The 57,671-nt window shown below is 38.9% G+C and carries 44 protein-coding genes (1 of these 44 running past the window's edge); 20 read left to right on the top strand and 24 right to left on the bottom strand.

The genetic code is table 11. From position 1 onward, the window contains the following. The 8 genes from AC1Z3T_RS16490 to AC1Z3T_RS16455 all read left to right on the top strand — a co-directional run. Positions 1-772 carry the 3' portion of an enoyl-CoA hydratase/isomerase family protein gene (locus AC1Z3T_RS16490; protein ID WP_151798055.1) on the top strand. It extends 14 nt beyond the left edge of the window, so the window shows 772 of its 786 coding nt (coding positions 15-786); the start codon falls outside the window, past its left edge; the stop codon is at positions 770-772. Position 773: 1 nt separating this feature from the next. Beyond that, positions 774-2,288: an aldehyde dehydrogenase family protein gene (locus tag AC1Z3T_RS16485; RefSeq protein ID WP_419320064.1), complete on the top strand. Its 1,515-nt coding sequence runs from the start codon at positions 774-776 to the stop codon at positions 2,286-2,288. Positions 2,289-2,339: 51 nt separating this feature from the next. Continuing rightward, positions 2,340-3,125, top strand: a complete 786-nt coding sequence (locus tag AC1Z3T_RS16480; protein ID WP_151806369.1) for a 3-ketoacyl-ACP reductase — start codon at positions 2,340-2,342, stop codon at positions 3,123-3,125. 8 nt (positions 3,126-3,133) lie between these two features. Next, a complete protein-coding gene (locus AC1Z3T_RS16475) occupies positions 3,134-4,774 on the top strand; it encodes a GMC family oxidoreductase (protein ID WP_151798058.1) in 1,641 nt (546 codons plus the stop codon). Further along, a complete protein-coding gene (locus AC1Z3T_RS16470; RefSeq protein ID WP_151798059.1) occupies positions 4,746-5,924 on the top strand; it encodes a dihydrodipicolinate synthase family protein in 1,179 nt (392 codons plus the stop codon). The genes AC1Z3T_RS16475 and AC1Z3T_RS16470 overlap by 29 nt, the downstream gene beginning before the upstream one ends. A gap of 56 nt (positions 5,925-5,980) precedes the next feature. After that, a complete protein-coding gene (locus tag AC1Z3T_RS16465; RefSeq protein WP_483396786.1) occupies positions 5,981-7,216 on the top strand; it encodes a sugar MFS transporter in 1,236 nt (411 codons plus the stop codon). A 28-nt stretch (positions 7,217-7,244) separates the two neighbouring features. Beyond that, on the top strand, positions 7,245-9,935 hold the full coding sequence (ppc, locus tag AC1Z3T_RS16460; protein WP_419320070.1) for a phosphoenolpyruvate carboxylase: 2,691 nt from the start codon (positions 7,245-7,247) through the stop codon (positions 9,933-9,935). 81 nt (positions 9,936-10,016) lie between these two features. Next, positions 10,017-11,159: a glycerate kinase gene (locus AC1Z3T_RS16455; protein ID WP_198261005.1), complete on the top strand. Its 1,143-nt coding sequence runs from the start codon at positions 10,017-10,019 to the stop codon at positions 11,157-11,159. 64 nt (positions 11,160-11,223) lie between these two features. On the opposite strand, the gene AC1Z3T_RS16450 is transcribed toward AC1Z3T_RS16455, so the two are convergent. Further along, positions 11,224-12,096, bottom strand: coding sequence for an AraC family transcriptional regulator (locus tag AC1Z3T_RS16450; protein WP_004825576.1), 873 nt, complete (start codon positions 12,094-12,096; stop codon positions 11,224-11,226). Positions 12,097-12,303: 207 nt separating this feature from the next. Between AC1Z3T_RS16450 and AC1Z3T_RS16445 the strand changes: the two genes are divergently transcribed. The 4 genes from AC1Z3T_RS16445 (at position 12,304) to AC1Z3T_RS16430 (ending at position 16,675) form a co-directional block, all read left to right on the top strand. Further along, positions 12,304-13,500 (top strand): sugar MFS transporter, encoded by a 1,197-nt coding sequence (locus AC1Z3T_RS16445; protein ID WP_252509374.1) that lies wholly within the window; start codon positions 12,304-12,306, stop codon positions 13,498-13,500. Positions 13,501-13,502: 2 nt separating this feature from the next. Beyond that, the gene (locus tag AC1Z3T_RS16440; protein WP_009584011.1) at positions 13,503-14,510 is read left to right on the top strand and encodes a Gfo/Idh/MocA family protein; all 1,008 of its coding nucleotides are present in this window, start codon (positions 13,503-13,505) and stop codon (positions 14,508-14,510) included. Then, positions 14,501-16,012 (top strand): GMC oxidoreductase, encoded by a 1,512-nt coding sequence (locus tag AC1Z3T_RS16435; RefSeq protein ID WP_483396785.1) that lies wholly within the window; start codon positions 14,501-14,503, stop codon positions 16,010-16,012. Before AC1Z3T_RS16440 ends, AC1Z3T_RS16435 begins: the two co-directional genes overlap by 10 nt. Positions 16,013-16,165: 153 nt before the next feature. Continuing rightward, positions 16,166-16,675, top strand: coding sequence for a GNAT family N-acetyltransferase (locus AC1Z3T_RS16430; protein ID WP_199993520.1), 510 nt, complete (start codon positions 16,166-16,168; stop codon positions 16,673-16,675). Positions 16,676-16,738: 63 nt separating this feature from the next. On the opposite strand, the gene AC1Z3T_RS16425 is transcribed toward AC1Z3T_RS16430, so the two are convergent. Together AC1Z3T_RS16425 and AC1Z3T_RS16420 are read right to left on the bottom strand one after the other, a co-directional pair. After that, on the bottom strand, positions 16,739-17,509 hold the full coding sequence (locus tag AC1Z3T_RS16425) for a TorF family putative porin (RefSeq protein WP_139419277.1): 771 nt from the start codon (positions 17,507-17,509) through the stop codon (positions 16,739-16,741). A 498-nt stretch (positions 17,510-18,007) separates the two neighbouring features. After that, positions 18,008-18,778: a TorF family putative porin gene (locus tag AC1Z3T_RS16420; protein ID WP_058968263.1), complete on the bottom strand. Its 771-nt coding sequence runs from the start codon at positions 18,776-18,778 to the stop codon at positions 18,008-18,010. Positions 18,779-19,087: 309 nt separating this feature from the next. Here AC1Z3T_RS16420 and AC1Z3T_RS16415 point away from each other — a divergent pair, with 309 nt between their 5' ends. Further along, positions 19,088-20,389, top strand: a complete 1,302-nt coding sequence (locus AC1Z3T_RS16415) for an OprD family outer membrane porin (RefSeq protein ID WP_004825593.1) — start codon at positions 19,088-19,090, stop codon at positions 20,387-20,389. 102 nt (positions 20,390-20,491) lie between these two features. Here the strand turns inward: AC1Z3T_RS16415 and ppa are convergent, their stop codons facing one another. Continuing rightward, on the bottom strand, positions 20,492-21,016 hold the full coding sequence (gene ppa / locus AC1Z3T_RS16410; protein ID WP_004825594.1) for an inorganic diphosphatase: 525 nt from the start codon (positions 21,014-21,016) through the stop codon (positions 20,492-20,494). 121 nt (positions 21,017-21,137) lie between these two features. Beyond that, complete coding sequence (locus tag AC1Z3T_RS16405) at positions 21,138-21,536, bottom strand: MAPEG family protein (RefSeq protein WP_004825596.1); 399 nt, start codon at positions 21,534-21,536, stop codon at positions 21,138-21,140. 67 nt (positions 21,537-21,603) lie between these two features. Here AC1Z3T_RS16405 and AC1Z3T_RS16400 point away from each other — a divergent pair, with 67 nt between their 5' ends. Further along, positions 21,604-22,032, top strand: coding sequence for a hypothetical protein (locus AC1Z3T_RS16400; protein WP_046759763.1), 429 nt, complete (start codon positions 21,604-21,606; stop codon positions 22,030-22,032). A 75-nt stretch (positions 22,033-22,107) separates the two neighbouring features. Here AC1Z3T_RS16400 and AC1Z3T_RS16395 read toward each other — a convergent pair whose 3' ends face one another. The 7 genes from AC1Z3T_RS16395 to AC1Z3T_RS16365 form a co-directional block, all read right to left on the bottom strand. Beyond that, positions 22,108-23,781, bottom strand: a complete 1,674-nt coding sequence (locus AC1Z3T_RS16395) for a long-chain-fatty-acid--CoA ligase (protein ID WP_419320081.1) — start codon at positions 23,779-23,781, stop codon at positions 22,108-22,110. 149 nt (positions 23,782-23,930) lie between these two features. Then, a complete protein-coding gene (gene parC / locus AC1Z3T_RS16390) occupies positions 23,931-26,150 on the bottom strand; it encodes a DNA topoisomerase IV subunit A (protein WP_009584021.1) in 2,220 nt (739 codons plus the stop codon). A gap of 247 nt (positions 26,151-26,397) precedes the next feature. Continuing rightward, positions 26,398-26,697: a hypothetical protein gene (locus AC1Z3T_RS16385; protein ID WP_058968257.1), complete on the bottom strand. Its 300-nt coding sequence runs from the start codon at positions 26,695-26,697 to the stop codon at positions 26,398-26,400. 183 nt (positions 26,698-26,880) lie between these two features. Then, a complete protein-coding gene (niaP, locus tag AC1Z3T_RS16380; RefSeq protein ID WP_288500055.1) occupies positions 26,881-28,200 on the bottom strand; it encodes a niacin transporter NiaP in 1,320 nt (439 codons plus the stop codon). A 354-nt stretch (positions 28,201-28,554) separates the two neighbouring features. Further along, entirely contained in the window at positions 28,555-29,199 is a 645-nt protein-coding gene (locus tag AC1Z3T_RS16375) for a trimeric intracellular cation channel family protein (RefSeq protein WP_004825611.1), read from the bottom strand. Between the two features lie 61 nt (positions 29,200-29,260). Further along, the gene (locus AC1Z3T_RS16370; protein ID WP_199958476.1) at positions 29,261-29,728 is read right to left on the bottom strand and encodes a YchJ family protein; all 468 of its coding nucleotides are present in this window, start codon (positions 29,726-29,728) and stop codon (positions 29,261-29,263) included. A 391-nt stretch (positions 29,729-30,119) separates the two neighbouring features. After that, positions 30,120-31,700 (bottom strand): TerC family protein, encoded by a 1,581-nt coding sequence (locus AC1Z3T_RS16365; RefSeq protein WP_004825615.1) that lies wholly within the window; start codon positions 31,698-31,700, stop codon positions 30,120-30,122. A 437-nt stretch (positions 31,701-32,137) separates the two neighbouring features. Here AC1Z3T_RS16365 and AC1Z3T_RS16360 point away from each other — a divergent pair, with 437 nt between their 5' ends. Continuing rightward, positions 32,138-32,773: an LOG family protein gene (locus AC1Z3T_RS16360; protein WP_004825617.1), complete on the top strand. Its 636-nt coding sequence runs from the start codon at positions 32,138-32,140 to the stop codon at positions 32,771-32,773. A 157-nt stretch (positions 32,774-32,930) separates the two neighbouring features. Here AC1Z3T_RS16360 and AC1Z3T_RS16355 read toward each other — a convergent pair whose 3' ends face one another. Together AC1Z3T_RS16355 and AC1Z3T_RS16350 are read right to left on the bottom strand one after the other, a co-directional pair. Continuing rightward, complete coding sequence (locus tag AC1Z3T_RS16355; protein WP_005034503.1) at positions 32,931-33,272, bottom strand: GlpM family protein; 342 nt, start codon at positions 33,270-33,272, stop codon at positions 32,931-32,933. A 109-nt stretch (positions 33,273-33,381) separates the two neighbouring features. After that, the gene (locus tag AC1Z3T_RS16350) at positions 33,382-34,149 is read right to left on the bottom strand and encodes a hypothetical protein (protein WP_483396783.1); all 768 of its coding nucleotides are present in this window, start codon (positions 34,147-34,149) and stop codon (positions 33,382-33,384) included. Between the two features lie 454 nt (positions 34,150-34,603). On the opposite strand from AC1Z3T_RS16350, the gene uvrA reads away from it, so the two are divergent. Both uvrA and AC1Z3T_RS16340 read left to right on the top strand, forming a co-directional pair. Continuing rightward, on the top strand, positions 34,604-37,435 hold the full coding sequence (uvrA, locus tag AC1Z3T_RS16345) for an excinuclease ABC subunit UvrA (protein WP_419320086.1): 2,832 nt from the start codon (positions 34,604-34,606) through the stop codon (positions 37,433-37,435). A 301-nt stretch (positions 37,436-37,736) separates the two neighbouring features. Then, complete coding sequence (locus tag AC1Z3T_RS16340) at positions 37,737-38,312, top strand: hypothetical protein (protein WP_419320088.1); 576 nt, start codon at positions 37,737-37,739, stop codon at positions 38,310-38,312. A 15-nt stretch (positions 38,313-38,327) separates the two neighbouring features. Here the strand turns inward: AC1Z3T_RS16340 and AC1Z3T_RS16335 are convergent, their stop codons facing one another. Together AC1Z3T_RS16335 and blaOXA are read right to left on the bottom strand one after the other, a co-directional pair. Next, on the bottom strand, positions 38,328-40,040 hold the full coding sequence (locus AC1Z3T_RS16335; protein WP_419320092.1) for a GGDEF domain-containing protein: 1,713 nt from the start codon (positions 40,038-40,040) through the stop codon (positions 38,328-38,330). A gap of 282 nt (positions 40,041-40,322) precedes the next feature. After that, entirely contained in the window at positions 40,323-41,141 is an 819-nt protein-coding gene (gene blaOXA / locus AC1Z3T_RS16330; protein WP_419320094.1) for an OXA-229 family carbapenem-hydrolyzing class D beta-lactamase, read from the bottom strand. Between the two features lie 903 nt (positions 41,142-42,044). Between blaOXA and omp33-36 the strand changes: the two genes are divergently transcribed. Beyond that, positions 42,045-42,929, top strand: a complete 885-nt coding sequence (gene omp33-36 / locus AC1Z3T_RS16325; protein WP_139419256.1) for a porin Omp33-36 — start codon at positions 42,045-42,047, stop codon at positions 42,927-42,929. A gap of 69 nt (positions 42,930-42,998) precedes the next feature. Here the strand turns inward: omp33-36 and AC1Z3T_RS16320 are convergent, their stop codons facing one another. The 4 genes from AC1Z3T_RS16320 to AC1Z3T_RS16305 form a co-directional block, all read right to left on the bottom strand. After that, the gene (locus AC1Z3T_RS16320) at positions 42,999-44,966 is read right to left on the bottom strand and encodes a BCCT family transporter (protein WP_004825635.1); all 1,968 of its coding nucleotides are present in this window, start codon (positions 44,964-44,966) and stop codon (positions 42,999-43,001) included. Between the two features lie 169 nt (positions 44,967-45,135). Beyond that, positions 45,136-45,813, bottom strand: a complete 678-nt coding sequence (locus AC1Z3T_RS16315) for an ion channel (protein ID WP_151798639.1) — start codon at positions 45,811-45,813, stop codon at positions 45,136-45,138. Between the two features lie 270 nt (positions 45,814-46,083). After that, complete coding sequence (locus AC1Z3T_RS16310; protein WP_004825638.1) at positions 46,084-47,799, bottom strand: cation acetate symporter; 1,716 nt, start codon at positions 47,797-47,799, stop codon at positions 46,084-46,086. Position 47,800: 1 nt separating this feature from the next. Then, entirely contained in the window at positions 47,801-48,133 is a 333-nt protein-coding gene (locus AC1Z3T_RS16305; protein ID WP_004825640.1) for a DUF485 domain-containing protein, read from the bottom strand. A gap of 186 nt (positions 48,134-48,319) precedes the next feature. Here AC1Z3T_RS16305 and AC1Z3T_RS16300 point away from each other — a divergent pair, with 186 nt between their 5' ends. After that, positions 48,320-51,811, top strand: a complete 3,492-nt coding sequence (locus AC1Z3T_RS16300; RefSeq protein WP_005034520.1) for a hybrid sensor histidine kinase/response regulator — start codon at positions 48,320-48,322, stop codon at positions 51,809-51,811. Between the two features lie 417 nt (positions 51,812-52,228). After that, positions 52,229-52,996, top strand: a complete 768-nt coding sequence (locus tag AC1Z3T_RS16295; protein WP_005034522.1) for a hypothetical protein — start codon at positions 52,229-52,231, stop codon at positions 52,994-52,996. Between the two features lie 98 nt (positions 52,997-53,094). Here AC1Z3T_RS16295 and AC1Z3T_RS16290 read toward each other — a convergent pair whose 3' ends face one another. The 4 genes from AC1Z3T_RS16290 to AC1Z3T_RS16275 form a co-directional block, all read right to left on the bottom strand. Next, complete coding sequence (locus AC1Z3T_RS16290; protein ID WP_100884335.1) at positions 53,095-54,339, bottom strand: esterase-like activity of phytase family protein; 1,245 nt, start codon at positions 54,337-54,339, stop codon at positions 53,095-53,097. Between the two features lie 104 nt (positions 54,340-54,443). Next, positions 54,444-54,839, bottom strand: coding sequence for a tautomerase family protein (locus AC1Z3T_RS16285; RefSeq protein ID WP_100884334.1), 396 nt, complete (start codon positions 54,837-54,839; stop codon positions 54,444-54,446). A gap of 170 nt (positions 54,840-55,009) precedes the next feature. Beyond that, entirely contained in the window at positions 55,010-56,173 is a 1,164-nt protein-coding gene (locus AC1Z3T_RS16280; RefSeq protein ID WP_100884333.1) for a PQQ-dependent sugar dehydrogenase, read from the bottom strand. A gap of 449 nt (positions 56,174-56,622) precedes the next feature. After that, positions 56,623-57,441 carry a hypothetical protein gene (locus tag AC1Z3T_RS16275; protein ID WP_100884332.1) on the bottom strand — a complete coding sequence of 273 codons (819 nt, stop codon included), beginning with the start codon at positions 57,439-57,441 and terminating at the stop codon, positions 56,623-56,625. Positions 57,442-57,671 lie beyond the last annotated feature (230 nt).

Raw genomic sequence — 57,671 nt, 5'->3', positions numbered from 1 at the left:
TGGTTCAGTCAGCCTCCGTTTTGAAAATGCGATTGCTATCGTCCAATTAGAGCGACCTGAAAAATTGAATGCTCTCACGCCTGAAATGCTAGATCAGCTTGACGATATTGCAAAGTCTCTTGATCAACGAACAGATATTATAGCCGCCATTATTACGGCGACTGGTGATCGTGCCTTTTGTGTAGGTGCTGATATTCATGTCTGGGCAGAGCTAAAACCGCTGGATATGTGGCGTCATTGGACCAGGAAAGGACACCAAGTTTTCGATTTATGGGCTCGATTACGTTTTCCTGTGATTGCAGCTATCAATGGTCATGCTTTTGGTGGTGGATTAGAGCTATTAGCGACTGCGGATATTCGAGTCAGTGACCCAAATGCCACATTTGCTTTGCCAGAAACAGGCATCGCGACATGCCCAGGTTGGTCTGGAACACAACGTCTAGTTCGTTTAATCGGTGCAAGTTCGGTTAAATATCTCGCAATGACAGGAAGAAAAATGAATGCTGAACAAGCACTTAAACAAGGCTTAATTCAAGAGATTAGTCATTCAGGAGAGGTTTTAGCCTGTGCTCTACAAATCGCCGAAGAAATAGGACGAAAAGCCCCGATTTCCATACAACTAACAAAACAACTTATTGATGCAGGTGAAGGTCATCATTTGGCAGCAGTTTTGGAAGGAATGGCGGGAGCACTTGCCGCAACAACTGAAGATGCAAAAGAAGGTTTAGCAAGCTTTAGTGAACGCCGTTCCGCAGACTATAAAGGAAGATGAAATGAAATTCTCAAACTTAGAGCGTCATGCACCTGTGATTAAACAACCTTATCAAGGTCGTATGTTGATTGATGGAGAACTGTGTATCTCACAACAAGGAAAAATAACTGAACGAAAAAGCCCTGCTCATGATGTGATTGTCGGCATTTATCCTGACGCTTGTCGCGAAGATGCTCTACGTGCCGTAGACGCCGCCCGTAAAGCATTTGATCAGGGTACATGGTCAAGTCGATCTGGCAGTGAACGCGCAGATCTATTGATACGAGTTGCTGAAGGCATTGCAAATCGTGTTGAAGAAATGGCATTGATTGAAAGTTTAGAAACAGGCAAACCTCTGACGCAAGCACGCAATGAAGTTTCTGGTTGTGTGGATTTATGGAAATATGCAGCTGCACTGGCAAGAACCCTACATGGTGAAAGCTATAATAATTTAGGTAACTCAACGCTTGGCATAGTTGTACGTCAACCGATTGGTGTGGTTGCCATGATCACGCCATGGAATTTCCCCATTTGGATTCTCAGCCAAAAATTACCTTTTGCTTTAGCAGCAGGATGTACAGCTGTGATCAAACCAAGTGAACTCACCAATGGTACGACCTTAATCCTCGGTGAAATTTTACTTGAAGCAGGTTTACCTCAAGGGGTAGTAAATATTGTCACGGGCTTAGGTCCAACTGTTGGTGAACCACTGATTAACCATCCTGATATAGACATGGTTTCCTTCACTGGTTCTACACGTGTGGGACGTCATATTGCAGCAGAAGCTGGGCGTTCATTAAAGAAAGTCTCTCTTGAACTTGGGGGCAAAAATCCACAAATTATTTTCCCAGATTGTGATTGGGAAGCTGCTGTCGATGCTGTGGTATTTGGTGTCTATTTCAATGCAGGTGAATGTTGCAATAGTGGCAGTCGAATTTTAGTCCATGCAGACATTGCTGAACGTTTCACACAAGCAGTGATTGACCGTTCTAAGCAGGTACCTGTTGGTGACCCACTACACCCCGATGTAAAAGTTGGTGCAATTACCAGTGAAACTCAACTCAACATTATCGAAACAGCGATAAAAAATGCAAAAGCAGAGGGTGCCACGATACGCTTTGGCGGAGAACGTATTCCAACAACCGCAGGTATGTATTTCCAGCCAACCATTATTACAAATGTTGAACCGAGTATGTCCATCGCCCATGAAGAAGTGTTTGGTCCTGTATTATCGATACTCAACTTCAGCACAATCGAAGAGGCAATCACAATTGCCAATCAAACCAGTTACGGACTCTCTGCAGCAGTTTGGAGCAAAGATATTGATATTTGCTTACAAGCAGCAAAAGGTATTCATGCAGGAACCATCTGGATCAATAACTTTCTCGAAGGTTTTCCAGAACTTCCTTTTGGTGGATTTAAAGCATCAGGTATTGGTCGCGAATTAGGTCTCAATGCCGTAGAAGATTATACAGAACAGAAAACCATTCAATTACATATCGGAGAAAGAACTCATTGGTGGCTTACTCAGTCTTAGTGAAAAGTTTGTTTAAGTTAAAATTGGAACGTTCCAAAAAAAGGAAAAATAATGAAAAGGATTTCAGATATTAAATCGCGACCATTAGCACTCATTACAGGTGGACGTAGAGGAATTGGTGCCTCGGTGGTGATGCAATTGGCAAGTGAAGGTTTCGATATTGTGTTCACCTGTCGTCATGAAGACGCTAAAAGTACAGCCTTGTGCGCTGAGGTTGAATCTGTTGGAGGAAAAGCGCTGGCAATTGCCAGCGAACTAGAAAACTTGGAAGCACAACAGCAACTGATCGATAAAGTCATCGCCTGGGGAGGAAAAATAGATTGTCTGGTCAATAACGCAGGCATTGGGTCACCGTGTCGTGGTGATTTACTGGCAATGCAACCAGAAGCATTTGATTTGGTGATCAATACAAATTTAAGAGGGACATTTTTCTTCACCCAACTCGTGGCCAAGCATATGCTCTCAGCCCCCTCTCAGCATCCTCGGAGCATTATCACAATTTCCAGTGTCAGTGCTGAAATGGCATCACCTGAGCGAGGTGAATATTGCTTATCCAAAGCTGCATTGGCAATGAGTACCAAACTTTTCGCATTGCGTTTAGCCGCAGCCAATATTGGTGTATTCGAAATTCGTCCTGGTGTTATACGAACTGATATGACCGCTGGTGTTGCCAACAAATACGAAGAACGCTTCAAAAATGGTCTTGTTCCAATGGCGCGCTGGGGAGAAACCGAAGATATCGCTGTTGCCGTCAGCAGTCTAGCCTCAGGCAAATTAAATTTTTCTACTGGCTCCGTCATCAATATTGATGGTGGTCTTTCAATTCCTACTTTCTGAGAAATACGATGAAATATGATTATATTATTGTAGGCGGTGGCTCAGCGGGATGTGTGTTAGCCAATCGTCTTAGTGAAGACCCATCTATAAACGTTCTGCTCTTGGAAGCAGGTGGTGAAGATAAACATCCGCTTTATAGTATGCCTGCTGGTTTTGCAAAAATGACCAAAGGTCGTGGATCATGGGGCTGGAGTACAGTTCCTCAGAAGCACCTGAACAATAGAGTTTTACGTTTTACTCAAGGCAAAGTCATTGGTGGTGGTTCATCGGTCAATGCGCAAATATATACACGTGGCGCAGCGGCTGACTACGATGAATGGGCAATGGAATGTGATGCAAAAGGTTGGTCTTATGCCGATGTTCTACCTTATTTTAAACGCGCAGAAAACAATGAACGTTTTGCCAATCGCTACCACGCTTATGGTGGACCTTTAGGGGTTTCCAATCCAGTAAGCCCTTTGCCTATTTGTGAAGCTTTCTTTCAAGCGGGTCAAGAGTTAGGTATTCCTTTTAATCCCGATTTTAACGGTGAAAAGCAAGAAGGTTTAGGTCATTACCAACTGACTCAGTTACATGCAAAACGATCGTCAACCTCAACAGCCTATCTTCGTCCTGTACAGCATCGGAGTAATTTAACCGTACTTTTAGATGCATTTACCCAACGCATCATACTGTCAGATAAAAGAGCCATAGCAGTAGAAGTGATTCATCCAGAAGCAGCTAAATCTGGTATGTATTATGCGGAAAGGGAAATTATTATCAGTAGTGGCGCGATAGGCTCACCGAAATTATTGATGCAATCGGGTATTGGACCCGCCGATCACCTACGTGATGTAGGCATTGAGCTAAAACATCATTTGTCAGGGGTTGGTGCGAATTTCCAAGATCATTTAGACCTATTTGTAATCGCCGAATGTACAGGCAATCATACCTATGATGCCTATTCCTCACCATTTTTAGCAGCTTGGGCAGGTCTGCAATATCTACTACTCAAAAAGGGACCAGTTGCATCCAGCCTTTTTGAAACAGGTGGTTTTTGGTATGCCGACGAAACGGCACGCTCTCCCGATATTCAACTTCATTTAGGTTTGGGTTCTGGAATCGAATCTGGGGTCGAGCATATGACCAATCCAGGAGTGACGCTTAACTCTGCTCTCTTGAGACCTCGCTCTCGAGGCACTGTTAGGCTTGCGAATGCCAACCCATCTAGTGCACCTCTTATTGACCCTAATTATTGGGCAGATCCTTATGACAGAGAAATGTCAATGAAAGGACTACGTTTGGCACGAGAAATACTCAGTCAACCGGCACTTAAACGCTTTGTTCTAGAAGAAAAACTTCCTGGAAATTCTAAAGTCACAGATCAACAGTTGTTTGAATATGCTTGTGCAAATGCAAAAACAGATCATCACCCTGTTGGGACATGCCGAATCGGAAATGGGGATGATGCTGTGGTTTCAAGTGATCTGAAAGTCCATGGTATTGATGGTTTAAGAATCGTTGATGCATCTGTCATGCCACGGGTTCCAAGCTGTAACACTAATGCACCAACCATCATGATTGCTGAAAAAGCGGCTGATCTCATTTTAGGAAAAACATTGCACATCACGGATAAAGCTCATGAAAATACGCTTGCCTTCACTGAATGAAGAAACGCTTGAACTGTATACATTGAAATATGCACAGTCCCCTTTTGCATCACCTGCCAAAGGGACCATGAATCGGATTGTCTACGCTGCTGCACATGTAGTCGTACAACCGATGAAGTCTGGAAATCCTTGGGATGAGACGCTCTCAATCGATTGGGATAAAACACTGGCATTTCGTGAATATTTATGGCGTTTAGGCTTTAGAGTTGCGGAAGCTATGGATACCGCCCAACGTGGTATGGGGTTGGGCTGGGAAGAATCTGCTGAGCTGATTACTCGCAGTGCAGCACACGCAAAAACAATTCCTGGAGCAATGCTCAGCTGTGGCGTGGGTACAGACCAATTAAACTTCAATGCTGAAACCACCATAGATGATGTTCTTCAAGCATATAGAGCTCAATTTGAAGTTGTAAATCGGGCGGGTGTCAGTGCAATTTTAATGGCAAGTCGAGCTTTGTGTGCAACTGCAAAAAGTGCTACAGACTATCGCAAGGTATATTCAACATTACTACAAGAAGCCAAAGACAAAGTAATTTTACATTGGCTTGGTGAAGCTTTTGACCCAAGTCTACATGGCTATTGGGGCAGTCCGGATATTCCCACAGCGATGGACACTGTTTTATCCATCATCGAAGCAAATATCAACAAAGTAGATGGCATCAAGATTTCCCTCTTGGAGGCAAAATGGGAAATTGAGCTACGTCGTCGTTTACCTCAAGGTGTAAAGCTTTATACAGGAGATGATTTTAATTTTGGTGAATTAATCGCAGGAGATGGTGAGCGTTTTTCGCATGCCTTACTTGGAATTTTTGATCCAATCGCACCTGTTGCTGCTCATGCACTGGTCGCCTTAGCAAACGGTGATCTCCAACACTACCAAGAAATTATCCAGCCAACCGTACAACTTTCCAGAGAAATTTTCTGTGCGCCTACGCGCTATTACAAAGCAGGCATTGTGTTTTTGGCTTGGCTAAATGGTCACCAAGATCACTTCAGCATGTTAGGAGGAATGCAATCTGCACGAAGCATGTCCCATTACTGCACAATTTTTCGTTTAGCAGATCAAGCTGGAGCACTGATCAAGCCAGATTTAGCCATTCAGCGCATGAAACAATTTTTAGCGGTCTATGGTGGCATCGAAGCCGAATAGACATTTTTAAAAGGAGTAGAAACTCCTCCTTTTCCCTCAAAAATAGGAAAATACACATGGACGTAAATAACAATACCATGATCAATAGCCCAGTTAGCTATCCAAAGTCTGCCACGAGGATTGCATTTATATTAATCACCAGCTTGTTTTTCATGTGGGGATTATCACATGGCTTACTGGATGTTTTAAACAAACACTTTCAAGACTCATTGCATGTGACCAAAGCCCAGTCAGGGTTTGTTCAAGCTGCCTATTATGGCGCGTATTTTCTAATCGCACTTCCGATTGGCTTATTTATGGAACGTTTTGGATATAAAGCAGGTATCCAAGTTGGCTTAGGTCTATTTGCATTAGGTGCATTGCTGTTTATTCCTGCCACAAATGCTGCCGTATTCGGTATGTTCCTCTTCGCACTGTTTATACTGGCTTGTGGTTTGGGTTGCTTAGAAACTGCTGCAAACCTTTATGCTTCTATATTAGGCGAACCTGAACATGCGGAAAAACGTTTGAATTTCGCACAATCTTTTAACGGATTAGGGGTCTTTATTGGTCCATTAATTGGTGGCGCTTTATTCTTCGCACCTTCAATTTCCTTAGGACAACTTTCACTTAATCCCGTCATGTTCACTTATGTTTGTTTAGCATTTGTGGTGGTCATTATGATGATCATTTTTGCAAAAACACCTCTTCCTGAAGTACAAGTAAACAAACAACTCACTGACCAGCACAATCAAGCTCGCTCTATTTGGTCATTCCCGAATTTTACAGGTGCACTCGTTGCACAGTTTGCATGGATTGCAGCCCATGTCGGTATTTGTTCGTTCTTTATCAATTTTGCAATTGATCATTGGGCTGGTCTTAGTCCTCAAAAAGCGTCCTTTTTACTCTCAGTTGGCTTGATTGTATTTATGATTGGGCGCTTTGTAAGCACATTTTTCATGCGTTTTTTCTCTCCAGTCAGCATGTTGATTAGCTATGCGGTGATCAATGTCATTTTATGTGCAGTGGTTGTTTCAGGTTTGTCTGTTGTGTCTATTTATGCCCTGATTCTTTCCTTCTTCTTTTCCTCAATTATGTATCCCACTATCTTTGCAATGGGAGTAAAAAACTTAGGTTCACATACCAAAAAAGCCGATTCATTTTTAGTCATGACCTTAGTTGGAGGAGCGATTTCCCCCTATTTCATGGGTTTAATTGCAGACCTAAAAAACATTCAATTGGCTTTTATCATTCCAACCTTTTGCTTTGCAGCGATCGGGGTCTATGCATGGCTTCAAAACAAAACTCAATGAGTTTCGACCGAACACTGGACAGTAAAATATGATTCAACAAATTGACAGCGCTTTACGTGAAGATGTTCGGCTTTTAGGGAATCTCTTAGGAGAAACCCTAAAAAATCATGAAGATCAAAACTTATTCAACTTGGTTGAGCAAATACGCACTTTATCTAAAGCGACTTTGGATGGTCAAACTGATGCTGAACAACAACTTGAATACCTTTTCTTAAACTTAAAAGATCAGGAAATTTTGCCACTAACGCGCGCTTTTTCGTATTTTTTAAACTTTGCCAATATTGCAGAACAATATCATGTTGTTCGGCAAAGGCGGCAAAGTGAACTCAATGAACAAGCGCAATCGCCAAACCCACTTGTGCCACTATTTGAGAAGTTTAAACAACAACACATCACATCAACGCAATTATTCGAACAAATCTGTCAATTAAATATTGAATTGGTGTTAACGGCGCATCCGACAGAAGTCAGTCGCCGTACCTTGATTCAGAAATATGACAAAATCAATGATTGCCTATCAAAGTTGGATCAACAACAACTCACAGCTCGTGAACATCACATGATCATGCAGGATCTCAGGCAGTTAATCTGTTCTGCTTGGGAAACTGACGAAATTCGCCAAAATCGACCTACCCCTATTGATGAAGCAAAATGGGGCTTCACCACCATTGAACAAACCTTATGGAATGCTGTACCCAAATTTATTCGTGAGTTAGACGATCTTGTTTTTAAGAATTGCGACCTACATCTACCATGCACTGTTTGTCCAATTCGCTTTGCCTCATGGATGGGGGGAGACAGAGATGGCAATCCAAATGTGAACCATCAGATCACTCAAGAAGTGCTTTGGTTATCTCGTTGGCAAGCCGCTAGTCTCTATCTTAAAGATCTTGAGGATCTTCGTTGGGAACTCTCCCTTCAAGCCTGTTCACAAGAATTGAAAGAAGCTCTCGGTGATGCTCATCCTGAACCATATCGAGAGTATTTACGTCATATACGTGAAAAAATAAAAACAACACTGCATTGGTTAAGCCTGAAATTACAAGGGATTGAATGTGATGATCAATTAAACGCTGTCATTCAAGATAAAAATGAATTACTTGCACCATTATTACTATGTCACCGCTCTCTCATGGCGTGTCATTTACCTGAGATTGCCAATGGTAAATTGCTAGATTTCATCTATCGCGTAAATTGTTTTGGTATTGAGCTACTCAAACTCGATATTCGCCAAGAATCTGGTCGGCATCGTCAAGCCATTTCGGCAGTCACTGAATATTTAGGCTTGGGAAATTTTGAATCATGGACAGAACAAGCGCGACAAAATTTCTTAATTCGAGAATTACAGAACAAACGTCCGTTGCTACCTAAATATTTACACAGTTCACCCGATAGTCTAATCGAACACCCTGATGTTAAAGAAGTATTCGCGACCATGCAGATGCTTGCTAGGCAACCTACTGAAAGCTTAGGTGCATATATTATTTCAATGACAGCACATCCAAGTGATGTATTGGCGGTACTTCTTTTACAGAAAGAAGCTGGCATTTTACAACCATTACGGGTTGTTCCTCTATTTGAAACCCTCAAAGACTTAGAGGGTGCAGCAAATACAATGGAAACCTTATTTCAAATAGATTGGTATAAGCAACATATCCAAGCTAAGCATGAAGTGATGATCGGCTACTCAGATTCTGCCAAAGATGCAGGTTTTATGTCTGCAAATTGGGCTCAATATCGTGCCCAAGAACAACTGACCGAAATTGCCAAAACTCACGATATTCAACTCACCCTATTTCATGGGCGAGGAGGATCGATTAGCCGAGGCGGGGCACCTACTTTGCAAGCTTTATTTTCACAACCACCTGGTTCAATTTCTGGATCAATACGAGTAACCGAGCAAGGTGAAATGATTCGATTTAAATTTGGATTAGAGAGTATTGCTTTACAAAATCTTGAAATTTATACCGCAGCAGCTTTGGAAGCCACCCTACTGCCGCCACCGACTCCAAAACAGGAATGGCGAGACTTAATGCACCAAATGACCGATATCTCAGTAAATGCTTATCGTCGAACTGTGAGAGAAAACCCATATTTTGTGCAGTATCTAAGGTCGATTACGCCTGAACTCGAACTACAAATGCTTCCATTAGGTTCACGTCCAGCAAAACGCAAAACCAGTGGTGGTATTGAATCATTGCGTGCCATTCCGTGGGTATTTGCATGGACTCAAATTCGTCTAATGTTACCTGCATGGTTAGGTACAGGTGAAGCCCTCTATCAAATGTTAAAGGAGGGGAAGAAAACCTCAATCGATGAAATGCTGATTCAGTGGCCTTATTTCCAAACCTTGATTGATATGTTGGAAATGGTTCTTGCAAAAGCCGATCGCCATATTACGCTGTATTATGAATCTCATTTAACAGATGATGAAAATTTGAAAAAATTAGGTCATCAATTACGCCTTCAGTTAGAACAATCGATCGAAACACTACTATTTATTAAGGGCGAAGCTAAATTACTGGGTAGCAATACTGTTCTTGACCAATCCATGCAAGTTCGTAACCCCTATCTACTGCCATTACACTTACTCCAAGCTGAATTAATGAAACGGCGACGTGATTACTTAGCCAATGATCATCAAGAAAATACTCCAGTCGATCAAGCTCTGATGGTGAGTATTGCGGGTATTGCTGCGGGATTAAGGAACACTGGATAAATATCGAACAATAAAATGCTTTAGATCAGTAATGCTTAAAAAGTCCGCCTATTCCTTCAAAAATTGGTTTTGAGAATATTTATGAAAGTTATCATTGCTCCAGATTCGTTTAAAGATAGTTTGTCTGCACAGAGTGTCGCCAAAAGCATAGCACTCGGATGGCAAACCATATTCCCAGAAGCAGAAATTCTGATTTGCCCGATGGCAGATGGTGGTGAAGGTTCAATTGAGGCGGTCCTTGATATTTGTAAAGGGGAATGGCGAGAACAATCTGTCCAAGGTCCTTTAGGAAATCCTGTTCTTGCCCGATGGGGTTGGTTAAAAACTGAAAAAATTGCCTTGATTGAAATGGCACAAGCAAGTGGGATTCAATACCTTACACCTACTCAACGTGATGCGTGTATCACCAGTACCTTTGGAACAGGTGAACTGATTGTTGCTGCACTTGATGTTGGTGCTAAAGAAATTATTTTAACCTTGGGTGGCAGTGCTACAAATGATGCTGGCACAGGGCTTTTATCCGCTTTAGGTGCGCGACTTTTAGATAAAAACCACCATCCCATTGCTGCTGGTGGTCTAGCACTTCAACACTTAGCAAAAATTGATTTAACTGACTTCGATCCGCGTATAGCAAAAACAAAATTTGTTTTAGCGGCAGATGTTACTAATCCACTTTGCGGTGAAAATGGTGCATCTTATATTTTTGGACCACAAAAAGGAGCCACACCAGATCAAGTCTTGCAATTAGACCAAGCCCTTGCTCATTTTGCTGATCTTTCTGCGCTCTTATTAGGTCATGATAAACGCAATGAGCAAGGTTCGGGTGCAGCTGGAGGGCTTGGCTTTGCTGCTAAAGCTTATTTAAATGCCGAGTTCAGATCTGGTGTTGAAGTCATTGCAGAACTCAATCATCTTTCCAGTAAAATCCAAGGTGCAGATTGGGTCATTACAGGGGAAGGAAAATTTGATGGACAAACATTAAATGGCAAAACGCCATTCGGTATTGCCCAAATTGCTCAAGCAGCAAACGTACCTGTCATCGTGATTGCAGGGGCTTTGGGTGAAAATTATCAAGCGCTTTATGACTATGGTATAAGTGCAGCATTTTCTTTAACCTCAGGACCGATGAATTTAAATGAGGCATGTATCAATGCAGCAGATTTAATCTATGAAAGAACAATTGATATTGCCCGTTTGATTAAAATGAGTGACATAAAAAAATAATACATCTCAAATGTTATTGATTAAGCCTTCTGATGATTCTACAACTCTAAAATCATCAGAAATATTATATAAATTGTTTATTATATTTCAATCTGTATTCGCGTGGAGATATTTTTTTAATACTCTTAAAATGCCGATTAAATAACGCCAAAGAAGAATAACCCACATATTCTGCTATATTGGCTATTGCCATATTCCTCTCTAAAATTAACTCTGCTGCATGATTAATTCTTAAATTAATAATATATTCCATCGGTGATTTTTTTAAAATTTTCTTAAATGAGCGATAGAAAGTTGCCGGGCTCACAAAGCACATCTCAGCTAAATCCTCAATTGATATTTTTTTATGATAATTTTTATCAATGTAGTCCATTACTTCTATAAAATTTTGAATTTTCTTATTGTTCTCAGAACTTATATTTAATTTATTAACATGTGTGATAATCATTTTCTCATCTTGAGAAAGCGTCAAAAGAATCTTTAATAACAATGGTGTCCGTTCAGACCAACCCAGTGCTGGAATGTTATGAAAATGATCAATCACTTTATGCTTAACATCTTCACTAAAGATCACAACATTATTTGACAAGATAAGTAAGTTATTCAGAGATCGCATTTCTGGAAAAATATTGATAACATTTTGAATCCATTCAGTACTAACCCAAATCACGAGAGCAATATAGGGCTGATTGGGGTTAAATTTTCCAAAAGATTGCCAAGTATGAGAAATGTTTGGACCAATCATAACCAGATCGTTTTCATGGTAATTGCTAATATCGCTACCGATATATCGTTTACCATAGCTATTCACTGTCAATGTAAATTCAAACTCTGGATGGTGATGCCACTGAAAAGGTATTCCTTGCTCCATTCTTCGATTTAAAAATGACCAGGATGAATATGGTTTTACTATAACTTTCTCATATTCAGATCTCATTATTATACTCCCTGACATATTGCAACAATAGTATCATTTATTGATAAATTAATATCTATTCAACATTAATTAAAAAAGCCATGCTGATTATTATCATTTTTATATACCACGGAAAGGTATCAAATGAAAAATCAAACGCTATTCAATAATCAAGAGCTCCGACAGAATTCACAAAATAATTATTCATTAAATATAATGGTTTTTGCTTTGTTTTTTCTATTCGGCAGTATTACCAGCCTGAACGACGTTTTAATTCCCAAACTCAAAGAAGTTTTTCAACTGAGCTACATGGAAGCTATGCTCGTTCAATCCGCTTTTTTCTTTGCTTACTTTGTTGCTTCTATTCCTGCAAGTCGATTGATTTATAAATTTGGATATGTTCGTTCTGCCATTATTGGACTTTTTGTTATGGCAATCGGATGTCTAGCCTTCATTCCTGCAACCAAGATTCATATGTTTGCAGCCTTTTTATCTGCCCTGTTTATTCTTGCAGTAGGGGTGACCATTATTCAAGTGGTGACCAATCCCCTGCTCACTCAGTTGGGTAAAGCAGAAACAGTTTCAAGCCGCCTTACACTTGGACACGCTTTCAACTCATTGGGGACGACTATTGCACCTTACTTTGGTGCGATTATCATCTTAGGAAGCATTGCGACTGTCGATACCTCGCAATTGAGCAGTATCGAAATGACTGCATATCTGCAACAGGAGTCTTCTGTCATCAGTCATGCCTATACTGGTATTGCCATCGTCATCGCTATCTTTTGTATTTTACTGGCGCGCTTTCGAAATGATGGTCCTAAAAACCTAAGCTCGTCAGCTCATATAAGTTTAAGCGCCTCACTCAGCTTACTAAAGTCCCCCAGATTTGCTTTAGGTTTTATTTGTCTTTTCTTATATGTCGGTGCTGAAGTCACCATCGGCAGTGTTCTGGTGAACTACTTATCTCAAGCCGAGATTATGAATATCTCTGCTGAACATGCTGGCAAACTTGTTGCATTTTACTGGGGTGGTGCAATGATCGCTCGCTTCCTGTGTTCAGCACTGATGAAAATTATTACACCTGCCAAACTACTGGCATTGTTTTCCATCGCAGTTATGGCGCTTTTGTTCACCAGTAGTACTTTACGAGGAAATATTGCAGGAATTGCGATCCTCGCTGTCGGTTTCTTTAACTCCATCATGTTTCCGACCATTTTCTCACTTGCCTCGAAACACTTAAAAGAAAGAGCAGCTGAAGGCTCTGGCATCTTATGTTGTGGCATTGTAGGTGGTGCAATTGTTCCTCCTCTAACAGGTTTGGTTGCAGATATCAGCTCATTGAGTACCAGTCTTTATGTACCGATCATTTGTTACCTCGGTATTTGGGTATTCAGCATATTTTGTTCTCAGCAAGGAGACTAAACATGAACTGGCTATTGGTGGGTGCAAGTAATGTTGCACAGGAATGGATTATTTCGGCGATCAGAGCAGTTGGTGACGAAGTGACCGGTATCGTCAGCAATGATTTGGTACGAGCTCAAGACTTTGCCCGTAAACAAAATATTCAAAAATTTTCTCATGATTTAAAACACGCACTTTATGACAATGAGGTTGACGCTGTTTATATTTCGAGTGCAAATTCGCTTCATGCCGAACAAGCAATGATTGCTTTAAAAGCAAAAAAGCACGTGATGTGTGAAAAGCCGATGGCACTCAGTATCTCAGATGCCCAACAGATGATTGAACAGGCAAAAATCCATCAGGTGGTTTTAGCTGTCAATTATCATCTTCGAAATTCTGCTGTCATACAAAAAATACGTGAACTCATTGCAAACAATTGTATTGGTGAAGTGCAGAACATTCGATTTTGTCATGCTGTCTCTCTGCCGAAGAATTTACAGAGCTGGCGTATCCACACACCTTCAGAAGGTGGCGTTATCCTTGATATTACTGTTCATGACATTGATACACTTCGCTTTTTACTTAACGATGAACCTATCAGCGTAAGTGCTATGGCTCAAACAGGAGTGCTTAGCCCGAATAATGTGCCTGAAACAGTGATGGGTACAATTGAATTTGCGAAAGGTGCATTGGTCAGTTTTTATGATTCTTTTACCGCACAATATTTTCAAACCAGTATCGATATCATCGGTTCCAAAGGAAATTTACAGGCATCGAATACATTGACCCAACATGCTATTGGAGAATTACATCTTAACAATGATAAGGGTTGCCAACGTATTCCAATTGAGCACCACAACTTATACGTCAGTTCTTTTCAACAGTTTAAAAATGCCATTCAAAATCGGGGGCGACCTGCTGCAACAGCCTATGATGGTTTACGTTCTTTAGAAATTGCTTTAGCAATACAACAAGCCATTGAAAATAAAAAGCATATCTCGCTTACTTTTGGAGAATCACTATGTTTTTAAATCATCAAACAGATATTCTCATCATAGGGTCTGGTATCGGTGGCTCAACAATGGCAGCAGGTCTTGCCGCAAGTGGTCTGAATATACTTATTCTTGAATGCGGTACTCAACTGCCCGATTCTCCAATCAATGAAGATCAAGATAAGATTTTTACAGAGCAATACTTTAAGCCCAATGAAGAATGGTTGGATAAAGATAAAAAACCTTTTAAACCAGGCAATTATTATTATGTGGGTGGCAACTCCAAATTCTTTGGTACTGTTCTGGCAAGGTATCGTCAACAAGACTTCTTAGAAATGACACACCAAGGAGGAATCTCTCCAGCATGGCCATTTACCTATCAAACCTTAGAACCGTGGTATGCAAAAGCAGAAGTACTTTTTAAAGTGAGGGGCGATGAACATTTTGATCCTACCGAACCTTACCATTCAACGTCTTATCCATTTAAAGCAATTGAAGATGAACCAGCAATTCGCGCAGTCAAAGACCAACTCAAGGCTCAAGGTCTTCATCCTTATCCCTTACCTTTGGCAATGGATATTGAACAATGGAAACAAACTCGTAAAGTACCTTGGGATGCGCACCCGCATTTTTTTAATGGCAAAATTGATGCAGAAACGGGACCACTGATTCAGGCAATTCAATACAACAATGTGAGATTACAAACACAGAGCAAGGTGATTCAGTTAAAAACCTCTTCAACAACAAACCATATTGAAGAAGTGATTTTTTCACACAATGGCAAGCTTGAATCCATTCGACCTAAACTGGTGGTGCTCTCAGCAGGTGCTATTCACTCAGCAGCACTATTGCTTCGTTCAAAAAATCAAAGCAATCCAGAGGGTTTATCCAACAGTTCTACTATGGTTGGGCGTAACTTCATGAATCATAATTGTTCAGCAATTATCGGTTTTAATCATCGATATACCAATGATTCACTTTACTCAAAAACTTTTGGCATCAATGACTTTTATTTAAATGATGGTGTTAATGGTTTACCACTCGGCAATATTCAGCTTCTCGGCAAAGTTTCGGGCAAAATTCTGAAATCCAATATCCCATTTATACCCGCTTTTGCTTTGAATTATTTCAGCAAACATAGCATCGACTTTTATGCCATGAGTGAAGATTTGCCCTCCCCACATAATCGAGTTTTTGTTGAAAATGACAAAATTAATTTGGTATGGGAAAGAAATAATTGGAGTGCACATCAGAAGTTAGTGCATAAATTTAGTGCAATTCTGAAAGATTGTGGCTTCTATTGGGTTCTTCAACAAGCATTTGATAAAAGAACACCTTCGCATCAATGTGGCACTATTCGTATGGGGCTTGATCCTCGGACTTCACCCCTCAACAGTTTTTGCAGATCTTATGATCATGATAATTTATTTGTGGTTGATGCAAGCTTTTTTCCAAGCTCCGCAGCCGTAAATCCTGCGCTCACCATTGCTGCACAGGCATTAAGAGTTTCTGATCATATTCTGTCTGCATCCTATTTTTAACTCAGGTGAGCAAACACTATTGATCATAAAAATATGAGTAAAATAGTTAAATGCTGGTTTCAGTAAATTTAAAAAATGTATTTAGACTAAGCCTTGCCAGTGCAATAAAAGCACTCTTAGAATGAGCTAAATAATAGGTACGATATAATCAAGATGCTCAACTTAACTTTACGCAACGAACAAGCAGATGATATTGAAAGTATTTTCAATATCACACAACAAGCTTTTGAACATGCAGCACATACAGATCACACCGAACACTTCATCGTGAATGCACTCAGGGAAGCAAATCAATTAAGTATTTCGATTATTGCTGAATTTGAAGGCAAGATCATCGGGCATGTTGCGATTTCACCTGTGGTGATTTCCTCTGGCGAGCCAAACTGGTATGGCTTAGGTCCAGTTTCTGTTGTTCCAGCGTACCAACAACAAGGCGTGGGTAAGGCGTTAATACAAGAGTCCTTACAACAACTCAAACAACTTGGCGCTGCGGGATGTGTGGTGCTAGGTGATCCTGCTTACTACTCAAAATTTGGCTTTAAACCTTATGCCCATTTGATCCTTGAAGGTGTCCCTGCTGAATACTTTCAAGCCCTTGCCTTTACCCAAGATATTCCTCATGGGAAAGTCAACTATCATGCTGCATTTGGAGCAACCGCTTAACTTGGCTGACTGGATATAAAAAAAGGTGACTTAATAAAGTCACCTTTTTTATTTTAATCGTATTTAGAATGCTTTGGTTAGCGTAAACACAGCACCTGTTTCAACAGCACGTTTCCCTGAATTAGTAAAACCATCCGTATCAATATTCGTCCCTACAGCAGCAAGTTCCGCAGTAACACCGGGAATTGATTTAACAGTGTAGTTAACCCCAACTTTCCAGTCTACATAGTTGTCTTTACCATCTGGTAATGCTTTTTCATCCATTGTGGTATAACCCACATTGGCAACACCACCAAAGCCAGTATCGCCGAATGGTGCAGAATAACCTAGGTTAAAATTCCAGCTATTTCCACCGACTGCAGCCCAGTCATTGGTATAGTTCACGTTTGTTAATAAGCTTCCACCTTTCACAAACACATCTGCAAATATTAATTTTGCGTAAAATTCAGTCCAGTTAAAGTCACTGCTTGCACTTGGGTAGTTATATTCAACCACACCAACATCTAAAGTTGGCTTAAAGGTTGGTGAGAGTTCGAGTGGTGTTGTAAAACCGATCGATGGGTCTAATTCTAAATGAGGATCTGACTCACCAAAGTTCACATTGGAACCCCATAGACCAACATATAGACCTGAGGTATGTGATAAAGTGAAGCCTGCTTGTACTGCTGGATCGCTCATGGTTTGCGTCATACCACGAAAGCGATAGTCATTCGTTATGGCAGCACTTCCTGAGAAACTTAAACCTAATTTTGACAGTGCGTTATCTTCCGCCATTGCCATAGTTGCTGTAGACGATAAAACTGCCAATGCTAGTGCTTTAGTTGAGAATTTCATCTTGAGTGCTCCCCCATCATACGATGTTTATTTGTTATGCTAAAATTTGATGAACTCCCTAAGCATTTAGCAATTGCCATGCCAAGAATATTTTTTAATTTTTTATAATTTTGATTAAAACACCATAAACTATTGATCATAAATAAAATTATTAATTTTTTTTGTTGGATAAAATTTCTTTTTCTGAGTTGTGTACAGATCATTAGATCATTGAACACGGAATGACGATACTTCATATTTACCTACTTTCAGCATGATTTTGACTGCTGATGAGTATGTAAAACCGTCGCATAAATTTTCTATCATTGATGTGATTCGTGACATAAAAATCTCATAAATATTTTTCAAAGCTTAAATGTCACAACACTGCAACAAAATGTACTATTTTTGATCAAAAAACAGATTTTAACTTAAAAATGCTTAAAAAAAGTGCATGCCCAATCTTAGGTCATGCACTGTGTTAAATTTTTGAGCATAAAAATGGGGCTTGGGTATCAGCTAAAAATTGTAGATCAAGCCAAGTACCATGTGATCATCATAATCTTCTCCAATACGACTCTTGCCACCTACGACGTAATCAAAAGATGCCAACAGCCCAGTATTTGCAATTGACTTACTGATACCTATACGCGCTTCATTGAAGGTAAAATTCTTTTTCGATTGCACAATCTGATTATCGTGCTGAGTATTGTAGAAAGAGCCGCCAAAAGATGTATTGAACACAAATTCATGCGCTAAAGGATAACTATAAGCGGCACTTAAGTAGACATCACCCGCATTGGCATAAGATGAATCAGCGAGCATTACTGCCGCACCCACTGTTAAATTCTTATAAATAATCTCAGCTAAAATGTCTAAATCATCAGTTTTACGATGATCACCCTGCTCAGCGTAGACCGTTCCACCATGATGGTACACATAGGCTGTGGTTTTAAGGTTGTAGCGCCAATTTTGATCAATTTCCTGTCCATATGACAGATAGAAATTATGTTCAAAGCCATGATCTTGTCTGTCATCTGATGGATCATAGCCTAAAGTCGACCCCCAATAGCCTAATGTTATGCCACTTTGATGCGCATAGGCTAAACCGCCTTGCATTGCAAGATCTTGATTTTCCTCACCACCGCGATAGATATACTTAGATACCACCCCTATATTTCCAGAAATTATACTATTTTCAGCAGAATGATCTGTCTGATCGGCAAATACAGAACACGATACAACACAGATAGGCAAAGCCCATAAAATTTGGGAAAAAATTGAATTCATGAAATTAAATAAGTAAGAGGAAAAATTTGCTGAAATTTTACTGTTTTTTTGAATTTTTGGTAAAAATAGTGGCTACAGAACAACCAAATCCATTAAAATAATGGAAATTTCAAACGATTTAATCATATTTAAGCAACTTTAGAATTTTTTTTCATAAAGAAATAAATTAATATTGAGTAGAAAATTACAAAAATGTAATATTTTTAATCAAAGGTCATTCCCTTTTTATAGATTAAATATACAATTCATCCATTATCTGCTCTGAATTCAATCAGTCAGTACCATTTATTCTCGTTCACGAGGCAATTCATGTTGAATGCTCCAAAACTTACTTTAGCTATATTAATTAATGCTGCTTTAATTACACCTACATTTGCTAGCGAACAAAGTGATGCAAAAGGTTTCGTTGAAGATGCCAAAGGTTCTGTATTGTTTCGTACTGGTTACATCCTTCGCGATAAAAAACATGGCATCGAAGACCAAAGTTCATTTGCACAAACTGCAATTGTTGACTTAGATTCAGGTTTCACACAAGGCGTTGTTGGTTTTGGTGTGGGTGTTGTGGGTGACGGTTCTTTTAAAATTGGTGACAACCAACATTCAGGCAACAACATGATCCCTCGTGATGATCAAGGTAATCCTTACCATCACTGGGCTCGTGGTGGTGCAAACGTGAAAGCACGTTTCTCAAACACAACTGTTCGTTATGGTACTCAAGTTTTAGATTTACCTGTATTGGCAAGTAATACCACACGTCTTGTTCCTGAATACTTTACAGGGACTTTATTGACCAGCCGTGAAATTAAGAACTTAGAACTTGTTGCTGGTAAATTTACCAAAGACCAAATGTCTGATCATATCAATACAGACAGTAATCATCTGGATGATGCTATTGTTTGGGGTGCTAAGTACAAGTTTGATGACCAACTCAGTGCATCTTATTATGGTTTAGACTCTAAAAATGCTTTAGAGCGTCATTATATCAATGCAAATTATAAATATCCTCTAGCAAATCAAAGCTCTTTGACGTTTGACTTCAGTGGTTATCACACTAAGTTTGATAAAAATGCCAATACTTACTCGGCAACGGGTCCAGTTGATGCTGACTATGCAGACACAGGTAAAGCAGGCGTAGAAAAGACCAATAATATTTGGGCGTTGTCTTCAACCTATAATCAAGGTCCACACAGTGTGATGTTGGCTTACCAACAAAATACGGGTGATGTTGGTTATGACTATGGTCAAAATGCCGACGGTTTCCAAAGTGTTTATTTACCGAACTCGTACTTGTCTGACTTTATTGGTAACCATGAAAAATCTGCTCAAGTTCAATATAACTTAGACTTTGGCGGTTATGGTGTTCCAGGATTAAACTGGACGACTGCATTTGTTTATGGTTGGGATATTAAAGTTCGCAATGTGACTGACAATGCTCAAGAACGCGAATTCTTCAACCAAGTGAAATACACTATGCAAAGTGGTTTTGCAAAAGACGCAAGCTTACGTGTTCGCCACTCTTACTACCGTGCAAGCGACGCGTATAACCCTGTTTATATCGGTGATACCAATGAATGGCGTATTTTCCTTGATATTCCTGTGAAATTTTTCTAATTTAAAATAGAAAAACGAGCAAAAAAAACCTGCATTTAATCATGCAGGTTTTTTTATTGATTTGAACAATTATTTAATCTTCAAACCGCATTTCTATCAGGCTTATTTTGCTGCTTCGATTGCTTTTAATACTTCAGCTTTAGCAACTTCAGAACCTTCCCAACCTGTCAATTTAACCCATTTCCCAGGCTCTAAATCTTTGTAATGTGCAAAGAAGTGTTCAATTTGATTCAACAACAAAGCTGGAAGATCTGAATATTCTTTCACATCTTTATAAAGCGGTGTTAATTTGTCGTGTGGTACAGCGATAAGTTTCGCATCGATACCACCGTCATCTTCCATGTTTAATTTACCCACTGGACGACAACGAATCACTGAACCATGTACCAATGGATGTGGTGTAACGACCAATACGTCTAATGGATCACCATCTTCAGACAAGGTATTTGGAACATAACCGTAGTTCGCTGGGTAGAACATTGCAGTACCCATGAAACGGTCAACAAATAAAGCATCTGAATCTTTATCTACTTCATATTTGATTGGTGCAGCATTGGCTGGGATTTCGATGATTACATAGATGTCATTAGGTGCATCTTTACCAGCAGGAATATTGCTATAGCTCATAGGATACTCTTTGAAGTGAGGTCTTATAAAAAATCTTGACGATTATAACGCTAAAATACGCCAACAGCTGCGGATTATACATTTTGCATCATCAAAATGAATGGATTTCGTCTAAATCCACTCAGACAATTCGAATAATCAATAATAATAAAATGATTGGACAAGCCATCGATAGAAACCAAATGATTGAGCGTAATGCTGAAATATTGGCTAGATAACAAATCCCATAGATAATGCGCAGTACAATATAAGCAATCCCCAACATCATGATCAAATGTTGTGAGACCACCATATACTCAGCCATAAGCACAGCGGCAATAAATAAAGGTAAGCTTTCAAAACTATTTTGTTGTACCGCATTGGCGCGTGCCGACAAGCCTGTGCTTTTGGCTAAAAAGTCACGAGGATTCTGGTTATCTGCGAGTTTAAATCCCCCAGATACTTTCGCAATAATGGTAAAAACATAAGGAAGTAAACAGGCAATTAGAATTAAATATATGATGCCATCTATCCCAGACATGATTTTTTCTCATGAAGTGTTAATGCAGGTTATCATAGCATGGCAATAACAGAATATTTTTTGTTTAATGCAGAGTTTTGCAAAATTGTGTAGTGAGGACAATGTCGTGCAGCCCGACCAAAATGAATTGTTTGAAGTTTTAGAGAAACAACGCCAGCAACATGCCGAGATTGATCGTATTCTTAAAATTGTGCTGCCTATTTTGGCATTTTTATTATGTGTGATTTGTGCCAATTATAACTGGCAGTCAACATTAGGCACGCTTATCATTTTAATTGTGGCTTTTTTTGCGGTTGCGATCAAACGAATGAATCTATATTTGTGGCTTGCGATCATTATCATCTATTGTTTGATTGATATTTATATGAGTTACGGCAGTATTGTTCCTTCTGCTTTAGGTCGTCAAATGGGAACAATGTTGACCTTTACTGCGATTGTAGGTTTAAGCCGTCCCTATATTGATGGTTGGTATAGTCGCTCAAAGCAAAATTTCTGATTCTATCCATCGTTGCACTGTTCTATGTTACAAAAAAAGCGCCAATCTTGGCGCTTTTTCAATTCGAGTTTTTGCTTATTTACGCAAATCTTTACGTAAGATTTTACCTACATTCGATTTTGGTAAATCATCCATAAACTCCACATAACGTGGGCGTTTATAGCCAGTTAAGTTTTGTTTTGCAAATTCAAGAACTTCTTCTGTTGTTAATGAAGGATCTTTTTTCACAACAAACAGTTTTGGCACTTCACCAGATTTTTCATCAGGTACACCAATCGCTGCAACTTCAAGCACTTTTGGATGTTGTGCAATGACTTCTTCAATTTCAGATGGATAAACATTAAAACCAGACACTAAAATCATGTCTTTTTTGCGGTCTACAATTTTGAAATAACCACGGGCATCCATGACACCGATATCACCAGTACGGAAATAACCATCAGCTGTCATCACTTTCGCAGTTTCATCAGGACGGTTCCAATAACCTTTCATGACTTGTGGTCCACGAATCGAGATTTCACCTTGTTCACCTCGTGGTAGGTGGTTGCCATCATCATCAAGGATCGCCACATCAGTCAAAGGTAATGGAACACCGATTGTACCGCTGAATTCAGTCGTTGCAGGTGGGTTAGCTGTTGCAACAGGCGAAGTTTCAGATAAACCATAACCTTCAATAATGATGGTACCCGTCACTTTTTTCCACTCTTCCGCAGTTGAAGGCAATACAGCCATACCACCGCCCATCGCCATTTTTAAATTGCTGAAATCGAGCTGTCTAAATTCTTCGTTATGTACCAATGCATTGAATAATGTATTGACCGCTGGGAAAAAGCCCGGCTGATATTTACGTAATTCTTTAATCACCGCAGGTAAGTCACGTGGGTTAGGAATCAGAATATTTGCTTGACCTTTGTACATACCATAAAGTGCACACACCATAAATGCAAAGATGTGGTAAAGCGGCAATGCACAGAAGATACGGTCATCTTTTGCACCGTCACCCTGACCAAACTTACTTTGGAAAATACCATCACATTGCATTAAGTTTGCAACTAAATTGCGATGAGTCAGTTCAGCACCTTTTGAAACACCTGTAGTACCACCTGTATATTGCAACACAGCAGTATCACTCAACGTCATGTTAGGGCGTTTGTAGTTGCTTGGACTTACTTTTGCCAATGCAGCATTAAATTTGATGTGTCCAGGAATGTTCCAATCTGGAATTTGCTTACGTACTTTACGTAATACAAAATTCACTAAAGTACCTTTTAAAGTACCTAGCATGTCACCAACTGAGGCAACAACCACATGTTTTACTGGCGTTTTTCCAATAATTGCTTGGTAAACAGTGGCAAAGTTTTCAACAATAACCAATGCTTCTGCACCTGAGTCATTTAACTGATGCTCTAGTTCACGTGCAGTATAAAGTGGGTTGACATTGACAAGCACTAAACCTGCACGGAATACCGCCAAAGCAACAATAGGATATTGAAGGACATTAGGCATCATTACTGCGACACGTGCGCCTTTTGCCAAACCCAAACTTTGTAAATAAGTTGCAAATTTACGGCTTGCCAATTCAAGATCACTGAATGACATCACCTTATCCATGAAGATAAAGGCATCACGCGAACCAAACTTTTGGAAATTACGCTCAAAAATATCAATAAGAGAAGTATTTTCCTGGGGCAATTCTACAGTCTCTGGAATCCCAGTCTTTTGGTATTCAGCGAACCAAATCTTTTCCATAATGCCATAATCTCCAATCAGTAATCCTTAGTTTTAAACTGTTTTTCTCAATATCGAGCATAATTTTTTGGCTTCTTTGTGCTCAATATTGCATCCATTTCCACGAACACATTGCATATATAACGTATTTCGATCCAAGGATGCTAGTTTTATCTTTGAATCAACAGTTTATTTGCTTTTTGATATCCACGGGGTAAGAGTTGACCTTTCGATGCTCGTTTACCAATATACTTCTGTAAATCATCACCTTTTAGTTTTAATTGTTGCTGTCCTGCAAGCACTTGAATTACATCATCTAAATTCAACGTTAGCATAAACTGAATATATTCATCAGCCTCAAGTTGTATCAACTTGTTTCCCTTTCCTTTATTCAGCGTTGGCAATTCTGACAAATCAATCAAAAGTAAACGTCCTACTGAACTGAGTATAGCCAAATGAGTCTGATTTTCAACGACCTCTATCGGCATAGCTTTCGCATCATCCGCTACAGTCAAGAATGTTTTACCCGCTTTAGCATTTGTATCCAATTGTTTCGCTTGAGATTTAAAACCATAACCTTTTGAACTTACAGCAATAATTTCTTTATCTTCATCCTCTACCAGTACTTGAATAAAGCTCACACCGTTAGCAGGTGACAGTTTTGAACTCAACGGTTCTCCCAAACCACGTGCAGAAGGCAAACTATTTATTGACAAGGCATAACTTCGACCGGTCTCATCCAAAATATACACTTTTTGATTCGACTTACCTTGTGCAGAACTCAAGTACTGATCGCCTGCACGGAAATTCAATTTCTCAACATCAATTTCATGACCTTTGGCTGAACGAATCCAACCTGCTTCTGAAAGAATTACTGTGACAGCTTCAGCAGGCATCAAGTCTTGCTCGCTCATTGCCTGTGATTCTTCACGTTGCACAATTGGTGAACGGCGATCATCACCAAATTTTTTCGCATCATCTTTAAGCTCTTCAATAATCAAAGATTTTAAAGATTCTGGATTTGCCAACTGCTCACGAATCACCGCCGCTCTTGCCTCAAGTTCTTCCTGCTCACGACGCATTTCCATTTCTTCAAGTTTTGCCAAATGACGTAACTTGAGTTCTAAAATCGCTTCAGCCTGTATTTCATCAATATTGAAACGCATCATTAACACAGGTTTTGGCTGATCTTCTTCACGAATGATTTTGATCACTTCATCAATGTTTAAATAAGCAATGATCAAACCACCTAAGATATGCAGGCGCTTTTCAATCTTGTTGAGATGATATTGCAATCGACGTGTGACAGTATGTTTACGAATTTCAATCCATTCTAATAATATTCTGCGGATTGATTTGACTTGTGGACGACCATCAGCTCCGATCATGTTCATATTGACACGATAACTGGATTCTAAGTCTGTAGTCGCAAACAAATGACTCATTACCGCTTCTGCATCAATACGATTTGAGCGCAGTACAATCACTAAACGTGTTGGATTTTTATGATCTGACTCATCACGTAAATCACTCACCAAAGGTAATTTTTTGGCTTGCATCTGATCTGCAATTTGCGTAATAACCTTAGAGCCTGAAACTTGGTAAGGCAGTTCAGTTATGACAATTTCATTTTTTTCAATATGATAAATTGCACGTGTTCGGTAACTTCCACGCCCTGTGGTTTGGAGCTTAAGTAATTCTTCACGTGAGGTAATAATTTCTGCTTTGGTCGGCAAATCAGGTGCAGGAATATATTCTGCAACTTTTTCATCGGTTAAATTAGGATTACGAATTAATGCAATTGTGCCTTTGACCACTTCACGTAAGTTGTGCGGTGGAATATCGGTCGCCATCCCAACAGCAATACCTGTTGTACCATTCAGCAAAATATTTGGTACACGCGCAGGTAAACTCACTGGCTCTTTCATTGAACCATCAAAGTTATCTTGCCAATCACAAGTACCTTGACCTAACTCTGATAATAATAAATCGCTATAAGTTGAAAGTTTAGCTTCGGTATAACGCATTGCTGCGAAAGACTTAGGATCATCAGGTGAACCCCAGTTGCCCTGACCTTCAATGAATGGATAACGATAACTAAATGGCTGAGCCATCAGCACCATAGCTTCATAACATGCAGAGTCACCATGAGGATGATATTTACCCAGTACGTCACCGACTGTACGTGCAGATTTTTTTGGCTTACCACTTGGCTTTAATCCCAACTCGCTCATCGCATAGACGATACGGCGCTGTACAGGTTTTAAACCATCACTGATATGAGGCAGTGCACGATCCATGATCACGTACATGGCATAGTTCAGGTAAGCTTGTTCAGTAAATTCTGCTACGGAACGGTTTTCTGTCGCATGATGCGCAAGGCTTGTCATAACAACCTTTTATCCTAATTAAATTCGTTCTAAATAAATGCTGATGTATCTACATTCTTATGCTAAGTCGCAGCGCCTGACGACACAAGCACAAGTGTACGCCACAACGACAAATTGCGTCTTTCCGTGTTTCTAATGACGTAAAATTATCCACTTTTTGGAAAATGAGCAACTTTTATTTAAATGGTTATTTTAAAATTCGAATATACACTTTATTTCAAACGAAATTTATAAATGCTGAAACTTATTAGAGTGGTCCAATTCGTGCGTTCATAAAATGGATGCTCAAACTCAGCAACCATCCGATCCCATATAAAAACAGCAAAGTAACAGGAACCACTAAGCTATACGCTTCCATCCAAGACAACCGATCCAATAAAGGACCTAACCCTATTACATTAAATGCTGACACTTGAAAACCTATGGGTAATTGTAAGAAAACAAAATTTCCTTTGTTATCTGTCATTGGATCTAATGCAATATAAAGACAAAATGCACTAAGTAAAAGATAAATAATACAGAAGCTTAATCCTATTTTACTTTTCATTATTTCGCCCTTAATTCTTGTTTGATCTAATCCATAATATAGCGATAAATTGTTTGTTTTTTAATTCAATATACGAAAAATTAAAACGGCTGATCGCTAAGATTAACCCGATATCAGCCATTCTACACTTATTATTTGTTATCGTTTTTTCGGTGCTTTACTTTTAATACTTCTAATCAACGACTATAACCCAATCTCTTCTAAAGTCTTGCCCTTGGTTTCTTCACCCAAGACCAGTACAACAGCTGCTACTGCTAAAAGTACGGCTGTAAACATCATAAAGACTGAACTAAAACCATTGCTTGCCACCATCATATGAGTGACGACCAATGGTGCAACGATTCCGCCAATACGCCCAATCGCAGATGCCCAACCTGAGCCAAAGGCACGAATATTGGTGGGATACTGTTCAGGCGTATAAGTATATAAAACACCCCACGCACCCAAATTGAAGAAAGACATTAAACAGCCCCAAAACATGATCATATTGACTGAGGTGGCTTGTCCAAAGAAATACGCAGATACCGCGCACATCGCAATAAAGCCTGCCAGCGTAGCTTTACGCCCCAGCTTTTCAACCAACCAAGCAGCAGCAACATAACCCGGCAACTGCGCCAAAATCATGCCCAAGACATATTCAAAGGACTGCACGATGGTATAACCTTGTTTGACCAACAAACTAGGTAACCATGTAAAAATGCCATAATAAGAATAGACGATACCAAACCAAATCAACCACAACATCAAGGTACGGCGGGCAAAAGCGCTCGACCACAGTTGAGTGAAGGAAAGATTTGGCTTGGCGGCAACAGGTTTGACTTCAATCGTAGTGATGACTTCTACACCACATTGCCGTTCAAGTTTTTGTACCAGCGCATGAGCTTCGTCAATGCGACCACGATTAATTAGATAAGGAACAGATTCAGGCACTTTTTTCAAAATCATGAAAACATAAATGGCAGGTAATCCACCAATCAAAAATGCGATATGCCAACCATAATCAGGGATCACAAAGTATGAAATCAAAGCTGCAACTAACCAGCCTAACCCCCAAAAACTTTCAAGCAAAACAATAAACCGACCTCGAACCTGAGCAGGGATATATTCACTGACCAGCGTCACAGCAACAGGCAATTGCCCACCCAGCCCTAATCCGACAATAAAACGGAAAATCAACAGCCATGTCAGATTCGGCGCAAAAGCACATAACGCGGTTGCAACGCTATAGGTCAGCAAAGTAATCGCAAAGACTGTTCTTCGACCGATTCGATCAGCCAAGCCACCTGAAAATACAGCACCGATTGCCATTCCGACAAAGCCAATCGAGACCACCCAGCCTTTTTCCGTAGGTGTCATCTGCCATTCTTCTGCCATTTTGGTCAAAATAAATGAAATCAGACCTGTATCCATGGCATCGAACATCCAGCCCAGTCCGATCACCCACAGCAAAGTATAGTGAAACTTCCCAATGGGTAGACGTTGTACACGTGATACTAAATCCATAAGACACTCAACAAATAGGTAAATTGATCGACAAGCGTGGCATACACTTTATTTTTGAAGAATTAAGTTCAGAATTTCTCCCGACAATCCGTCAAATTCTTGAGAATGAAAACCATTGTTGATCAAAATTTTTCGAGATGGAATATTTACAGGATCAATAATGGCGATTAAACCCTTTAACTGAGACTGTTTTTTTGCATGACATCAACTTTTCTGACGAGTTGAAAATTTGCTCTAAAATCTAAGGTTGTAAATTTTCCAAGTTTAATCTTTGGGTTGCCTCTATATGACATATACAACCTCAAACTTCGCAATGAATCCCTCAAGATGCTCTTTTAAAGCGCATTGGTATATTCAGCTTTCATCTTTAGAGGAGGCTGATTGTCCATCATCATCTTTATAAATAAATTTCGGCATTTCTAAACCAAAATAAATGGCAATACAGCGTAGCGCAAAACCAAACACCAATGTCGAAATTACAGTGATTTCTAGAGATAAGCCAAAGTCTATACAGAACCAGTAGAAAATAACAGCAACAAAGGAAATTGATGCATACAACTCTCGACGGAATACCAACGGAACATCATTACACAAAATGTCTCGTAAAATACCGCCTGACACACCTGTCAAAACACCAGCAACTGCTGAAACAACAAAACCATGCCCCATCTGTAACGCAATCTGACAACCAATAATGGTAAAACCAATTAAACCCAAGGCATCTAACAATAAGAAAATGGAGTGTAAATGCTTCATCCATTTAGCGATGAGAATTGTGACAAAAGCCGCGCAGCATGTCAGTACAAGATATTCAGGATGTTTCACCCAAGTGAGCGGATAATGTCCCAACAAGACATCACGGACCGAACCACCGCCGAGTGCGGTTACACAGGCAATCAACACTACACCAAACCAGTCCATACTACGTCGTCCTGCTGACAACGCTCCCGTCATGGCTTCTGCTGTAATTGCAATAATATAAATAATGGTCAGTAACATTGCCCTTCATCCACTGATGGGTAAAAGATGCGCGCTATTTTAAGTCAAAACGAGCTAAAAGCTACAAGAATTGCGCACAACATTGCTTAAATTTTTTTGTTGATCCACAAATACAAGGCTGTTTCATTGTAACTTGCTGATCTGTGGTTGGATCTAAAAAATACCACTGACCTACATGATAGACAAAATGTGAAACTTCATGATGAATCTGCGTTTGCTGACCATCATAAAAATGTGCTTTAAACTCAACCTGAGCATGATTTTTATCCAGCTTTTCTTTGGCTTGAACTACCTCTAATTTGAGCCACTGATTAGACTTACTCCATGCTGCAATCGCCTGTACATCCAATGCTTGCTGCTGCCCCAATGCAGTGGTTGCCACAATATATGCAATCTCTTGTTTGGCAAATGCGCTATAGCGAGATTTCATTAATTGCTCAGCTGTCTGGGCTTTTTTTTGCCCCAAATGTAGTGGCTGACAACATTGACTATATTGCGCCGAACCACAGGGACAGGATAGATTGGACATAGTAAACTCAAAATCTGAATAGGCTTAAATGATAATGCAACCCTACTTAAAATCGAAACTTTTCTCAAAATATAGCGTGATAAATACAGCTGATTTAAATGATGCAAGTTTTCAAGAATACTCAAGCCATACCACCGAATGATTCATACAACCAATCTAATTTCAATCATTCATTCCAACTGAAATTTAAACCTTTTATACAAATTTTTAGTGACTGTTTGATGCTTTATCTGTTTTGTCCTTTTATAAACCGTGGAAGGTCTTTTTATCCTAAAGCAACATGAATGTCGCCATTGGCTACGCTACAGCTTATACCCATCATCTGAACAAAAAAAACAAGCCAGTTTTTCAACTGGCTTGCTTTCAATATCCTTGCTTTCAATATTAAGGTTTATTCTGAGTCTTTAGATGGCGACAATGCCACAATATGAACTTTTTCAATCTTGTGCCCATCCATCGTGACCACTTCAAACTCATAACCATCTGCTTGTAACTTCTGACCATTTTCAGGTAAGCGACCAAGATGGAATAAGATATAACCCGAAAGTGTTGAATATTGCTCTGACTCATCTACCAAGTCTCGACCTAACAGCAATGAAACATGGCGAATATCGGTTGAACCTTCCAACATCAATGAACCATCTTCCAAGCTTTCAGCAGCAGCTTCCAACTCATCTTCATCAGGGAATTCACCTGCAATCGCCTCAAGTACATCAATAGGCGTGGCAATCCCCTCGATTGAACCATATTCATTGAGGACAATCGCCATTTGCAAAGGTGCTTGACGTAGTTGCTCCATCACCATCAACACTTGTGCATTTTCATGAACAATGACAGGTTCACGTAAGTGTTTGTCAAAATTCAAAATACCCGTTTCAATATAATCATTGAGCACTTTATGCGTGAGCACAATACCTGCGATATTGTCTAATTCACCATGCGCCAAGATCAGTCTTGAGTGAGACATTGCCATTAAATTTTCTTTGATGGTGGCTTCGTCTTCATCCAAGTCCAACCATTCTAATTCTGGTCGTGGCGTCATGACTGATTTCACTGGGCGCTCAGATAAACCCAATACACCTTGTACCATGACACTATGGTATGCCCCATTTTCATCATCAAAGATTTCATCGGCTAAAGCTTGTGTTGCAATCACATCATCGGCTTTACCATTTTGACTTTCTGCATTTTTGCCCCCTAACATTTTCAACACTGCTGAAGCCGTACGGAAACGCAAATCTGTGGTTGTGACCATCTTTTCTTGGTTCTTACGCATGGTTTGGTTCATGAACTCAATCAATACCGAGAAACCAATGGCAGCATATAAATAACCTTTCGGAATATGGTATCCAAAGCCCTCAACAATCAATGAAAAACCAATCATCATCAAGAAGCCTAGACATAAAATCACGACAGTCGGATGTTTGTTGACAAAGTCCATCAAAGGTTTAGATGCCCACAACATAATCCCGACGGCGATCACCACAGCAATCATCATCACTGAAAGCTCTTTCACCATGCCTACCGCAGTAATCACACTGTCTAGGGAGAATACAGCATCAAGAATGACAATCTGAACAATCACCATCCAAAAAGCCGCATGGACTGGATTTTCTTCTTTTAAATCCTGTCCACCTTCAAGGCGTTCATGGAGTTCCATTGTTCCTTTAAAAAGCAGGAATACCCCACCAAACAACAGGATAAGGTCACGACCAGAGAAAGGATGGTCGAAAATATGAAATAAAGGTGCGGTGAGCGTAACCACCCAAGCAATGGATGCCAGTAAAACCATGCGCATACACAGCGCAAGCAACAAGCCTAAAATCCGTGCTTTATTGCGTTGCTCTGGAGGAAGCTTTTCTGCCAAAATTGCAATAAAAACAAGGTTATCAATACCTAGAACTATTTCCAAAACAACCAAAGTCGCCAGACCAACCCACGCCGAAGGATCGGACATCCATTCAAGTATCATTGATCTTGCTCCATTGCAGTTGCGCAATTGATATTTTCAGCATTTGAGAACTGTAAATTTCGAAACAGAGAAGAGAACTTTAGTTTATTTTGAAATATTTTTTTGTCTAAAGATTGTGCATTTTCGGAGCGACTACAACCACTACCCATGATGATTCATTTGTTGATAAACAGGCTTTAATTATAGGCAGTTTTGATAAAAATTTCATCTTATTTGTATGGGATTTTATTTGCTTAGCGCATAAATCGTAACTCACTATATTGTCGTAACGCCGGAGATCGCTCATTTTCATGATTTGCTCACTCTCACCTCAACAGCAACCCTTTAACGATACAAATCATTGCAAAAGTGCCTATAACGCAACATGTTTTTGTCATATTTCTTGCTTAAGGTAGTCGAAATACATAAGAACATGATAAGTTAAGGTGAAAAAATAAATGATGAATAGTGTATTGCCTGTAATGATAAATGAATCGTTAGAATTAGATCAGCAAACTCCTAAAGCAACTCAATGTTTAATTGCACTGTATTGTGGCTCCCGACCTGGAAATAATCCGACTTATAGAGAAAAAGCAATTCAATTGGCTCAAGGCATAGCCGAACATGGTTTTGGCATTGTCTATGGTGGTGCCAGTATTGGTTTGATGGGACAAGTTGCAGATACCGTGACTGAACATGGTGGTGATGTGGTAGGCGTGATCCCTGAATTTATGCTGGATTATGAAATTGCACATAATCAACTGACTGAACTACACATTGTACAAAGTATGCATGAACGAAAAGCCATGATGGCAGATCGTGCCAGTGCCTTTGTTGCTCTTCCAGGTGGTTTTGGAACCTTTGAAGAAATCTTAGAAGTCGCCACATGGGGACAACTCAATCAACATCAAAAACCCATGATGTTATATAACGTGAATGGATTTTATGACCATTTGATTGCCCAGTTAGATCATGCTGTTGTTGAAGGCTTTTTACCACCACAACATCGTGCCAAACTGATTGTGTGTAACCATGCTGATCAAATCTATAATGCAATTAAAAACTTAGAAGCGCCTAAACAATTCGTCGTCTAAGCTTTATATCGTCAATCGATGGAATGAATAAGATGAATTTTCAAAAACTCATCTTATTCAGTCTGATAGAGTTCAACTTTTGATCAATCTATTCAGATTAGATCAATAACATTGAATACAGATGCAATTACTTCAAAGCAGGACTAAAACGACTATATCATTGGTGGAATATTTGCCATCCATAAATTAAACCTGCAGCAGCCACAATCCAACACAATGTCGCAACGCCAAAACAAGACCACATTGAAAGTTTTGTTGCCAATAAATAAACCACCAACAAATAAATAAAATAAGGAACGAGTGACCATATTCCGAATAAAGCGGTTTGTTTTAACGCTTCGGCACCTTTTTCTTGAGCTACGATTACATGTGCGATCAGTGCAAAGGTCGGAAACAGTGGAACCAAGCCCGCAATATAAAATGTCTTACTTTTTGAAAGAATTGAAATCAGTAAAACTACTGCTGCACCGATACTGCATTTCAAAAATAAAGACAACATTAAATACCACTCAAACAAACATCAGATCTGAGCAAGAGTTTACGCCAACATTATCCTTTTGAAATCTAAAAAATCAGCTTATTTGATCCAAAATCAACACAATGTTGAATTAGAATGCACGTTTCAATTTGCCACGATGAATAAAGGCAAAAAAAGCCATTGCCGCTAACGCACCAAGGAAAAAAATGAATTTAATTTCACTTCGGCTTAAATGGTATTCAGATTTGTTGGTCTCTGTTTGGCTAAAATCTGCTTGTACAGGTGGGATACTTGTCGTCAGATAAGAGGGTTTGATATTTTTAAAGTTTAATTCAGTCAGCGCAGCTGGTTTTTCACCTTTGCCTACTAAAACATAGGCAGCAACAACATCAAAATCCACTGCATTTTGAATGCCAAATTTAACCTTTATCGGTTCATAAGTATTGTATTCTGGAATCCAATCATTCAGCTGACTGTAAAGACGAATGGTGTCGGTCTTTTCTAATTTGGGGTCTTGAATAAGTTGAACAGCGTTTTCATCCAACAAAGCGGTTAACGCTTTAAATTGATGAAATGAATACTGATTGGTTTGTGTAAGTTGCTCTGCAATCAAGGTTTGCTGTGTGGAATGTTCGCTTGGCTTCGCTTTATTTAATAAGCCTTGATTTTCAAGTATAAAATCTGCTTTTGACGTCAATCCAGGGAAGTTTTGACGTCCGACTAAATATACAGCTGTCCAAATCTGATCGCCAGGTTGAACATCTTCTAACTCCACTTCATACAATTGATTTGGTTTAAGCTGTAAAACTTGGTCAAACAGGACTGGCGTACCATCTTCTGCAAAAACATTGCACGAAAATACCAAACAAAGAACACATATAAGTTTGTGTATATTCATTTTTAAGCCCCCTGTAAATGCGATGCACATCACATATGTTACAGTAAAAATAATAACCAATCGCAGAATAGTTGTCTTACAATCTGTTTTTCTAGATAAATGGTTTTTCCTCTCATTCAGTAGTCATAACCAGACACTCAAAACAAACCAACCCGTTGGGTAAAAAATACAGACTCAACTTTTGATATATGAAACTGGTTATTTCATAAGCATTTCATTTTAAATAAATTATATTGTCATATTGAACGTATAAAAATTAGACCAATAAAATAAATCACAATCAGTCTAATGCTATGAATCTTATTATTTTATGTAAAACATTGATTGTAGTAGCTTTTAAAAAATGGTCAGTTAGATGACACAATTTGTCGCTTAAAAACTATTTTTTACAGCTTGAACAAAATTAAATCGCTATCATATAACACTTTAATTCGCATAATTTCGAGAAAGTTTTATGAGTCAAAGTCATATCCGTATTCGAGGCGCACGTACCCATAATTTAAAAAATGTGTCACTCGATATTCCACGTGACAAGTTTGTGGTGATCACGGGACTTTCAGGCTCAGGAAAATCATCACTGGCTTTTGATACTTTATATGCTGAAGGTCAACGTCGTTATGTTGAATCCCTCTCTGCCTATGCACGTCAATTCCTTTCACAAATGGAAAAGCCAGAAGTCGATTCAATTGAAGGTTTAAGCCCTGCGATTGCCATCGAACAAAAGTCGACCAGCCATAACCCTCGTTCAACAGTCGGAACCATCACTGAGATTTACGATTATTTACGTCTACTCTATGCACGTGTAGGCACGCCATATTGCCCTGAACATGACTTACCCATGGTTGCCCAAACTGTTTCTGAAATGGTGGACGCAGTTAAAGCCCTGGAAGAAGGTACAGCGTTAATGCTACTTGCGCCTGTGGTTCGTGAGCGTAAAGGTGAATACACCAATCTGTTTGAACAATTACAGAGTCAAGGTTTTGTCCGTGCGCGTGTTGATGGTGAAGTCATTGATATTGATACCCCACCTGAGCTGGATAAAAAGAAAAAACATACCATCGAAGTGGTTGTTGATCGCTTTAAAGTACGTGACGATCTAGGGAACCGTATTGCAGAAAGCTTTGAAACAGCACTACGTCTAGGTGGTGATATTGCGATTTTATCTTGGATGAGTGGTGAACAACCAGATCGTGTGTTTTCTGCAAAGCACTCATGCCCTGAATGTGATCGTGCTGTGGCAGAGCTCGAACCTCGCCTGTTTTCGTTCAACAACCCTTTTGGTGCCTGCCCTGTCTGTGATGGTTTGGGTACGCGAAGCCACTTTAGCGCTGAAAAATTAATCCCTAGCCCTGATGTATCTATTAGCCAAGGGGCGATACGTGGTTGGGACAGACAACGCCCTTACTACTACAGCATGATTCAAAAAGTTGCAGATCATTTCGGTTTTTCATTAGATACACCATGGAATGAGCTGGATGCAGAAACCAAAAAGAAATTTCTGTATGGAACAGGAAAGGAAAAAGTTGATTTAAGCTATATCGATGAACGTGGTCGTAAGCACAATCGAGTACAACCTTTCGAAGGTATTTTGCCCCATTTAGAACGCCGCTATCGTGAAACTGAATCGAATTATGTTCGCGATGATTTGGCACAATATTTATCGAATGCCGCTTGTGATGCTTGTGGTGGCTCACGCTTAAATGAAATTTCCCGTCATGTTCGGGTAAAAGATAAAACCATTGCCCAAATAACTAAAATGTCGATTGGTGATGCTGAAAGCTACTATCAAGATTTAAATCTTGAAGGTGCCAAAGGTGAAATTGCCGATAAGATTTTTAAAGAAATTCGTGAGCGTTTGCATTTCCTTGTTTCCGTTGGTTTAAATTATTTAAGCCTTTCACGTTCGGCTGAAACCCTTTCAGGAGGTGAAGCACAGCGTATTCGTCTTGCTTCGCAAATCGGTGCAGGCTTAATGGGCGTGATGTATGTTTTAGATGAACCATCTATCGGTTTACATCAACGTGATAATGACCGTTTGCTTGAAACATTGGTACGCTTGCGTGATCTTGGTAATACGGTATTGGTGGTTGAGCATGATGAAGATGCCATTCGTGCTGCTGACCATATTATTGATATTGGTCCGGGCGCTGGTATCCATGGTGGTCATGTCATTGCAGAAGGTACCTATGAGGAATTGGCAAGCAATGAAGATTCTTTAACTGGTAAATACTTATCTGGAAAATTAAAAATCGCAGTGCCTAAACAGCGTGTAACACCACCAAAACCTGAAGAGCAAATTAAACTGATGGGCGCAGCAGGTCATAACCTTAAAAATGTTGATCTGAGTATACCTTTGGGTGTGATGACCTGTGTGACAGGGGTTTCTGGTTCAGGAAAATCAACACTGATCAACCGTACGCTATTGCCTTTGGCTGCAACTCAACTCAATGGTGCAACCACCTTAACGGCGGAAAAGTTCGACTCGATTGATGGCTTGCAATTCCTTGATAAAGTGGTCGATATTGATCAAAGCCCGATTGGACGTACACCACGCTCCAATCCTGCAACCTATACAGGTTTATTCACCCCGATTCGTGAATTATTTGCTCAAACACCTGAGGCAAAAGCACGTGGTTATGCCGCAGGTCGTTTCTCTTTCAACGTCAAAGGTGGTCGTTGCGAAGCCTGTGAAGGTGATGGCATGATCAAAGTGGCGATGCATTTCTTGCCTGATATGTACGTGCCTTGTGATGCCTGCCATGGTCAACGTTATAACCGTGAAACTTTGGAAGTCGGCTATAAAGGTAAAAATATTTCTGATGTGTTGGAAATGACGGTTGAAGATGCCATGCATTTCTTTGATGCAATTCCTGTCATTCACCGTCGATTAGAAACCTTAAACCAAGTGGGTTTAGGCTATATTCGTTTAGGTCAGTCAGCAACCACTTTGTCTGGTGGTGAAGCACAACGTGTTAAATTGGCACGTGAATTGGCAAAGCGAGATACAGGAAAAACCTTATATGTCCTTGACGAACCAACGACGGGCTTACACTTCCACGATATTGCCAAGCTTTTAGACATCCTGCATGAGCTTCGCAATAAGGGCAATACGATTGTGGTGATTGAGCATAATCTGGATGTGATTAAAACTGCGGACTGGGTAATTGACTTAGGTCCTGAAGGTGGTTCAGGTGGTGGTCAAATTATTGCTGAAGGCACACCAGAAGATGTGGTTAAATCGAAAGTTTCACATACAGCGAAATTCCTAAAACCGTTGTTGAAGTAAGGCGATTTATTGCATTTCTGCCCTCTCTTGCTTTAGAGAGGGCTCACGCCTCTATGCTCGTCGTTAAAGTGGCATAGAGGACTCTAAGTCTTTATAATTATAATAAAAATTAACATATATAACTGATATTTTTTATCCACTTTGATATTTGTCTTTTACCCATCTATCCGTCAATTATTAGCTTATTTGTCAGGTTTTCTGATCTATATCTTGGCTCATTACTCTGTCTTTTAACTGTAAAAATTTTGCATTTCCAATTCATACAAGGCAAGATCAATCCATAGCACAGGATATTCATCATATGAAGTTTCTTTACCCATGCTTTTTGATCCCCAGTATTGCTTTACTCAGTGGCTGTATCGGCAATATGAATCCAGCTGTAGGAAATGGTCGCCCCAACTATCCATATTTCGTCACCACACAACCCATGATCATTAAAAAAATAAATGTACCGGCAGGGACTATATTGACCTATGAGAAACAAAGTTTTAAGACAGGCAAACAAAATCAACTCATGAATGAAAATAAACTACAATCCATTTTGATGCCAAGTGGACAAAACATCATATGGGGTGGCGTACCCGTCAGTATGATCGAGAAATTTTTCAATTCACAAATGCGCGGTTATAGTGTTCATGCAGAATTCGAAAAGTTATCACCGAGTCAAAGCACGAGATTTTCAAAATTATGGAAAAGTTGTAATGACCATCTTGGAATTACAATTAAAAATAATAACGATTGGTCATTTAATCTGAATAATATAGCTGATGTAGAAAATTGTAGTGTGCTTTATCAACGCTACTTTAAACATGATACTGAACAACAGCAATTTCTGGATCAGTTATATCGGGAATTAAAAAAAGTGAATCTCAAATAACCGTGTTTGAATGAACTATCCCACGACTTTATTGCGACCTTGTGCCTTTGCTTTAAATAAAGAGGCATCCGCTTGAGCGAACAAATCTTCCCAATTCTTTGCCCCTGTTGCTACGCCAATACTTACGGAAACATTCAAGTGATCTGTTGAAGGTGCATGATTAAATTTCAACTGGGAAACATCTGCCAAAATACTTTCAGCAATTTGCAACGCCCAATCCCACTCGACTTGATCAATTAAAATCAAAAACTCATCACCACCAAAACGTACAATCAAATTTGACTGTGCAATATTGGCTTTTAGACACTGAGCAATTTCCACAATGACAGAATCGCCTAGGATATGCCCAAATTGATCATTCACATATTTAAAATTATCAATATCCACCATGATTAGTGTGAGTTTTTCAAAACGTTCTGTTTGAGTGGCAATATTTTTTAAATAATCATCTAATGCCAAACGATTCGAAACTCCAGTTAAAATGTCCGTATTGGCACTGTTCTGTAATTGAAATTCAAAAGCATCACGCTGTTTTAACATTTCTTTTAATTTATCAATGGCATCTTTCAATGTGTGCACTTCTTTATTTTGCACAGAAACAGCTCCCATATAATCACGCTCTTGAATTTGTGATAACTCTAAAATCATATTTCTGGCATAAATCAAAGGCTCAAAGAGTTTTTTCCTAGTATATAACATGGTAAAAATCGCCACAGCCAATGACAAAAGCGAGATAAATAATGTGATCAAAAACTGACGTTGCTCCGACTCCATTTGTGCTTGAGCACTCAACGCATGTGTTTCCAATAAATACTTTTGTAAGTCGATCACTGAGTTGAATTTCCCAACCAAAACATCAGTCAACTGATTAGCTGTTAAAAAATAAGCTTGCTGGTGTGAGCTTTCCTCAATTAAACGATTAACAGTCGGTAATCCCTGATCAATAAATTGGCTTTTTACTTGAGCGTATAAATGTAGATATGCTGGCGTTTTTAAATTTTCCATTTGCATGGTATCCATCAAACGCCATAAGTATTTTACTTGCTCTTGAGTTTGTAGTGAGCGCGCTTTGTTATATTCAGGAATAGGCTCTGAAAAACTCAGTGGTGCCATAATATTGGAAGCCACACGCCCCGATTGATCTCGTAAATCCGCCAAGATCAATACGATAGATGCATAGTCCGTCACATCACTATTTATTTTTTTTGAGTCATTGATTAAACGCTGTAACATGGCTCTACAGCTATCCCATGCAGCAAACATCCCCTGAATTGCTTGATCCATTTGAACAGAAGTACGTTCTTTTGCAGGCAATGCCAAATAAGCATCGACCTTCCCCCGTGCGACAGCTAAATCATGTCTTAACTGTACATCCACCTGATCCGCTAAAGCATTGAAGCCTGTCTGCCTTAAAGATTCGACGGTTAGATCAATTTGCCGATCGACCCCTTTACGATAATCTTGCAAGGCTTTCATATTTTCAGACAAATCTTGGGTTGAGCTCGACATTGCCTTATTCGTTGGTGCCCTTTCTCGTGATATTTTATTTGATGTTTCTGCAAAAATTTGTAAGGTCTGAATATCGACTAAAATTCTCTTTGAACGAACATATTCTTGATAATTACTGATAATTTGAGGAACAGCGATCAATAAAACGGACAAAATAATGACTGACATAAGGATAAGCAAACGGGTGCTTATTTGTTCTGATCGGAGTTCCTGCACCATCGTCATGACCCTATGGGAAGTAATGTCGAATGAATCTAAAAAATTTGGCTATATTATAGGGTATCTGAATCAATTCTACCCAAGTATTTAAACTTCAGTCTGTTTATTGCATTCACTATACTATCGCTTTTACAGATAAGTGATATTGAAAATTAACATTTTACATATAAATAGATTATTCTTAAAATATAAAAATCAAATGAATTATCACATTTTGAAAATATACCCTTTTCAATGCCCAGTTACCCCCAATAAACTGGGCATTTTTTTTAACTAGTGCATTTATCTTAAATAAAAAAATAGACCCAATTTGTCCAAAATACTTAAGGTTAATTGTTTACGTTCAGCTGGATCATCACCTGCTTGCATGTTCATATTTAACGCAAATGCAGTCACCTTGCCATCGGGTTGTTCAACCCATCCCGTATACCAACCCACTTGAGGTTCAACATCCATTCCCCAACCACTTTTAGCATACAGTTTACTGTCACCACGTCTCTCGATATAAAGCATATCTTTGACTTGTTGCTGTACATTTCGATCAAAAGGTAATTGCTTCATTGCCAGTTGATAGGCAAATTGAACTTCTTGTTCAGGGGAGATTTTTAAAGGACCCACCAACCAAAAATTATCGACTTGCTGACCAATCTCCGCATTGCCAAAACCTACACGCTTCACTTCTTCACGCATCAATTCCAAGCCAATACGTCGAGCAAGCTCCTGATATACGGGAACAGCTGAAGCCTGCATCGCTTCTGCCAAAGTCATATCTTTTTCCCATGCTGAAAAAGCGCGCTTTTCACCATTCCAATGAAATACTTCAGTATTGGTTGCTTTTGCATTTTGCAAGCCAATTAAAGCATTCAACATCTTAAATGTAGATGCAGGAATATATTCAGTCTTTGCTCGGCTTAGATCATTACCATAACTTTTTAGATGAATCCCATCATAAGTAACAAACACAGCTTGAGTCTGTGCTTGATTAAATAATAAAGGAATCTCAGTTTCTCGCTCTGATATGACTGGGCGTTGTAGTTTTGAATCATAAACACAACCTGAAAATGCCAAACTACTGAGGATGACACAAAATAAACCTTTCATTTTAAACTTCATGATATTGGTGACCTTAAATACCACTCTAACATGCTGAAAAATTCAAATCGTAGAGATCATGGAAAAATATATTGCGCCAAGAATGTAAGAAAATATTTACAAGTGCAATATATTGGTGCATAATGCACCTCATTAGGGCAATAATTAGGTTTTCCTCAGCAGAAACTTTAGCTTTGCTCCAGATTTTGGCGAAAAATCCCAGTTTTCTTTGAAAATTGGGATTTTTTTTGGCAAAAATCATGCCAACCCTATCTTAGAAGGTTAAGTTTAGCACTATATTGGTGCAAAATTTACTTCCTACCTGATTTGATGAAAATTTATTGATTTTTAAACAAAAAAAAGCCCAACCTTGGGGAAAGCTGGGCATATAAACTGCGAATTTAAAAAAACTCATTGATTAGCAATGAACTTTATAGACTTATTATCTAAAATCCATCACACTTTGTAAAACCTATTAAATTGATCGGATATAGAAATATTATCGTTTTTACTAATAATTGCGCCACGGCTAACACTTTATTAAATAAAATGAATATTAAATCACATATTTTATGCCAGCTAAGCAGATTTTAATGACATTTTCTTGACATTGATTGCAAAAAAACCATCGAAAATACAAATTAACAACAGAATACAATAGAAAAAATAAATCAATAAAATTCGTATTTTGCCATCCTTTTTTTAATAAATATTACTGCTCTTTAGTTTTATTTACTTGTTCTGATTAAACTTTTTCTAAGGTTGACTTGAAGTTAAACAAATGTTCGTTTTTTAAACAGTGTTTTTTTCATGTATCTGCTTTGTAAACATACGTCTTAAACATCATTGACTTAATATCTTGTTACAATACAATGCCGTGTGTTTCACCAATTTCTCCTATTGGAAAAGATTATGAAAAAACTCGGTTTAGCCACTGCTCTATTATTAGCCATGACCGGCGCACAAGCATACCAATTTGAAGTTCAAGGTCAATCAGAGTATATCGATACAACTGAAAATGACAAAGACTTCACTGGTGGTCTTCAAGGTACTTTCTACTTCAAAAATGTTGACTCTTCTAAAGGTCCTTTGGCTGAAGCAGCGTTCTTAAACCAAGCTTCTAACGTATCTTTAGCGTACAACTATGGCGAATTAGATGCTGGCGTAACTGCACACAACTATGGCGCTAAAGCTGAAGCTTATGTTCCAACACCATATGTTCCTGCTTATGCAAGCGTATCTTATAGCCACACAATTCTTGATGGCAAACACGGCTTATCTAACGATCAAGGCGACCGTTTTGCTTTAGAATTAGGTGCTTTGCCTACTCAAAACTTCTTGGTTGCAGTTGGTTATACCAACGTTGCTGACCAAGTTGCTTTAGATGCATTCAATGTAATGGGTAACGGTGTTGCTAAAGCAACTGCTGAAGCTGCAACAATTGGTGAAGATCAAGACGCAATCACTGCACGTGCTAAATACGTTGGCGGTATTGACGGTACGAACATGTCTTTAGCATTTGAATCAGGCATTATCTATGGTGATGCAACTGCATACCAATTCAAAACTGATTTCTATTTGAACCCACAATTAAGCGTTGGTGCTTCTTACGCAGCATCTAGCTACGAAGGTACTCCAGATTCAGCTTGGGGCGCGAACGTAAACTACTTCATCACTCCTGCGATTGCAGTTGGTGCAAGCTACGTAAATGCAAACTACGAAGCGAATAAAGGTCAAGCGATCGCTTATGTTGGTGATACGCAAACTGTTGGCTTAAACGCTAAATTCCGTTTCTAATAACTTAGAAATTGAATCTGTAAAAAAGGACTCTCACGAGTCCTTTTTTATTGCTTGAAGATAAATAACTTAGCTTCTCAGCACATTTAAAAAATGCAAGTGACGTTCATATTGATCAATGATGTCTTGAATCAAGTCTTCCTGTGTCCACTCCATCACATCGTAGTTCTGACCACCCTCTCTTAAAAATACTTCAGCTTGATAAAAGTCATCTGTTTGTTGATGCTGTTCATTCATCATAAAGCTGGGTGCAACCATTTCCCGCACCATTACTTTATAAATAAAGTTTAGTTCGTCATGATGATCTACACTCAACTGAACACCATCTTCCAATTCTTTGATGACGACATTCAAATGACGGCGTTTGAATTCAAAACGAATACTTTCAAAAGCTTTAATCACATGAGATTGGATATATTCATGCACCTCAGCTTGTGTATGCGGATAATGCATAATTAAGCCTAGACGTTGTTGCCAACTTCGTGGGTTTTGTACAGCTCTCGGAGTAATTCTTGCGACTTGTAAAGCTTGCATTTTGGTCACATCCACACGAAGTGCTTTCACTAAGCCCCAACATAACAACAGCATAATAAATGTAAATGGCAATGCACTCATCATTGTCGCAGATTGTAATGCACTAAGCCCACCCACCATTAATAGAATAATCGAAAGTACTGCCATTAAAATGGTCCAAAACAAACGTTGCCAAGTCGGTGAATTATCAGACTTTGCTGTGAGATAGTCGGTAACCAATGCACCAGAATCTGCTGAGGTGACAAAAAATAGAACCACAAGTACCGTCGCGATTAGACTTGAGATTCCTGCGAAAGGTAAATGAGCGAGGAATTCAAACAATGCCACTGAAGAATCTTTTTGCACAGCAGCCATCAAACTGTCTTGCCCCTGTTGCAAAATACTGAATAATGCAGCATTACCAATAAAGCCCATCCAGATCAGGGTAAAACCTGTCGGAATCAGCAAAACGCCAACAATAAACTCTCGAATGGTACGCCCTTTCGAAACACGGGCAATAAACATCCCCACAAATGGTGACCATGAAATCCACCATGCCCAATACACAATGGTCCACCCACCGATCCAACCATTGGATTGATAGGCATATAAATTAAAGGTCATGGTGAATAGATTAGAGATGTATTGTCCAGCATTTTGAATTGTGGCTTGTAAAATATAAACACTTGAACTGGCGAGAAAAATAAAAACAAGAAGTAGCAAAGCCAAGACCAGATTCAGCTCAGAAAGTCTTTTAATTCCTTTATCTAAGCCTAAAAATACGGACAGTGACGCAAGTGTACTGACGATGATGATCAATATAATTTGCGTTGTAATATTACTTTCCCAGCCGAATAAATAGCTCAAGCCAGAGTTAATTTGGGTTACACCGAAACCTAAAGTCGTGGCAACACCAAATACCGTACCAATGGTCGCAAAGGTATCCACAGCATCGCCAATAGGTCCATAGATCCGACGTCCAATAATTGGATATAGGCCCGAACGGACTTTTAGTGGTAAATGATAACGGAAAGCAAAATAAGCCAGTGTTAGACCAACCACAGCATAGATCGCCCAAGCGTGTAAACCCCAATGGAAAAAGGTAATTCTCATCGCTTGTTGCGCAGAGTCAATACTTTGGGGATCTCCAGTAGGCGGATTGACATAGTGCATGACTGGTTCGGCAACACTAAAGAACATCAAACCGATCCCCATACCAGCGGTAAACAGCATGGCAAACCATGACCCATTGCTATATTCAGGCTGACTGTGGTCTGGACCAAGTTTAATTTTGCCCATCTCAGAAAAGGCAATAAAAATAAGCAAAATTAAAAAAATTGCGACGGACAAAACATAGAACCAGCTAAATGAATCCGTGATCCATTTATTCATTTGCGTGGTCATCAGTTCAAAGGCATTAGGTGCAAAGATAACCACCGCTAAAAACAGCGCAATTATTCCAACAGTGCTCAAGAAAACATTTGGATTGATATTGTCAAACCAAGTGATTTTTTTGGAAGGCATATTTCCCCCAGGTTTTTATATTAAAAGGACAGACGTATTAAAGTCAAAAAAGGCATTCACAATAGTGAAAAAAGACGAATCCCGTAGAACAGCGATTAGATTCAGCACACATTATAATTTAAATTAATATTTTCAACAATTTAGCAAATGTAACAAGATAGTTTTCACGTTATTTTGGTTTATTTTCAATATATTGCAGCGCAATCATACGTGAAACGATCAGCGCAAAATACATCACACCACAAAACATTTGCAACATCGAAATCACACGTGCTGCGGGTGCAACAGGGATTAAATCCGACAATCCAGTTGCAGATTGCAAACTAAAACTAATAAACAATAAATCCAGCCAAGACTGATAATCCGCAACATGATTGGGGTTTTGAAAGCTTTGTGGAACCATTAATTGGCAAATACTGTATAAAAAGGCAAAGCCCCAAGCAATCAATGTAAAAACTGCCCCAGCAGCAAATAACTCATCTTTGGTAAGGTAACGGTCTGCAAACATATAACGGATCAATCCATAAGCAGCACAAAAATATGCTGCTGCTTCAAAAGCATGGGCGATAATTTGCAAAGTAACGGAATGAAAACCGATCAACATCAAAAAAGATAACGAAAAAGCCCCCAACACAAAGCTCAACCCAAGCACGGTAAATGTTGGTGTTTGTCGTATTACCTTGGCAATGATCAACAATGCAGACACTCCAAGCAGCCATGTAAGAATTTGATAGCTTCTACTGGCATTGGTGTACACAGACAAAACCAAAATCAGCAATTGCACCAATAATAGCCATGCCGAAGGCAATTGCTTGAATCCTTTCCAAAATTCGACGATTGATTGCATAAATAATTTCTGGTTATTGTTTTAAAACTTCAAATTAACATATTCATTCAATTTGATAAATTGTTTAAATTTTACCTTATTGTTCAATCTATAAATTGAGATAATTCATCTTATTTATAACATGCTAAATCGTGCGCTTTTCAAGCTTTATTTCTACTCTAAATTATTCAAGCACTTAATCCTGTTATAAAAGGGACATGAAGGCTTTCAAATTGAAAACCCATAAAAAAACACCTTCGAAAAGGTGTTTTTGAGTTGACTCGAAATCAATTAGTGGTCTGAAGCACCTGAGATGCCAATACCAGTTTGTGAGCGTACAAACTGTGCATCAAATGCTTTGCGTTCTGCTTGCGCACGTGCTGATTTATCAGTCACAGAGAACAACCAGCAGCAAATGAAGGCTAACGGCATAGCGAAGATTGCAGGACCATTGAATGAGTTGATTGGTGTATCAGAGATTTTTAAAGTATCTACCCAAACAGCTTTCGATAAGATAATTAAAGTCACTGCTGTTACTAGACCAACAACACCACCAATAACTGCACCACGTGTCGTTAAGCCTTTCCAGAACATTGAAAGTACCAACACTGGGAAGTTTGCACATGCAGCTACGGAGAATGCCAAACCAACCATGAAAGCAACGTTTTGTTTTTCGAACAAAATACCTAAGATCATCGCGAAAATTGCTAGACCTAAAGTTGCGATCTTAGACATACGTAATTCAGATTCAGGTGTAGTTTGACCTTTTTTGATTACGTTTGCATATAAGTCATGTGAAATTGCAGAAGCACCTGAAAGTGTCAAACCTGCAACAACTGCAAGAATAGTTGCGAACGCCACTGCTGAAATGAAGCCCATGAACAGATCGCCACCCACTGCATCAGCAAGGTGTACCGCTGCCATGTTGTTACCGCCAACTAATTCTAGTTTGCCAGTTACAGCCATTTTTGCTACATCAATGAATTGTGGGTTGTTTGATACGAACAGAATCGCACCGAAGCCGATAATGAATGTTAATAAGTAGAAGTAACCAATGAAACCTGTTGCCACAACAACTGATTTACGCGCTTCTTTTGCGTCTTTAACAGTAAAGAAACGCATTAAAATATGTGGTAAACCTGCAGTACCAAACATTAATGCTAAACCAAGCGATAATGCATCTAATGGGTTTTTCGCCAAGCTACCTGGACCCATGATCTTAGTTGCATCTTCGATGCTTACATCATGCACTTTTGCAAATACATCGATAGATTGTTTGAACATTTCAGAGAAGCTATAGCCTACAGAATGCATCACCATGAACGCCATGAATGTTGCACCTGAAAGTAACATCACCGCTTTAATGATCTGTACCCATGTAGTCGCCAACATGCCACCAAAGATCACATAAGCCATCATCAGAAGACCAACGATCACCACTGCAATGTTATAGTTCAAACCAAAAAGAAGTTTGATTAGCTGTCCTGCACCCACCATTTGTGCAATCAAATAGAATGCAACAACAACCAAAGAACTGATTGCAGCAAGTGTACGTACCGGCTTTTCTTCTAAGCGGAATGAAACTACATCAGAAAGGTTGTATTTACCTAAGTTACGCAGACGTTCAGCAACCAAGAACAGTACCACTGGCCAACCAACCATGAAACCTAGTGAATAAAGCAGGCCATCAAAACCTGAGCTAAACACCATTGCAGAAATACCCAAGAACGATGCAGCTGACATGTAGTCACCAGCAATCGCCAAACCATTTTGGAAACCTGAGATACCACCGCCAGCTGTATAGAAGTCTGCTGTATTGGTGGTTTGTTTTGCAGCCCATTTAGTGATGAACAAGGTAAGACCAACGAAAATTGCGAACATGATAATCGCATGCCAGTTGGTCGCTTGTTGCTGAGCTTCACCTAAATCTGGACCAGCTTGTGCAACAGTAGAAAGCAGTGCAGTAGATGCAAGTGCTGCTTTAGTCTTTAAAGAGTTCCATTTCATCTTAGTGAAGTCCTTTTTCATGAGCAATTGCTTCTACTTCTCTCATTGCATCTTCATTCAATTGATCCAATTTATTGTTGGCAATATATGAATACACACCACACAAAATGAAAGATAAAACAATAATGCCTAGACCTAAAGGAATACCCCAAGTGGTGACTCCACCACTAAATGAAGTCATCAAAAATTCTTTGTTATAGCCAACTAAAAGCATAAATCCAACATAAACGAACAACATAATTGCAGTTAATGTCCAGCTCAATCTACTTTTTTTAGCAACCATTTCTTTGAATTTTGGATTTTGTAGAATCGCCTCTACTTGTCTCTCATCCATAACCATGCTCCTTGATAAGCGACCAGAACCCTGGTTGCTTTTTTTAATCTTTTTTTACATGGTCAAAATTAACAATATTGTGGGGTTCTCGTAACTTAGACTTTGGTCGTTAAATTTTGAGCAAAGTGCGCGAGTCAATTCATGGATGCGGTATGATAGGGGGTAGATTTTTATACTGTAGTCCTTATGAACAGTTGGTTAATTATAGGGGTTTTAGCCCTTTACATCTTCATTCTCTTCGTTTGTGCCTTCTTTGGGGAGAAGCATGCCAGCCGATTAAGCACTCGTGGCAGAATGCTTCTCTTTAGTCTAACATTGGGCGTTTATTGTTCATCTTGGACTTTTTATGGTGCAACTGGTGCAGCAGTAAGAGAAGGGATTATTTTCCTACCGATTTATTTAGGACCTTTATTATTCGTTTGGCTAGGTTATGACATTTGGCGTCGTTTAGGTCGTGTACGCCAGCATCATGCCATTTCATCGATTGCCGACTTTGTTGCTGCTCGTTATGGTAAAAGCGGAACACTTGCCTCTTTGGTCACCATCTTAGCAGTTATTGCAATTATTCCTTATTTGGCTTTGCAGTTACGTGCGATTGCACTCAGTGCATCGGTCATGCTCGATCATAATACCCAAGTTGTTTCAACCACAACCAATGGTGTACTTGGACTCACTGCGGTGCTTGCAATCTTAGCGATGATGTTTGGAACGCGACAAATCGCCAATACCGAACAGCATGGCGGACTCATGCTTGCGGTAGCATTTGAATCTTTTGTCAAACTGTTTGCACTACTCTGTGTTGCCTTCTTTTTTATTTTTGACCACCCTCAAAATATTGTACAAATTTCACATGATGTACAAAAAACCTTTCATGAAGTGCAACTGTTTGGTGTTCCTGAAACATTTTGGATTCAAACCTTATTGGCATCTTTAGCGATTATTTGTTTGCCCCGTCAGTTCCACGTTGCTGTGGTGGAGTTACGCGATGAAAAGCATATTCGAGGTGCTAGACGCTGGTTTGCTGCTTATTTAATCCTTACCATTATTGCCATTATTCCAATTGCCAGTTGGGCACTGCATGCAGCACCGAAATATTTAACCATTCCAGATGTTGCGGTACTTTCTTTACCGATTAGTTATAACCAAGACTGGTTATCTTTACTGGCATTTTTAGGGGGATTTTCTGCATCTACAGGGATGCTTTTGGTCTCTTCTGTCGCACTGTCTATCATGCTGAGTAATGACTTGATTATGCCTGCTTTATGGAAATTTGGCATTCTTTCCCGTCATGATAAACGCTTACCGCAAGTGCTCAAATTTACACGTCGTGTGTGTATTTTAGCGGTGATGCTACTTGGTTTTCTATTCTTCCATTTCTTTAATGATATTGACCAACTCTCAACTTTTGGTCTTTTGGCATTCAGTGCTGTTGCACAGTTCTCACCAGCATTGATTGGTGGTTTATATTGGCGAGGAGGTAGCCGTCAAGGGGTCTATTCTGGTTTAGTGGTCGGTTTTATCCTGTGGTCATATACCTTGTTGCTTCCAACAATTTTGCGAAGCTTACCTGTTGAGTATAGTGAGTTCGCACATCAGTTTTTAATGTTTGGTCCTTTAAATATCGAATGGTTAAGACCAGAAGCATTATTTGGTTTTGAATCATTCGCACCATTAACACATGGTGTTATTTGGGCACTCGGATTAAACATTACCTTATATATCTGGGTATCTCGAATTTATCGCCCAAGTATTGCTGAACAAATACAAGCCGAAAGCTTTTTCTATTATGAAACTAAACCTTTACCTGCGCAAAATACTTCGACTGATATTAACTATTTGCACCATGATGTTGCCAAGCTCAAAGTTGGCGATTTAATCGCACTGGCTAAACGTATCACTGGTGAAGGACCTGCAACACACGCATTTCAGCAGTTCTGTGCTATGAACAATGTGGTTTTAAATGAAAATAGCAGTGCAAATGGGATGTGGTGGCGTTTTACCGAACAGTATCTTGCTGGAACGATTGGTGCAGCATCTGCGCGTACCTTATTAACTACAGCGATGGTCAATAACGGTTTAGCCTTGGGGCAAGTTGCCAACATTCTTGACCAAGCCTCACAATGGCAACGCTTTAACCAAAATCTCATCATGACCATGATTGACCATATGACGCAAGGGGTCAGTGTGGTGGATGAAAATATGTGTCTGGTAGCATGGAACAATCAATACCTCAAACTTTTTGATTATCCTAAAGATCTCGTTTATGTCGGTTGTCCAATTGCAGACTTGATTCGTTATAACGCTGAACGTGGTGAATGTGGTCCTGGCTCTGTAGAAGAACATGTACGCAAGCGAATTCACTGGATGAAAGTCGGAAGTGCGCATGAGTTTGAACGAATTCGTAAAGATGGTCGTGTGATTCAAATGCGTGGAAATCCAATTGAAGGTGGAGGTTTCGTTACCACTTTTGCTGATATTACCGCATTCCGTGAAAATGAAGCTGTACTTGAAGCCCGTGTCTCTGATCGTACCCAACAGTTGGCTGATGCACTTGAAGAACAACAACTTGCACGCGAACAAGCCGATAAAGCCAACATGTCAAAAAGTCGCTTTATTGCCGCCGCCAGCCATGACTTGCTTCAGCCCATGCATGCCGCACGTCTATTCAGTACAGCCTTAGAACAAAGTGTTCAGTCGGATGAAGACCGAAAAACCTTACAACAGCTTGACCGTGCTTTGCATGGTGCAGAAAGCATGTTATCTGCTCTTTTGGATATTGCACGCTTGGAAGGAGGTTCAATTCAGCCGAAACGCCAAGCCTACCCATTACATGATTTACTCAGTGATTTGGAACTGCAATTTAAATCGATTGCCGCACAACGTGATATCCAGTTGCACGTACATGATGCTCAATTCTGGATTGACACCGACCCGCAATGGATTCGTCGTATCATCCAAAACTTTGTTAGTAATGCCTTACGTTATACAGCGCGTGGGCGTGTCGTGGTGGGTGTACTGCGTGCTTCAGATCTTCCACAACATATCCGCATTGGTGTTTGGGATACAGGTCCTGGGATTGCTGAAGAACAACGCATTAAACTGTTTCAGGAGTTTGAGCGTTGTGGGCATACTTCACCTTGGGGGGAACAAGGTTTAGGGCTTGGTCTTGCGATCGTTCAACGAATGACCAGCTTGTTGGATTATCCTGTACATGTCTATTCAGAGCTTGGTAAAGGCTCATGCTTCATGATTGATGTCCCCGTTGTAGAAGCACCTAAAATTGTTGCTACACCAGTGCAAGCTGTTCCTTTAAAAGCAAAAGCATATAAGATTTTATGTTTAGATAATGACGATACAATTTTGGAAGGCATGACCACCCTGCTGACCAAATGGGGTTATCAAGTCTTTAAGGCCACAGAACCTGAACAGGCTTTGGACATTATTCAAAGAGAAAATATTCAAGTCTGGTTGGTGGATCAGCATCTAAACAATAGCAAAATTGGTTTGGATTTCATTATTGAAAATCGTCAGGAAAATGTTCCTGCAGCACTGATTACCGCAGACTCCGATCCTGAATTACCACAACGTGTTAAAGATTTAAATGTCGTACTTTTAAAGAAACCACTTAAACCAGCCTCACTGCGCGCATGGTTATCTGGATTGAAAATTTCAAAATAGTGTTGCCTATTGGAATCCCCTTCTTTAATGTTTTGAAACATTTACACACGCTAGAGCTCCGTGCTCTAGCGTGTGTGTTACACATTTTTTTAAGATAAATAGCAATTTTTTTTAAGGATTGTGCAAAAGCATTCAAAAAGCTGCCAAAGACTGCCTTGTTTATTGGCGAAAGATTCCAAAGCTTTATTTTCTATGGCAAATAACATCAAAATAGTAAATATACACTTGTATAGTCAGTTACAATTTTATATTTATTTGATTTTAAATAATAAAAAACTAATTTTCACCCTATATACAACTTTAGTCGTATTCCTATTGCATCTCAGATAAATCAAAAATTAATTCAAGACAAAATCACGCTCATGTTTAGGGAAACAAAAACAGCGTTTGAATTCAATTTTAAATAGGATTTTAGCTATGAATATTTCAGAAACTGTTCCACATGGGCTACACCAAGCTCAACAATTCCATCGTCAATATGGTGCTAATTCAATTCTGCCTGAAATCGATTGGCAAGCTATTTTTAAACATAGTAAGTTGCAAGACACTCAAATCCAAGCGCTGAATACCATCTATCAAGCAACAGTACCTTTAGCACTGCAAGTTTTTGATGAATTAAAATTTGATGTATTTGCACCTGTTGCATTTCATCCACAAGGTCTAGGTTTATTTGATAAATTAGCCCAACAAGAAGAAAAGTTAGTTCAACGCTTAGAAGATGAATGCGAATGCTTAAATGATGAGGTTCGTCATCAAGTCTGGAGCATGTTACTTCGTGGTGGTGCTGTACTGGTATTTAAAGCATGGTTAGGTAAAGTTAAAACTGGGGAAAATAGTTTAGACATGACCCAGTTTGATGAGCTATCAGACTTGCTATTCATTAAAACTTCACCGACAACGCTCGCAATGCGTCTAAAAGTAGATGCTCATGCAGACTATGACCATGTATTCTTGATGTATGGCAATGATGTCTTCCTTGATCGCTTCAATAGTTTAGAAACAGCAGCATTATTTGTTGATTTAGGCGTATATGATGCAGCATTTTTAAGTTTACGTGATGATCGAGTTGCGGATTACCTCAAATCTAAAGGTTATGTAACTCATGAGCAGATCGAAGATTTAAAATGCGCTTTAAATCCTCTGGGTTGCCCAGATCAAGTCTCTAAACAAGATTGTTTAGCCTAATTGCCTTATTTAGGAAGTACAAAAAGCCAGTCAAATGACTGGCTTTTTACTCAGATCAAATATCCATATACGATCCTTTGAATAGTTGCGACTCAGTATTAATACAACGCCTTAGGCAACTTGATCTGAATAATTTCATTGTCATCAGCACGCTTTGCATTTCGTCCAGAAGATCCGGGAAAATTATTGTCGTTCATCACAGTTAAAGTATTTTTATTTTCAATAATGACATCTTCAATCGTTTCAAATGGAAAGGCGAATGTAGTGCCTGTACCGATATCACCATCACGTGGCGTACCATATAAATTATTTGGATTAGCAACGCTCATTAAATCGACCAAATCTGAACGTTTAACCGCTTTACCAACATCGCCAAGCTCAATTTGAATCAGCTTTTTATAACCATCGAGCTTATTCTGACTCGCATCACGTTCGATAATAATGCCAGATTTGTCATCGTACATTTGGAAGTCACCAATATTGGTCGCTTTGGTATTTAAAGTGAAATAATAATAACGTCCTGTATAGGCTTTTTTCTTTACATCAAATTGAGAAATCAGTAATTGTTGATTGGTCTCGCCTTTTAATGGTTTCTCTAGCAAAGGGTATAAATATTGCCCATCTTTAGACAATGCCATACCTTCGAAACCGCCACTTTGCTGAACCAATGGTTCAACATAATTTATATTCGCTTTGTTGAACTGGTTTTGTGGTGAGCGCAATTCAGCGCCTACTTTCAATGGATTTGGTAATGGAATTGGCGCATCCAACAAGATTCCATCTTTATCAAAATGCAGTAAATAAGGTCCAAACTCATCCCCAATCCAATACGTACCATCCGCAGTACGTTGAATCGATTCAGGATCAAAATCAGCGCCAGTGAGCAAACGATCAGCGGTATTTTGATTGACGATATTAAACGGAATTAATTTATTTGGGTCACGAAGTTGGACAAAGCTCATCACTTGAACTTTCGCTGTTCCAGATGACTTGGTTCGAAAGTCAGGTTTGATCTGATACAAACGCAACAGAAAATCTGATGAATTATCTTGTGTACCAAAACCATTATCAGCCATGACCATATAGGTACCATCATTATTTTTTAATGCACCTGAAAAACCTTGTACTGGCTGTCCTTTAAATGGCGGAAATATGCCATTTGCACCTTTGACGAAAGCGCCTGAATTTGGACCAGCAGCATAAGTTTCAACATCAAGCTTAGCAAATGATAGCAATGTAGGCACGCTAACCGATGATTCGAACGAAAAGTCGTTGTCATCATCATTACAAGCGGTTAAACCCAATATACTGAAAGCTAAAAGTGAGTAGGCTAATTTTTTCATAAAGGTCTTTTTATTGATTTAAATGAGCCTTATTTAAACCAATCAGGATGACAATTTTAAGTCATTTCAATGACAATACTGAGTCAAGTAAGTTTGAGTTTGGATCAAATTTGAATATCAAATCCCAAATCAATATCACAAGCTGCTTGACCACCACGTACTCCCCAATTTTCCGCTGGGATCTCTCTTAATATAATTTTTATATGATCTTTTGGAATTCCAAATGCAGAAAGGTTATTTACAATTTTAAGATACAAACTTCGTTTTGTGTCCAATGTACGCCCAACAAAGCAATCGATAGTGATACGAGTAAACTTTTCGGGATTACGCTTATTTGGAGGGCATAAAAAGCGATGCGGATCATGTACGATTAAACAAATATCACGATCATCATCAGGAATTTTAAATACACTAACTAAAGCATTTTGAACTGCTCCAATTAAATCCACTTCTTGTTCAACAGAATATTGATATCGAACATCAATTGTAGTTGCAGGCATTATTTGTTCTCATTTTATGTTATTTTAAAATCAAAAGGATAGCATGATTAATATACTACCGTATCAATTAACCTCATATTGATTAAATTGTTTCAACATTTTCTCATCATAAAAGTTTGATGTATCATCTATCCTTAAGATATAACAATATATTGAATTAAATAAGTTTTCTATTTAGGTAACAGTCTTAATAGCCCAGCATTTTTTCCATCTTCCAATACCCAAATCGAACCATCATGCGCTGGATAAATATCTCGAATCCGCTGTTTCATGTTCAAACGCTGTATTTCACGAACAGGCTTTGACTCAGTATCGACCACAATTATTGCTTCTGAAGACAATCCACCAATGAGCGCCTTATTCGTCCATTGGGGGAACAATTGTTTTTGATAAAACACCAAATTCGATGGAGAAATTACAGGTGTCCAACTGATCTCAGGTGCTTTAAATTCAGGGCGGGTGACATGATCAGGAATCTCTTTTCCTGAATAATGATCCCCATTGGAAACAATGGGATAACCATAATTCTCACCTTTATGAATTAGATTTAATTCATCACCGCCCTTAGGTCCCATTTCTACAACCCACAATTGGTCTTTATGATCAAAAGCGATACCTAAGGGATTACGATGCCCTAAAGACCAGACTTGTTTTGCGATTTCACCTTGTTGAGTGAATGGGTTATCTGCAACAACACTACCATCATCATTCAGTCTAATGACTTTACCCAAATTCGACTTCATGTCTTGTGCAGGATCAAATTTCTGACGTTCTCCAGAACTGATCCAAAGCTTTCCATCTTTCCCAAATAACATACGATGCGCATAATGCCCTTGTCCTGAGACCTTTGGAACTTGTTCCCATATTCTTTTTATATTGCGGATTCGAGGATTTTTTTCTTGTAGATTTAATTCACCACGAACCACAACTGCGCCATAACCACCATTGCCTTTTTCAGCATAACTCAAATAGATTTGATGATTATTTTTATATTCAGGGTGCAAAGCAATATCACCCAATCCACCTTGCCCACCATAAGCGACTGGCGGAACACCTAAAATATCAATGCTTTGTGATGAAGAAGGATCATAGAGCTTTAATTTCCCTGGTCTCTCTGTAATCAATAATCGCCCATCCGCCAATTCAGTCATTGCCCAGGGTTCATCAAATGTCGCGACTTTTTCAACACGATAGCTTTGATCAATCATCGCAGTTGTGCTTTCTGTCGCTTGTTTTACTTCAGATGATGAATTGCTTTGAGCATTGCATGCACTGAGTAATGTACAGCCCATGAGTAGAGGTAAATAAAAAAATTTCTGTCGTAACGCTTCCATTTCTTGTTCCTCAATACTTTGATGTTTTATTTATTGTAAAGAAAAGACAGTATTGAACTATTTTATATTGTTAACAGCAATTTTCTAATCTATTCGATGTAAGCATTTACCTACAACTCCTGCCGAATTTAGCGAATATACGGCTGCTGTAAATTCACCTATTCTATCGTTATCGGGAACAGGAAGTTTCCCAGACAAAACAACAATAACAAAACGTCTGAGCATCAGGAACGTGAGATTCGACAGGAGTCAGATCTAACACACCAATACGAAGAAAACCCCATCAGGATGATGGGGTTTTCTTTTTTGTACTTGAATAGTTTTTCAAATCTAAAGTACTCTAAATCAATAGTAATTCTCACCTCAATATCAACAAACCATCTCATTACAATATTTTTAAAAAATTTATTTTTAATATAAATCTATTAATTACTCAGATAAATTGATCTTTATTTTAGATTTTTAATACGAATTTTAGGTTTTGGTAAGCTATAAAAAAATAAAAGCTGATTTATAAAAATTCTTGATCGTCTTTTACTTACAGCTCTTTCTTTATCTAGTTTATCTCCCAATAAAACAAATATTTCAAATATAATTAGAAGTACTAATTTTAAAATCATAATTGCAAACATGATAAAAATTGAAAATATAAGATCTAGAGCTAGTAGCGACCAAAAAGAATTATTTCTAAAAAAATCGAAAATATTATAAATATTAGTGCCTGTAGCTATTGTTAGCCCTATTATTGCTGCACATATACCCATAAACATTGCCAATAATCTATTTTTTGATTCTGGATGAAATATCCACAAACCAAATTGTTTCGCATCCAATGAAAAATTGGATTTATATTTATCTTTCATATTCAGAACTTTATCAATTTTTTCTGCTATTTCTAAGTATTTTGTAGAGTCTGAATCAACACAGATTGAAAACCACAATTTTCTTAAGTCGTATAATTTGGTTTGTTTAGATTGTAAAATTTCTTGCAATTCTTTAATTATTAATTTTTCTCTTTGCTTTAGTAAAAGAAACCAAATAAATAATACTAAAATTTCGATTAAAATAGGAAAAATCAATCTCCATCCATTTGATACTTTCGGAAAATATGGAAAAGCATCTTTATTCACATACCAATAAAATGAATACACAAATATAGAAAGAGATAATAGCAAAAGCCATATCAGCTTATTTTTTATATATAAAATTTTTTTGAATGATTCGAATAAATCATAATAAACATTAATAAGTCTAAATAAATTTCCCATATTCCGTTTCCATTTCTTTCTTATATTTATAGATTTTGTCTGATAATTTAAAGATTATGAATATATATTTTTTTTAAAACGCCATAAGTTGACGCCTAGTATATTATTTATCCACAATTTCTTATCATTTCTATCTTTTCTTTACGCATAAAAAAACACCCTCAACGTTTTAGTTGAGGGTGTTTTAGAATTAAAAGCTGGCGATGACTTACTCTCACATGGGTAACCCC

Source organism: Acinetobacter sp. B-6 (genome assembly GCF_056930735.1).
Note: the sequence above shows the minus strand (reverse complement) of the source record. Positions and strands in the feature narration are given on the sequence as shown.

What these genes read in the sequence shown, in the direction of transcription:
- AC1Z3T_RS16485 (WP_419320064.1), top strand. Translation starts at nt 774, where the DNA reads ATGAAATTCTCAAACTTAGAGCGTCATGCACCTGTGATTAAACAACCT.
- AC1Z3T_RS16480 (WP_151806369.1), top strand. Translation starts at nt 2,340, where the DNA reads ATGAAAAGGATTTCAGATATTAAATCGCGACCATTAGCACTCATTACA.
- AC1Z3T_RS16475 (WP_151798058.1), top strand. Translation starts at nt 3,134, where the DNA reads ATGAAATATGATTATATTATTGTAGGCGGTGGCTCAGCGGGATGTGTG.
- AC1Z3T_RS16470 (WP_151798059.1), top strand. Translation starts at nt 4,746, where the DNA reads ATGAAAATACGCTTGCCTTCACTGAATGAAGAAACGCTTGAACTGTAT.
- AC1Z3T_RS16465 (WP_483396786.1), top strand. Translation starts at nt 5,981, where the DNA reads ATGGACGTAAATAACAATACCATGATCAATAGCCCAGTTAGCTATCCA.
- ppc (WP_419320070.1), top strand. Translation starts at nt 7,245, where the DNA reads ATGATTCAACAAATTGACAGCGCTTTACGTGAAGATGTTCGGCTTTTA.
- AC1Z3T_RS16455 (WP_198261005.1), top strand. Translation starts at nt 10,017, where the DNA reads ATGAAAGTTATCATTGCTCCAGATTCGTTTAAAGATAGTTTGTCTGCA.
- AC1Z3T_RS16450 (WP_004825576.1), bottom strand. Translation starts at nt 12,096, where the DNA reads ATGAGATCTGAATATGAGAAAGTTATAGTAAAACCATATTCATCCTGG.
- AC1Z3T_RS16440 (WP_009584011.1), top strand. Translation starts at nt 13,503, where the DNA reads ATGAACTGGCTATTGGTGGGTGCAAGTAATGTTGCACAGGAATGGATT.
- AC1Z3T_RS16435 (WP_483396785.1), top strand. Translation starts at nt 14,501, where the DNA reads ATGTTTTTAAATCATCAAACAGATATTCTCATCATAGGGTCTGGTATC.
- AC1Z3T_RS16430 (WP_199993520.1), top strand. Translation starts at nt 16,166, where the DNA reads ATGCTCAACTTAACTTTACGCAACGAACAAGCAGATGATATTGAAAGT.
- AC1Z3T_RS16425 (WP_139419277.1), bottom strand. Translation starts at nt 17,509, where the DNA reads ATGAAATTCTCAACTAAAGCACTAGCATTGGCAGTTTTATCGTCTACA.
- AC1Z3T_RS16420 (WP_058968263.1), bottom strand. Translation starts at nt 18,778, where the DNA reads ATGAATTCAATTTTTTCCCAAATTTTATGGGCTTTGCCTATCTGTGTT.
- AC1Z3T_RS16415 (WP_004825593.1), top strand. Translation starts at nt 19,088, where the DNA reads ATGTTGAATGCTCCAAAACTTACTTTAGCTATATTAATTAATGCTGCT.
- ppa (WP_004825594.1), bottom strand. Translation starts at nt 21,016, where the DNA reads ATGAGCTATAGCAATATTCCTGCTGGTAAAGATGCACCTAATGACATC.
- AC1Z3T_RS16405 (WP_004825596.1), bottom strand. Translation starts at nt 21,536, where the DNA reads ATGTCTGGGATAGATGGCATCATATATTTAATTCTAATTGCCTGTTTA.
- AC1Z3T_RS16400 (WP_046759763.1), top strand. Translation starts at nt 21,604, where the DNA reads ATGCAGAGTTTTGCAAAATTGTGTAGTGAGGACAATGTCGTGCAGCCC.
- AC1Z3T_RS16395 (WP_419320081.1), bottom strand. Translation starts at nt 23,781, where the DNA reads ATGGAAAAGATTTGGTTCGCTGAATACCAAAAGACTGGGATTCCAGAG.
- parC (WP_009584021.1), bottom strand. Translation starts at nt 26,150, where the DNA reads ATGACAAGCCTTGCGCATCATGCGACAGAAAACCGTTCCGTAGCAGAA.
- AC1Z3T_RS16385 (WP_058968257.1), bottom strand. Translation starts at nt 26,697, where the DNA reads ATGAAAAGTAAAATAGGATTAAGCTTCTGTATTATTTATCTTTTACTT.
- niaP (WP_288500055.1), bottom strand. Translation starts at nt 28,200, where the DNA reads ATGGATTTAGTATCACGTGTACAACGTCTACCCATTGGGAAGTTTCAC.
- AC1Z3T_RS16375 (WP_004825611.1), bottom strand. Translation starts at nt 29,199, where the DNA reads ATGTTACTGACCATTATTTATATTATTGCAATTACAGCAGAAGCCATG.
- AC1Z3T_RS16370 (WP_199958476.1), bottom strand. Translation starts at nt 29,728, where the DNA reads ATGTCCAATCTATCCTGTCCCTGTGGTTCGGCGCAATATAGTCAATGT.
- AC1Z3T_RS16365 (WP_004825615.1), bottom strand. Translation starts at nt 31,700, where the DNA reads ATGATACTTGAATGGATGTCCGATCCTTCGGCGTGGGTTGGTCTGGCG.
- AC1Z3T_RS16360 (WP_004825617.1), top strand. Translation starts at nt 32,138, where the DNA reads ATGATGAATAGTGTATTGCCTGTAATGATAAATGAATCGTTAGAATTA.
- AC1Z3T_RS16355 (WP_005034503.1), bottom strand. Translation starts at nt 33,272, where the DNA reads ATGTTGTCTTTATTTTTGAAATGCAGTATCGGTGCAGCAGTAGTTTTA.
- AC1Z3T_RS16350 (WP_483396783.1), bottom strand. Translation starts at nt 34,149, where the DNA reads ATGAATATACACAAACTTATATGTGTTCTTTGTTTGGTATTTTCGTGC.
- uvrA (WP_419320086.1), top strand. Translation starts at nt 34,604, where the DNA reads ATGAGTCAAAGTCATATCCGTATTCGAGGCGCACGTACCCATAATTTA.
- AC1Z3T_RS16340 (WP_419320088.1), top strand. Translation starts at nt 37,737, where the DNA reads ATGAAGTTTCTTTACCCATGCTTTTTGATCCCCAGTATTGCTTTACTC.
- AC1Z3T_RS16335 (WP_419320092.1), bottom strand. Translation starts at nt 40,040, where the DNA reads ATGGTGCAGGAACTCCGATCAGAACAAATAAGCACCCGTTTGCTTATC.
- blaOXA (WP_419320094.1), bottom strand. Translation starts at nt 41,141, where the DNA reads ATGAAAGGTTTATTTTGTGTCATCCTCAGTAGTTTGGCATTTTCAGGT.
- omp33-36 (WP_139419256.1), top strand. Translation starts at nt 42,045, where the DNA reads ATGAAAAAACTCGGTTTAGCCACTGCTCTATTATTAGCCATGACCGGC.
- AC1Z3T_RS16320 (WP_004825635.1), bottom strand. Translation starts at nt 44,966, where the DNA reads ATGCCTTCCAAAAAAATCACTTGGTTTGACAATATCAATCCAAATGTT.
- AC1Z3T_RS16315 (WP_151798639.1), bottom strand. Translation starts at nt 45,813, where the DNA reads ATGCAATCAATCGTCGAATTTTGGAAAGGATTCAAGCAATTGCCTTCG.
- AC1Z3T_RS16310 (WP_004825638.1), bottom strand. Translation starts at nt 47,799, where the DNA reads ATGAAATGGAACTCTTTAAAGACTAAAGCAGCACTTGCATCTACTGCA.
- AC1Z3T_RS16305 (WP_004825640.1), bottom strand. Translation starts at nt 48,133, where the DNA reads ATGGATGAGAGACAAGTAGAGGCGATTCTACAAAATCCAAAATTCAAA.
- AC1Z3T_RS16300 (WP_005034520.1), top strand. Translation starts at nt 48,320, where the DNA reads ATGAACAGTTGGTTAATTATAGGGGTTTTAGCCCTTTACATCTTCATT.
- AC1Z3T_RS16295 (WP_005034522.1), top strand. Translation starts at nt 52,229, where the DNA reads ATGAATATTTCAGAAACTGTTCCACATGGGCTACACCAAGCTCAACAA.
- AC1Z3T_RS16290 (WP_100884335.1), bottom strand. Translation starts at nt 54,339, where the DNA reads ATGAAAAAATTAGCCTACTCACTTTTAGCTTTCAGTATATTGGGTTTA.
- AC1Z3T_RS16285 (WP_100884334.1), bottom strand. Translation starts at nt 54,839, where the DNA reads ATGCCTGCAACTACAATTGATGTTCGATATCAATATTCTGTTGAACAA.
- AC1Z3T_RS16280 (WP_100884333.1), bottom strand. Translation starts at nt 56,173, where the DNA reads ATGGAAGCGTTACGACAGAAATTTTTTTATTTACCTCTACTCATGGGC.
- AC1Z3T_RS16275 (WP_100884332.1), bottom strand. Translation starts at nt 57,441, where the DNA reads ATGGGAAATTTATTTAGACTTATTAATGTTTATTATGATTTATTCGAA.